The following is a 46228-nucleotide window of genomic DNA, read 5'->3' as shown; positions in this document are numbered from 1 at the left end:
CCACCGTGCTGACGGGGGCGGGGCTGGCCGTCCGCCGGCGTGGCGCCCGGCGGTAGCCCCGAGGGTGCGCCCCCCAAGGGCGGCCCGTCCGGTCGACGACCGGACGGGCCGCCCGTCGGCACGTCCGGGTCCGCCGCGGGCGTTCCGTGTGCGTCCCGCCCTTGCCCGTGAACGCCGGGCGGACGTTTCGGAGGCGGAACGTCCGGTTGGCACGAGGTGTTGCCGCAGTGTTGACGCGGAGTTAGCCTCCGGGGGCTCTGAGCATGTCACCGTAGGCGGGGAGGAGTATCTGACGATCGGTCATGCGGTGGGAGGCGAGTCGATGGCGCTGCGGAGCGCACAGTTCTGGGGTGCAGTGGTGGGCGTGTCGGCCGCGTTGGCCGTCATCGTCGGCTACCTGGCCGGCGGGCCGCGGGCCGTCTGGATCGTGGCCGCGGCGGAGACGCTGCTGGTGATGGCCCACGTCGGCCGCAGGTTCCGGGCGAAGGCGCACCCCCGGCCGACCGGCGAGGGGCCCGGCGCGGCGCACTGTGAGCGCTGCCGCCGGGCCCAGGAGCGTCTGGAGCTGCGGGCGCCCTCAGCCGGCCGCGCTGTACGCGACCAGTGAGACGCCGACGTACTGGACGATGAACGCGCCCAGGGTGAACGCGTGGAAGACCTCGTGGAAGCCGAACCAGCGCGGTGACGGGTTCGGCCGCTTCAGGCCGTAGACCACGCCGCCGAGGCTGTAGAGGCCGCCGCCCACGATCATCAGGGTGAGCACCGCGGCGCCGCCGGTGCGCAGGAAGTCCGGCAGGAAGAAGGCCGCGGCCCAGCCGAGTGCCAGGTAGACCGGGGTGTAGAGCCAGCGCGGCGCGCCCACCCAGAACACCCGGAACGCGATGCCGAGCAGTGCTCCGCCCCACACCGCCCACAGCAGCATCTGCTGGCGGGCGCCGTCCAGCAGCAGGATGGTGAACGGGGTGTAGGTGCCCGCGATGATCAGGAAGATGTTGGCGTGGTCGAGCCGGCGCAGGATCGCCTCGCCGCGCGGGCCCCAGGTGAAGCGGTGGTAGACCGCGCTCACCCCGAACAGCAGCCAGGCGGTCACCGAGTAGATCGTGCACGCCGCCGTGGCGGCCGTCGAGTCGGCCAGACAGATCAGGACGATCCCGGCCGCCAGCGAGGCGGGGAACATGCCGGCGTGCAGCCAGCCGCGCCACTTGGGCTTCAGGGATTCGCCGGCGGCGGCGAGGTCCGCAGTGAGGTCCGCAGCAGTCATGCGCAGCATCTTACGGAACCGTAGGTTACTGCCAAGTAGTCAGTGGCGATCATCACTTTTGGACATTCTGGAGTGTTACCCACGTCTCAGTGCCGGTCCCGGTGCGGCCGAAATCGCTCGCTCGCGGCCAATGTCTTGGACATTACGGCGTAAGAATGTCGGACCGTACTACGAACTGCACCAAAGGGGGGTGGTGTACGGGGCTACCGTGTAACCACCCTCAAACCCCCGCGATGCCGTCTCCTGGCCGAGATGGTGTGAAACGGAGCGAACGTGTCGCCTCTGAAGTCTGCGCTCGCCGAGTCCGCGCCCACCCGCCACCAGCAGCTGCTGGACTGGGTCGCCGAGATCGCCGAGCTGACCCAGCCCGACCGCGTCGAGTGGTGCGACGGCTCGGAGGAGGAGTACCACCGCCTCGCCGAGCTGCTGGTCGCCCAGGGCACCTTCAAGAAGCTCAACGACGAGAAGCGCCCGAACTCGTTCTACGCCGCGTCCGACCCGACCGACGTCGCCCGGGTCGAGGACCGCACCTACATCTGCTCCGAGAAGGAGGAGGACGCGGGCCCGACCAACAACTGGAAGGCCCCCGCCGAGATGCGGGAGGTCTTCGCGGGCGAGAACGGCCTCTTCCGCGGCTCGATGAAGGGCCGCACGATGTACGTCGTGCCCTTCTCCATGGGCCCGGTCGGCTCCCCGCTGGCCGCGTACGGCGTCGAGATCACCGACTCCGCCTACGTCGCCGTCTCCATGCGCGTGATGACCCGCATGGGCCGGGCCGTGATCGACCAGCTCGGCGAGGACGGCGAGTTCGTCAAGGCCGTGCACACCGTCGGCGCCCCGCTGGCCGAGGGCGAGGCCGACGTGCCGTGGCCCTGCAACTCCACCAAGTACATCTCGCACTTCCCGGAGACCCGCGAGATCTGGTCCTTCGGCTCCGGCTACGGCGGCAACGCCCTGCTCGGCAAGAAGTGCTACGCGCTGCGCATCGCCTCCACCATGGCCCGCGACGAGGGCTGGCTGGCCGAGCACATGCTCGTCCTGAAGCTCACCCCGCCGAGTGGCGAGGCCAAGTACATCGCGGCGGCCTTCCCGTCGGCCTGCGGCAAGACCAACCTCGCCATGCTCCAGCCCACCATCCCGGGCTGGAAGGTCGAGACGATCGGCGACGACATCGCCTGGATGCGCTTCGGCGCCGACGGCCGCCTCTACGCCATCAACCCCGAGGCGGGCTTCTTCGGCGTCGCCCCCGGCACCGGCGTCGACACCAACGCCAACGCCATCGACACCCTCTGGGGCAACACCGTCTTCACCAACGTCGCCCTCACCGACGACGGCGACGTGTGGTGGGAGGGCCTCACCGAGCAGCCCCCGGCGCACCTGATCGACTGGCGCGGCAACGACTGGACCCCGGAGTCCGGCACCCCCGCCGCCCACCCGAACGCCCGGTTCGCCGTCCCGGCCGCGCAGTGCCCGACGATCGCCCCCGAGTGGGAGGACCAGGCCGGCGTCCCGATCTCGGCCATCCTCTTCGGCGGCCGCCGCGCCACCGCCGTCCCGCTGGTCACCGAGTCCTTCGACTGGCAGCACGGCGTCTTCCTCGGCGCCAACATCGCCTCCGAGAAGACCGCCGCCCAGGAGGGCACCGTCGGCGAGCTGCGCCGCGACCCGTTCGCGATGCTGCCGTTCTGCGGCTACAACATGGGCGACTACTTCGCCCACTGGCTGAAGATCGGCGCCGAGGCCGACGCCTCGAAGCTCCCGAAGATCTACTACGTCAACTGGTTCCGCAAGAACAGCGACGGCAAGTTCATCTGGCCGGGCTTCGGCGAGAACAGCCGGGTGCTCAAGTGGGTCGTCGAGCGCCTGGAGGGCACCGGCAAGGGCGTCGAGACGCCGATCGGCGTGCTGCCCGAGGTCGACGGCTTCGACCTCACCGGCCTCGACATCCCGCAGGCCGACCTCGACCTGCTGTTCTCCGTGGACGCCGACATCTGGCGCCAGGAGGCCGCGCTGGTCCCGTCCCACCTGGAGATGTTCGGCGAGCACACGCCGACCGAGCTCTGGGACGAGTACCGCGCGCTGGTGAAGCGCCTGGGCTGAGGCCCGGGTTTGAGGGAGCGCCGCCCCTCCTCCTCACCGAGGGGCGGCGCTGCTCGAACGCTTCGCTCTGAAAGGCAAGGCACAAGGGGCGCGTGGGAACTGCGCAATGAGGGGTTGGACCACCTTGAGGTACGGGCCAAGCACAAGTGCCCGCACCCGGGAGGTGAACCGATCCCGGATTGCGCAGATCCCCGCGCCCCTCTTGGCTGGCCCTGAGCGTCCGTTCGCCGGCTACGGCTGGGCGTAGCCGCTCAGGAACTCGCCGATGCGGGTCACGGCGTCGGCGATGTCCTCGGGGCGGGGCAGGGTGACCAGCCGGAAGTGGTCCGGGTCGGGCCAGTTGAAGCCGGTGCCCTGGACGACCAGGATGCGCTGGGACCGCAGCAGGTCCAGCACCATCTGCGCATCGTCCTTGATCTTGTACACCTGCGGGTCCAGCCGCGGGAACGCGTACAGCGCGCCCTTCGGCTTCACGCAGCTGATGCCGGGGATCTCGTTCAGCAGCCGGTAGGCGGTGTCCCGGGACTCCATCAGCCGTCCGCCCGGCAGCACCAGGTCCTTGATCGACTGCCGGCCGCCCAGCGCCGCGGCCACCGCGTGCTGCGCCGGCATGTTGGCGCACAGCCGCATCGAGGCGAGCACGGTGAGCCCCTCGATGTAGCTGGCCGCACGGTGCCGGTCGCCGGAGAGCACCATCCAGCCGGAGCGGAAGCCCGCGACCCGGTAGGACTTGGACATGCCGTTGAAGGTGACGCAGAAGAGGTCCGGCGCGAGCGTGGCCAGTGGCACGTGCTCGGCGTCGTCGTAGAGGATCTTGTCGTAGATCTCGTCCGCGTAGACCACCAGCCGGTTCCGGCGGGCGATCTCGACGATCCCCTCCAGCACCTCGCGCGGGTAGACCGCACCGGTGGGGTTGTTCGGGTTGATCACCACGATGGCCCGCGTCCGGTCGGTGACCTTGGCCTCGATGTCGGCGAGGTCCGGGTACCACTCGGACTGCTCGTCACAGCGGTAGTGCACGGCGGTGCCGCCGGCCAGCGAGACGGAGGCCGTCCACAGCGGGTAGTCCGGGGCGGGGACGAGCACCTCGTCGCCGTCGTCGAGCAGGGCGGTCATCGCCAGCTGGATGAGCTCGGAGACGCCGTTGCCGAGGAAGACGTCCTCGACCGTCAGGCCGTGCAGGCCGCGCTCCTCGTAGTGCATCACCACGGCCCGGCGGGCGGACAGCAGGCCCTTGGAGTCGCCGTAGCCGTGCGCGGAGGAGAGGTTCTTCAGGATGTCCTGGAGGATCTCCGGCGGAGCCTCGAAGCCGAAGGCGGCCGGGTTGCCGGTGTTCAGCTTGAGGATGCGGTGGCCCTGGTCCTCCAGCCGCATCGCCTCGTCGAGCACCGGGCCACGGATGTCGTAGCAGACATTGGCGAGCTTGCTGGACTGGATGACCTGCATGCCTGCCTACTTTACGGCGCCGTTACGGGGATCATCACGTGTTCCACGCCACAGGCCGCGTCGGCTGCGCGAGGATCGCGCCAGGATCGGGAGGACCGAGGAGGGGGGACGGGATGATCGGGCCATGGGCCGGCGCGCTGCTCGGGCTGGCCGCCGCACCGCTGCTGCGGGCCGCCGCGGTGCGCCATGCCGTGCCGTACGGGGAGCCGCTGCGGCAGTGCTGTCCGGCGGGCAGGTGGGGGAGGTGGCCGACCGGCCGCTGCGCGGGCTGCGGCCGGGCGGAGACCGGGCCGCGTCCGGGCGCGGTGGAGGCGGTGGCGGCCGCCGTCGGCGCCGCGCTGGGCACGGCGGCGGACGCCGGCAGCGCCGCGCTGTTCTGCTGGGTGGGCCTGTTCGGGGTGGTGCTCGGCTTCGTCGACGCGGCCGTGCTGCGGCTGCCGGACGCCCTGACCCTGCCGCTGTTCGCCGGCACCGTTGTGCTGCTGCCGATCGCCGACCACCGGCCGGCGGTGCTGTTGCGCTGTCTGCTGGCCGCGGTGGCGCTCGGCCTGCTGTACGGCGGGCTCGCCCTGCTGCTGCCGATCGGCCTCGGCGACGCCAAGCTGGCGCCGAGCCTCGGTGCGGTGCTCGGCCTGTACGGCTGGGGCGCGGTGGCCGGCGGGGTCTTCGCGGCCTTCCTGCTCGGCGGGGTGTGGGGCGCGGCGCTGTTGCTGACCCGCCGGGCGGGCCGCGGCGACGCCCTGCCGTTCGGGCCGCCGCTGCTCGCCGGCGCCCTGCTCGCGGTGCTGGCCGCGGCCTGACGCGTGGTCGGCGTCCCGTCGGGGGCGCCCCGGACATGGGCGGAGCCCGCCGTACCCCAGCAGTACGGCGGGCTCCTGAGCGACGCGCCGGCCCCCACCCTCAGGAGGCGGCGCGCCCCGTGCGGGTTACGGCATCGCGTGGGCGTGGGCGCCCACGTTGGTGGAGAAGTCGTTGCCGTTCTTGAGGTCCCAGTTGGTGGACCAGGTCATCGCGCCGCGGATGGTCGGCCACTTCGCCGGCGGGACGAAGCTGCCGCAGTGGGTGCCGGTGGCGAGGCAGTCCAGCGCGTTGTTGACCACGGTGGAGTTGACGTAGCCGCCGCCCGCCGCCTGGCTGGACGCCGGGACGCCGATGCCGACCTGGTCCGGCCGCAGGCCGCCCTGGATGTGGGTGCAGACCTGGGCGGTGATGAAGTCCACGGTGCCCTGGGTGTAGACCTTGCCGTCGCAGCCGTTCATGCCGCCCGAGTTGTAGAACTGGGTGTTGACGACCGTCAGGATGTCCTTGGTGTTGAGCGCCAGCTGGAAGTAGGCACCGGAGGTGCTGTACATCCCGATGGTCTCCGGGGCCATGGTCAGGACGAAGTTCGCACCGACCTTGGACTGCAGGGTGTGCAGCGCCTGCGACATGTACGTCGGGTCGACGCCGTTCTCCAGGTCGATGTCGACGCCGTCGAAGCCGTACTGCTGGATCAGCGCGTAGGCGGTGTTGGCGAAGTTGGTCGCGGCGGAGGCGTTGGCGACGCTGATCGCGCCGTTCTGGCCGCCGACCGAGAGGACGACGCGCTTGCCGGCCGCGTGCTTGGCGGCGATGTCCGCCTTGAAGTCGGCGCCGGTGTAGCCGCCGAGCTTAGAGGAGAGCGCCGGGTCCAGGGTGAAGCTGATCGCGCCGGGCGTGCCCGTCGCGTCCGCGAAGGAGACCGCGATGATGTCGTACGCGCTCTGGACGTCGCGCAGCTTCTGCACCGGGGCGCCGTTGTCGAAGTTCTGCCAGTAGCCGGTCAGCACGTGCTTGGGCAGGTTGCCGTTCGGCGGCGTCGGCGAGGAGGTCGGGCTGGAGGTCGGCGAGCTCGTCGGCGAGGAGGTCGGGGACGAGGTCGGCGAGGACGACGGCGAGGCCGAGGTGCTGGGCTTCGGCGAGGTCGGCGAGGAGCTCGGGGAGGCGGTGCCGCCCGGGCCGGTCAGCGTGATGTCGTCCGCGTTGTAGGCGCCCTGGCCGTACCAGCCGTGCACGTACAGCGTGATGCTGTTGGTGCTCGCGCCGGTGGTGAAGGTGGTGGACAGCTGGTTCCAGCTGCTGAGGCTGGACCAGGTCGACGGGTCGGTCGAACCGGTGCCGCGGGCGCCGAGGTAGACGTACGGGCCCTGCACGAAGCCGGCCAGGGTGTAGCTGGTGTTCGGCAGCACGCTGACGGTCTGGGTGCACTCGGCGGTGTCGGAGCTGCTCGGTGCGGCGCTCAGCGCGTACGAGCCGGCGTGCACCGGGGAAGAGGCGGCACTCGCGGTGCCGGTGCAGGTCCAGCCGGACAGGTTGCCGGCCTCGAAACCGCCGTTGGTGACCAGGTTGCCGACGGCGGCGCCGGCCCCGCCGGCGGTCAGCGCCAGGCCGGCGCCGGCCAGGGCGAGGGCCGTGGTGCCGGCGGCGACTGCGGCCGGGAGCTTGGAGCGGCGCCGCCGGTGGGACGGCTGCGCGAGGTGACGGGCCATGGGCGGGCTCCTGGAAGGAAGGAGGAGGGGGAGCCGCCGCGGTGGGGGGCGCGGCGGCTCCGCGTGGGGGAGGGACGGCTGGGGCCGCGGAGGTACGGGGAAGGCTCCGGTGTGCCCTCGCTCACAAGCTGGACTAGACCAATGCCGGGCGTCAAGAAGCGGGCGGCGGCTTTACGCCGCCTTACGGCTGGCTTAAGGAAGCGGAGACCGGATCGTGTCCGAGCGGCCCGCCCGGCCCCGGGACGCTCCCGGGGCGAAGCCGTGACCCCATCGGTACCTGCGGCTTTACCTCCTCGCACACGTCCGGAGTAGGCTGCGCCAGGTATTCCGCAGCAGGTGGGCGAGCGGCGAACGAGCACGGAGGGGCCGAGGAACATGGGTCTGCGCGATGTCGTCGAGCGCACGCCGGGTCTGCGGATCCTGCTGGACAACGCCTACCGGCTGTACGGCCGCCGGGTCGAGGTCCACCTCGACAACACCCCGCGCCACATCGGCGTGATCCTCGACGGCAACCGCCGGTGGGCGAAGGCCACCGGCGGCACCACCGCCCAGGGCCACCAGCGCGGCGCCGACAAGATCAGCGAGTTCCTCGGCTGGTGCGACGAGACCCACGTCAAGGTCGTCACGCTGTGGATGCTCTCCACCGACAACCTCTCCCGGCCCGCCGAGGAGCTCGTCCCGCTGCTCGGCATCATCGAGGACGCCGTCCGCGGCCTCGCCGAGGCCCGCCGCTGGCGGATCAACCCGGTCGGCGCGCTCGACCTGCTGCCCCCGCGCACCTCCCAGGTGCTCAAGGAGGCGGCCCACGACACCGCCCACATCGAGGGCGTCACCGTCAACGTCGCCATCGGCTACGGCGGCCGCCGCGAGATCGCCGACGCCGTCCGCTCGCTGCTCCAGGAGCACGCCGACCGCGGCACCTCGATCGAGCAGCTCGCCGAGATCCTCGACGTCGAGCACATCGCCGAGCACCTCTACACCAAGGGCCAGCCCGACCCCGACCTGGTCATCCGCACCTCGGGCGAACAGCGGCTCTCCGGCTTCCTGCTCTGGCAGAGCGCCCACAGCGAGTTCTACTTCTGCGAGGCGTACTGGCCGGCCTTCCGCAAGGTCGACTTCCTGCGGGCACTGCGCGACTTCCAGCTGCGCAACCGACGCATGGGCCTCTGAGTCCTCCGGCCGGACGGCACTGACGCCGGGTCAAACGAAATACCCGCAGGCCAAGACCCCAAAACGTGCTCCTGTTGTGATCCGGGAGTTCACGCCCGGGGGTATGCAGGGGCCGCCACCGGGGCATATACCGGTCAGACCGGTACCCCGGCCACCGGGGTCGCGGGGACCGGTGAGCCGCGGGTGACGCTGGGTCATCCGCTCTGGAGGCCTAGTGGTCAGTTCCAAGAGCCGCCGGACACCAGACCGGCGCACGTACGTTCTCGACACCAGCGTGCTCCTGGCGGACCCGCTCGCCATGACCCGCTTCGAGGAGCACGAGGTCGTCCTGCCGGTGGTCGTGGTCACCGAGCTGGAGGCCAAGCGGCACCACCCGGAGCTGGGCTACTTCGCCCGCCAGGCGCTGCGCCTCCTCGACGACTACCGGATCCGCCACGGCCGGCTCGACGAGCCGATCCCGGTCGGCGAGCTCGGCGGCACGATCCGGGTCGAGCTGAACCACTCCGACCCGTCGATCCTGCCGGCCGGCTACCGCGCGGGCGGCGGCGAGGCGGACACCCGCATCCTGGCGGTCGCCCGCAACCTGCAGGCGGAGGGGTACGACGTCACCGTCGTCTCCAAGGACCTCCCGCTGCGGATCAAGGCCAGCTCGGTCGGTCTGCTCGCCGAGGAGTACCGGGCCGAGCTCGCGATCACCTCCGGGTGGACGGGCATGACGGAGCTGCACGTCCCCGGCGACCAGGTCGACGCGCTGTTCGGTGCGCCGCACGACGCCGCGGTGGACGTCGACGGCGCCGCCGAACTGCCGGTGCACACCGGACTCGTCCTGCAGTCGGAGCGAGGCCGGGCGCTGGGCCGGGTCACCCACGACGGGCGGGTGCGCCTGGTGCGCGGCGACCGCGAGGCGTTCGGCCTGCGCGGCCGCAGCGCCGAGCAGCGGGTCGCCCTCGACCTGCTGCTCGACCCCGAGGTCGGCATCGTCTCGATGGGCGGCCGGGCCGGCACCGGCAAGTCGGCCCTGGCCCTGTGCGCCGGCCTGGAGGCCGTGCTGGAGCGCCAGCAGCACCGCAAGGTGATGGTGTTCCGCCCGCTGTACGCGGTCGGCGGCCAGGAGCTCGGCTACCTGCCCGGCAGCGAGGCCGAGAAGATGGGCCCGTGGGCGCAGGCCGTCTTCGACACCCTCTCCGCGGTCACCACCCCGGACGTGGTCGAGGAGGTCATCTCCCGCGGGATGCTGGAGGTCCTGCCGCTCACCCACATCCGCGGCCGCTCGCTGCACGACGCCTTCGTGATCGTGGACGAGGCGCAGTCGCTGGAGCGGAACGTCCTGCTCACGGTGCTGTCCCGGATCGGCCAGGGCTCGCGGGTGGTCCTCACCCACGACGTCGCCCAGCGGGACAACCTGCGGGTCGGCCGCTACGACGGCGTGGTCGCGGTGGTGGAGAAGCTGAAGGGGCATCCGCTGTTCGCCCACATCACGCTGACCCGCTCGGAGCGCTCGCCGATCGCGGCCCTGGTCACCGAGATGCTGGAGGACATCCAGCCGTAGGTGCCGCAGCGACAAAAGCGGACAAATCAGTATGAATGACCGTCAAGGGGCCTGCCGCATAGCGGCAGGCCCCTCGATCTGTCATCGGATCGGACGGGTCGTCGACGACCTTCCGGACAAAAGCCCAGCTCGCGAAGATTGTGAGATCCGCCACGCAACCGGGAATTGCGTAGACACGTCCCGGTGCGGCATGGTGAGGGTTCTGTCAGGCCCCGCGTACGGCAGAATCACGCCCGGCAACTCCGGTCGGCGGGCGCACAACTGAACACCGATGAGCCGTACGCCGCCCGTTCACCACGCCGTTCCGAGTCCGCTCGGCCCGGCAGTCGGGCCAGTGTCTCCCGTGACCAGCACCGACGGAGGCGAGCGGCAAGGGGCATGTTGCGCCCGTACGGTCACGCGCGGTCGCCGCCGGAAGGAAACCATGTGACTCGGATCTCGGTCCGGGGAGTTGCTGTGGCCTCCGCCACCGCCGTCACCGCTGTCGGTGCGGTCGTGGGCGCGGCCTCGGGCAGCGAGGGCACGACCACGCAGACGGTCGACGTCGCGAGCGCCACGCTGCTCGCCGACGTGCCCTCCGGCGCCCAGGCGCAGACCATCAGCGACAACTTCGCCCGCCAGGCGAGCGCCCAGCAGGTGTCCGCCGACGCGGCCGCCAAGAAGGCGGCCGAGGAGGCAGCGCGCCAGAAGGCCGCCGCCGACGCGCAGGCCAAGGCCGACGCGGAGAAGGCCGCCAAGGCCGCCGAAGAGGCGAAGCGCAAGGCCGACGAAGAGGCCGCCAACCGCGCTGCCGCGCGGACCGCCCTCGCCGCGGTCCCGGCCGGCTCGGTCCAGGCGATGGCCGCCCAGATCATCGGCGACGCCAACCAGTTCTCCTGCTTCAGCGAGATCGTGAAGCGCGAGAGCGGCTGGGACTACACCGCCACCAACGCGTCCTCCGGCGCGTACGGTCTGGTGCAGGCGCTGCCGGGCTCGAAGATGGCCTCGGCCGGCGACGACTGGAAGACCAACCCGGCGACCCAGATCAAGTGGGGTCTCAACTACATGAACAGCCGCTACGGCAGCCCCTGCGGCGCCTGGTCGTTCTGGCAGTCCCACCACTGGTACTGATCCTGCCGCACCCTCGTGCGCCGAAGGCCCCCGACCGTTCAGGTCGGGGGCCTTCCGCGTGCCGCGGACACCGGGCGGGCCGCGCCGCCCGGGCGGCGCTGACCAGGGCGCTCACGGGCGGTGCGGCTCGATGCGGACGCGGGGCGCCGGAGCGGGTCCTGGACCTCCGGCACCGGCCGGTCCGCCGGCAGATGGTCCTTTGTCCGGTGTCCTCCCCGCTCGAAGACGTCCGAAACCATCCGTTTCACGTTGATTCGTCATCTTCTGTGCAGCGGACGGGCGCCGGGGCGGACGGGACCCCGGGCACCCCGGGCGGGTACCGTCTGGCGGACAGGACGAACGGGGAGGGCGCCGACGTGGCAGCGGACAGAGCCGACGGGACACGGGACCGCAGGATGCTCAAGGCGCTCGCCAGAACGGGCGCCGTCGCCGCCGGCGTGTGGGCCGCACTGGAGCGACGCCGCCGGGCCGCCGCCCACGCCGACGCCTTCGCCCCCGCGGACGGCGGGGACGCGACGGCCGACCACGTCCCGGCGCCGCGGCAGGCCGAACCCGAGCGGCTGCCCCCGATCGTCCGCGAGATCCACAACCCCGGCCGCCCGGCCACCCCGGTCGAGGCGGTGCCGTGGGGTCTGCGGGTGGCCGCCGAGTCCACCTGGCGGCTGCTGCTCCTCGGCGTCGCCCTCTACGTGGTCTTCCGCGTCGTCGACATGCTGCGGCTGGTCGCCTTCGCCGTGCTCGCCGCCCTGCTGATCTCCGCCCTGCTGGAGCCGACGGTCTCCTGGCTGAAGCGCCTCGGCGTCCCCCGCTCGCTGGCCGCCGCCGGCACCTTCCTCAGCGGCATCGCCGGCATCGGCCTGGTCGGCTGGTTCGTGGTCTGGCAGGTGACCAGCAACCTGGAGTCCGTCACCGGCAAGGTCCAGGACGGTGTCAACCAGCTCCGCGAGTGGCTGGTGACCGGCCCGCTGCACCTGACGCAGCAGCAGATCAACGACTTCGCCCGGCAGATCTCCACCGCCATCGGCAGCAACTCCGAGCAGATCACCTCGGCCGGCTTCACCGGCGTCACGATCGCCGTCGAGGTGCTCACCGGCGTCGTGCTCGCCGCCTTCACCACGTTCTTCCTGCTGTACGACGGCGCCCGGATCTGGTCCTGGGCGCTGCGCTGCCTGCCCCGGCACTCCCGCTACGCGATGGCCGGCGCCGGCCCCAAGGCCTGGGCCACCCTCACCGCCTACGTGCGCGGGACGGTCTTCGTGGCCTTCATCGACGCGCTCTGCATCGGCATCGGCATCCAGCTGCTCGGCGTGCCGATGGCCATGCCGCTGGCCGTGATCATCTTCCTGGGCGCCTTCGTGCCGCTGGTCGGCGCCCTGGTCACCGGCACCATCGCGGTACTGATCGCGCTGGTGACCGTCGGGCCGTTCACCGCCCTGATGGTGCTGGTGGTGCTGGTCGCCGTCCAGCAGATCGAGGGGCACCTGCTGCAGCCGCTGATCCTCGGCCGCGCGGTGGCCGTCCACCCGCTCGCCGTGGTGCTGGGCGTGGCCGCGGGCTCGATCGTCGGCGGCATCGGCGGCGCCATCGTGGCCGTCCCGCTGATCGCGGTGACCAACACCGTCGTCTCCCACCTCCGCCGCCGCAACGCCGCCGGTCTGGAGGTCTTCGAGGCCTTGGAGAACGCCCGCCAGAAATGACGCCAGGGGCGCCGGGGAACTGCGCCGCGCGCAGTTCCCCGGCGCCCCTGGCGGGTTCGCGGGTGCGTCCTCAGATCGACGCGATCGCGGCCTCGGAGTCGAGGGTGGCGGCGACCGCCTGGATCACCGAGGCGATCCTGATCGAGGCCTGGATGACCTCGCGCTCGACACCGGCCTTCTTGAGGACGGCCTCGTGCGAGTCCAGGCACTGACCGCAGCCGTTGATCGCGGAGACCGCGAAGCACCACAGCTCGAAGTCGGCCTTCTCGACGCCCGGGGTGCCGATGATGTTCATCCGCAGGCCGGCCCGCATGCTGCTGTACTCCTTGTCGGAGAGCAGGTGCAGCGTCCGGTAGTAGACGTTGTTCATCCCCATGACGGCGGCGGCGCCCTTGGCGGCGTCGTACGCCTCCGGCTTGAGGTTCGCCTTCGCCTCCGGCTCCAGCTCGCGCAGCATGGCGGGGGAGCGGGTGGCCATGGCGCAGGCCAGCACCGTGCCCCAGAGCTGCTGCGCAGGGAGGTCGGAGTTACCGATGACCGCGCTCAGGTTGAGCTTGAGGTCCTTGGCGTAGCCGGGGAGCGCGGCCTTGAGGTCGTCGAGGGCCATCGGTCAGCCCGCCAGCAGGGCCTGGGCGTCGAGGGTGTCCTCGCCCTTGGTCCAGTTGCAGGGGCACAGCTCGTCGGTCTGCAGGGCGTCGAGCACCCGCAGGACCTCCTTGGGGTTACGGCCGACGGAGCCGGCGGTCACCATGACGAACTGGATCTCGTTGTTCGGGTCGACGATGAACACCGCGCGCTGGGCGGTGCCGTCGGCGGCCTCGACGCCGCAGGCGCGCATCAGGTCGTGCTTGACGTCGGCCAGCATCGGGAACGGCAGGTCGCGGAGGTCCTTGTGGTCCTTGCGCCAGGCGTGGTGCACGTACTCGGAGTCACCGGAGACGCCCAGGATCTGCGCGTCGCGGTCGGCGAACTCCTCGTTCAGCTTGCCGAACGCGGCGATCTCGGTCGGGCAGACGAAGGTGAAGTCCATCGGCCAGAAGAAGACGATCTTCCACTTGCCCTCGTAGGTCTTGTGGTTGATCTCTGCGAAGGCGTTCGCGGCGTCGAGGTCGACACAGGCGTTGAGTTCGAACTCGGGGAACTTGTCACCGATCGTGAGCACGTTCGCTTCTCCTGGTTTGAGATATGAGGGAAAGTGCCCGAATTGCCTATGGTTCGACGCATTCGGACGCCATCCACCCTCGCACACCATGGACTGATCGGGGAAATAGCTAGACTCGTCGCATCTGATCGGAGAGAGCTATCAGTACTGCCCAGCACCACGGCAAGCCCCGCACCCCCAGCGTCGCCCAGCTGCGCGCCTTCGTCGCCGTCGCCGAGCACCGGCACTTCCGCGAGGCCGCCGCCGCCACCGGAACCAGCCAGCCCGCCCTGTCCGGCGCGGTCGCCGCACTGGAGGACGCACTCGGCGCCCAGCTCGTCGAGCGTACGACGCGCCGCGTCATCATCACCCCGCTGGGCGAGCGCGTCGCCGAGCACGCGCGCCGCGTCCTCGGCTCGCTGCACTCCCTCACCGAGACGGTCGAGGCCGCCCGCCGGCCCTTCACCGGGCCGCTGCACCTCGGCGTGATCCCCACCGTCGCCCCCTACCTGCTGCCCGCCGTGCTGCGGCTGGTCCGCGACAGCTACCCCGACCTGGAACTGCACGTCCACGAGGAGCGCACCCCCTCGCTGCTGGACGGGCTCGCGGCCGGGCGGCTCGACGTCCTGCTGCTCGCCCTGCCCGCCGGCGGCGCCGCACCCACCCGGGACATCCCGCTCTTCGACGAGGACTTCGTCCTGGTCACCCCGCCCGGCCACGAGCTCGCCGGCCGCACCGACGTCCCGCGGGACGTCCTGCTCGACCTCGACGTGCTGCTCCTCGAAGAGGGTCACTGCCTGCGCGACCAGGCCCTCGACATCTGCCGTGAGGTCGGCGCCGACACCGCGGCCGGCACCACCCGGATCGCCGGGCTCTCCACCCTCGTCCAGCTGGTCGCCGGCGGACTCGGCACCACCCTGCTGCCGGCCACCGCGCTCGACGTCGAGGCCGGCCGCTCCGACCGGATCGCCGCCGTCCGCTTCGCCGCCCCCGCCCCCGGCCGCCGGATCGGCCTCGCCGCCCGCCCCGGCTCCGCCCGCAGCGACGAGTACGACCGCTTCGCCGCCACCCTCAAGAAGGCGCTGCGCGACCTGCCCGTCCGCATCGTCGAGTAGCTCCGCCGCTGCCGCACCCCCGTCGGCATCGCGGCACGGCGCGTTGGGCATACCTCCCTCGAAGATCCGAACGAAGGGGGTGGGCACGTGTACGTGTCGCGGATCAGGGTGACCGGCCTCAGGTGCTTCGACGGCCCGCGCGCGGCCGACCTCACCGTCGACCCCGGCCCCGGCTGGACCGTCCTCGCCGGGCCGAACGGCTCCGGCAAGACCACCCTGCTGCAGGCCCTCGCCCGCGCCCTCGGCGCCCCCGGCAGCCCGGAGCCCGCCGACGGCGCCCCCGGCACCGTCGACCTGCCCGGCATCGGCCACTGGACCAGCACCGGTGATTCGGCCCGCCCCGGCCGCACCCGCGCCCACCACCTCGGCGCCGACCGCACCCCGCCCGCCGCCCTCACCGAGGCCGCCGCCGCCCTGCTCGCGGAAGGGCTGCTCCCCGCCGGCTGGCGCATCACCGACCCCGGCCGCGCCCTGGTCGCCCCGCCGGACGGCCCCGCCCGCCCGCTCGCCGCACTCGGCAGCGGCACCGCCGCCCTCGCCGCGATCGTCTGCACCCTCGCCGGGGACGCCGGCACCGAGCCCGCGGACGGCGCGACCACCGTGCCGCGCCCGGGCATCGCCCTGATCGACGACGTCGACCTCCACCTGCACCCCGTCCGGCAGCAGCAGATCGGCGGCTGGCTCACCACCCGCTTCCCCCAGACGCAGTTCCTGGTCGCCACCCACAGCCCGTACGTCTGCCAGGCCGCCGACCCCGGCACCCTCGTCCGCCTCGCCGCACCCGGCACCGCCGAGGCACCCCGCGTCCTCGACGAGGACCTGCACCAACGCGTCCTGTACGGCAGCGGCGACGACACCGCGCTCTCCGAACTCTTCGGCCTGCCCAGCGTCTACTCCGCCGCCGCCGAGGCCGAGCGCCGCCTGCTGATCCGCCTGGAGCGCAAGCTCTACTCCGGCCGCGCCACCAGCGCCGAACTCGACGCCTACCGGCGCCTCGGCGCCAAACTCAACAGCTCCCTCGGCGCCCGCGCGGACGAGCTCGCCGCCCGGCTGCTCGGCGACCAGCCGTGATCCCGCTGCAGCGCCCGCCGCTCGCCCCCGCCCTCGCCGCCGAGCTGGCCCGCCGCACCGCCGCCATCCGCACCGCCGGCCCGACCACCGCGGCCGGCCGCGCCGCCTGGCGCACCGCCCGCCAGCCCAAGGCACAACTCCGCCTGATGCTCCGCCGGATGGCCCCCGGCCTGGAACGCTGCATGTACTGCGGAGACAACCTCGGCACCGACATCGACCACTTCGAGCCGATCGCCCGCGACCCGCTGCGCACCTTCGACTGGCAGAACCACCTGCTCGCCTGCGCCCACTGCAACAGCAACCAGAAGCGCGACCGCTTCCCCTGCGACCCGGTCACCGGCGAGCACCTGCTGGTCGACCCGGCCCGCGAGGACCCGGCCGAACACCTGGTGCTCTACCTGGAGTCCGGCGCCTACGACCCGCTCACCGCCAAGGGCGAGGCCACCATCGACGTCTTCGGCCTCAATGCCCGCCCGGAGCTGGTCCGCGGCCGCCGGATGATGTTCACCGTGGTCAAGTCGCTGCTCGCCGCGTGGCGCACGGCCGGGGAGGCGGGGCGCGCCGCCGAGCAGCGCGAGTACCTGGACTCGCTGCGGCTGCTCCACCACGCCGACGTGCTCCGCACCGTCCTCGCGCTGCGCCGCACCCCGCCCCTCGCCCACGCCGTCCTCGGCCCCGACCTGGCCGCCACCCTCGGCGAACTCGTCCAGACCCACCCGGAGTTCGAGCGGCCCTAGGAGTCGTCGTCGAAGGTTGCCCCATGGTCGACGTCAGGGGCGCGTGGTGCTACGCCGAGTCCCGGGCCTGCGTGGGGACGGCGCGGCAGCGGGTCGGGAGGCGCTGCTCGAACCAGACCACCTTGCCCGCGCCGAGCCGGGTGGCACCCCAGTCGTCGGCGCACCGGGCGACTATCTGCAGACCCCGGCCGTGCTCGTCGTCGGGACCGGCGCGGCGGGCCCGGGGCAGGGCGGGGCTGTCGTCGCCGACCTCGCAGCGCAGCCGCGAGGTCCGTACCAGGCGGAGCGTCACCGGCCGGGTGGCGTGGCGGATCGCGTTGGTGACCAGCTCGCTGACCATCAGCTCGGTGGTCTCCGACAGCTCCTCCAGCCCCCAGCGGCGCAGCGCGTGCGCGGCGAGGCGGCGGGCCCGGCCGGGCGTCTCGTGCCGGGGCTGCAGGTACCAGTAGGAGACGTCCTCGGCCGGGATGCCGTCGAAGGCCGCGGCGAGCAGCGCGATGTCGTCGGCGCGCTCGCCCGGCGGCAGCACCCGCAGCGCCTCCTGGCAGACGTGTTCGGGGGAGTGCCGGTGGGCGGCGGCGAGCCGGGCGCGCAACTGTTCCAGGCCGATCGTCAGGGGGCGGCGCCGGCTCTCCACCAGCCCGTCGGTGAAGAGCAGCAGGGCGGAGCCGGGCGGCGCCGGGAGCTCGGTGGAGGTGAAGTCGACGCCGCCGACGCCGATCGGCGCGCCCGGCGGCAGGTCGAGCAGTTCGGCGGTGCCGTCCGGGCCGATCAGCACCGGCGGCACGTGGCCGGCGTTGGCCACCACCACCCGGTTGGCGATCGGGTCGTAGACCGCGTAGACGCAGGTGGCCAGGTGCTGTTCGGCGCCGAGGTGCTGGGCCTGTTCGTCGAGGTGGTACAGCACTTCGTGCGGCGGCAGGTCGAGGCCGGCCAGGGTCTGCGCGCTGGTGCGCAGTTGGCCCATCACGGCGGCGGAGGTCAGCGAGTGGCCCATGACGTCGCCGACGATCAGTGCCACCCGGTTGCCGGGGAGTTCGACCGAGTCGTACCAGTCGCCGCCGACCTGGGCGCCGCGCTCGCCGGGCAGGTAGCGGTGGGCGAGCCGCACCCCGTGCGGCTGCGGCAGGTGCGCGGGCAGCATCCGGCGCTGCAGTTCGCGGGCGGTCTCGAACTCCCGGGCGTAGCGCAGTGCGGTGTCCACGGCGAGGCCGGCCTGGGTGGCCAGGTGGCGGGCCATCGCGGTGTCGGCGGGTTCGAAGCGGGCCGGGCCCGCCTTGCCCGGGCGGCGGATCAGCAGCAGCAGGCCGAGCACCGCCTTGCGCCCGCGCAGCGGCAGGAGCAGCAGTGCCGTCCCGGCGGCGAGCCGGCCGAGGGTACGGGCGCCGTACAGCTCGGTGAGCAGCGGTCGCAGCCGGTCGGCGGCCGGGGTGCCGAGCACCGCGGGCCCGTACGGCGCCGGGCCCGCGAGCATCCGGGCGAGCGGGCCGCCGGGGACGAGCCGGCACAGCCGGGAGCGCCGGCCGAGCCGGGTGCCGTGGCCGTGGTGGAGGCGCAGCGCGGCGGGCGGCCCCGGGTCGCGTTCCACCGGCGGCAGCGGGTCGCGCAGGTGCACCACGGCGGCGTCCGCCAGCGCCGGCACGATCGAACGGCCCAGGTCGCGCAGCGTGGTGCGGAGGTCCAGCGAGCCGTTGATCCGACGGGTGGCCGCCTCCAGGTACCCGAGCCGCTCGGCGAGTCCGGGCCGGTCGTCCCGCTGCGGCGCGGAGCGCTGGGCGCCGACCAGCGGCACGGCGGTGGTCGGCCGCCCTGCCTTGGGCGAGGAGTGGTCGCGCACGGGCTGCCCGTTCTTGAGATGTCGAGGGTGGTCGGGCCGGCTGGTCTCTCAGGTGGTGCGCCGACAGCGCAGGAAGAGCTGTTCCTCCGGCGGCAGGGCTGTCGACGCGGGGGCGTAGGGGTGACCGGTGCAGGCGTCGACCTCGAACCCGGTCGCGGCCAGCGTCTGGACCAGTTCCTCGCGCAGGTAACCGCTGATCCTCAGCTCGCGGCCGAGGAAGGGCAGCGGCGCGTCGTCGAGGTCCGCCTCGACCGTGCCGAGCGCCAGCAGCCCGCCAGGCCGCAGCAGGGTGCGGATCCGGCGGAGCACCGCGGCGATCTCCGCCCGCGGCAGCAGGACGAGGGAGAAGAACGCGGTGGCCGCGGCGAAGGAACCGGCGCCGTCGGGGCCCAGCTCGGGCACGCCCCAGGCTGTGGCGGCCCGCGGGGTCGCCAGGTCGTACATGTCCATCCGGTGCAGTTCGGCCTCCGGCACCGTCCGGCGGGCGGCCTCCAGCATCCCGTCGGAGAGGTCGATGCCGGTCACCCGCAGCCCGCCGTCGGTGAGTTGGCGGGCGGTCGGTTCGCCGGTGCCGCAGCCGACGTCCAGTACCCGGGCGCCGGGGGCGAGTTCGTTCAGCAGCCAGTCACCGCAGGCGGTCTGGCCGGTGCGGTCCGGGAAGACCTCGTCGTAGCGCGGGCCGATCGCGTCGAAGGCGACGGCCTGCAGGGCCCGTTCGGAGCGGCGCCGGTGACCGGCGTGCGCTGGGTCCGAGATCTGTCCGGTTGTCACGCCCTGGGCACCTCTCCACCTGGCTCCCCGGCGGGCGAGGCCCGCCACAGTGTCCGCCCCCGCGTCGGTTTGTCGATGTGTCTGCTGGCCTTCGAGGATAAGCGTGATCACTGTGCCGTGGGGCCCCTTTCCGGCCAACTCGCCGCAGTCGGCACCAGTTGGCCGCGTTTCGGACGAAACGGGCCGGGGCCGTGGGGGCAGACCGGAGCGGACCAGGGTGGTGCACTTGTCGGCGTGCGCCGGACAACTGCTCTGACCTGCGGAAACGGTGTGCATCCGGACGTCTATCGAACGTCAATCGGCAACTGCCAGAGTGTTCTCAGCGCCGGGGAAGCGTCAAAGCGTTCCCGCAGCCGGGGGGCTGCGGGAACGCCGGCGCCCCAAGGGGGAGAGGCCGCCCGTCGGGGGGACGGACGGCCTACGGCGCGGGGGGAGAGAAGGGCTCGGTGTGCTCCTGCACCGCGATGAGGTCCCGCACGGGCTGGGCCTCGGGCACACCGAGCCGGCTGAAGACCGAGTGCGCCTCCTGGAGGCAGGCCAGCCCGCGAGCGGGCTGCCCCAACTCCAGGAGCGCCTCGCCCAGCGCGGCATTGGCCAGGCCCTGGCAGTAGGCGGCGTCGATCTCCTGCGCGATCGACAGTGACTCCCCGGCCGCGGCGGCCGCCTCCGCGTACCGGCCCTCGTCCACCAGACAGGCCGCCAGCCGGGCCAGCGAGTAGCCCTCCCAGAAGCGGTACTGCTGGGACTGGAAGAGCTCGTGCGCCTCACGGAGGACCGTCGCCGCCTCCGCCGTGGAGCCGGTCGCCCGCAGCACCACGCCGAGCTGGTAGAGGGTGTCGCCCAGGCAGGGCGTGTTGCCGGAGGTCCGGGCGGCCGCGACCGCGGCCCGGGCCGAATCGACGGCCTCCTCGTGCCGGTCGAGACCCACGTACGCCCGAGCCATGTTGGCCAGCAGCCGCGCCTCGCCGATCGCCGCGCCGAGGCTGCGGCTGATCTCGTGCGCCTGCTGGTAGAACGGCAGCGCCTCGGCCGGGCGTCCGGCCAGGATCAGCACCACCGCCAGCTCGTTGGCCGCCGAGATCCGCAGGTGCGTGCAGGCCTCCGGCTCCTGGAGCGCAAGACTCTGCCGCAGCGAGGACTCGGCCTCGGCGAGCTCGCCCGCCATCTGCTGGAGATGGCCCAGCGCGTAGTGGATCCGCGCCAGGGCATCGGTGTCCTCGTACTGCTGCGCATTGGCCGCGGCCGTCCGCAGCGCCTCGCCGATCCGCCGCCCGAGCGTCGGGTCCTCGACCAGGGCGCGCAGGACGAGCACCAGGTCGACCCCGGGTCGGAGCAGCTCCACCGGCTCCCGAACGGCCCGCTCCACGGCACTGAGTACCAGGGAGAGTTCGGTCCGCAGCCATTCCCGGGCCGAGGCGCTGTCGTCCATCAGCAGGCCCGCAGTGGCCGGGGTGTGCAGCAGCTCCGTCAGCTCGTCGTCCGGCTCGATGACCCGGGCGGCGTTCTGCAGGCTGGCGAGCAGGAGGTCCAACAGCCGGGACAGGGCGCCCTGCTGGGTGCCGGTGTCACCGAGCTTCTCGTTCTGCCGCTGTGCGAACAGCCGGAGCAGGTCGTGGTAGCGGTACCGGCCCGGTGTGAAGCACTCCAGCATGTTGGCCTCGACCAGGGCCTCGGCGAGGTCCTCCGCGGTCTGCTCGTCGGTTCCGAGCAGTGCGGCGACGGCCGGCAGCGGCAGGTCCGGTGAGTCCACCACGGACAGCAGCCTGAAGGCCCGGGCCTCGTCCGGCTGCAGCTGGGCGTAGCCGAGGCCGATGGTGGTCTCCACCGCGAGGTTGCCGAGCTGGAGCTCCTGGAGGCGGTTGCGCTGGTCGGCTAACCGACGGGCCAGGTCGGAGACGCTCCAACGGGGGCGGCTCGCCAACCGGGCCGCGGCGATGCGGACCGCGAGCGGCAGGAAGCCGCAGGCGGTCACCACGGCCAGCGCGGCCGCCGGCTCGGCCGCCACCCGGTCGTGACCGACGATCGCGGAGAACAGCGCCAGCGCCTCGTCCGGGCTGAGCTCCTCGATGTCCACCAGGTGGGCGCCGGGGATCTCCGCCAGCCGCGAACGGCTGGTCACCATGACGGCGTTGCCGGAGACGCCGGGGATCAGCGGCGTCAACTGCCGTGCGTCCCTGGCGTTGTCGAGCAGGATCAGCATCCGCTTGTCGGCCAGCAGCGAGCGGTAGAGGGCCGAACGCTGGTCGAGCGAGTCGGGCGCGTCGGGGGCACCCAGCGCGTGCAGGAAGTCGCCGAGCACCACGGCCGGGTCGGCGGGCGAGGCACCGGCGCCGCGCAGGTCCACGTACAGCTGGCCGTCCGGGAAGTCCGGGCGCAGGCCGTGCGCGACGTGCACCGCGAGGGTGGTCTTGCCGACGCCGCCGATGCCGGCCAGCGAGGTGACCACCACGGCCTGGCCGGAGCCGCCCCGCAGCACGTCCCGCAGCTCGCTCACGATCTTGCTGCGGCCGCTGAAGTCGGAGACGTCGGCGGGCAGTTGGGCGGGCGGGACGAAGGCCGACGGCTCCTCGTCGGCGAGCGGAGCGGCCACCGCCGCGGCGGGCATCAGCGCGGGGTCGCCGGCCAGGATCCGCGCGTGCATGGCGGCGAGCCCGCTGCCGGGCTCCACACCGAGCTCGTCGATCAGCAGCTTGCGGGTGTCCGCGTAGACGCCGAGCGACTCCGCCTGCCGGCCGCACCGGTACAGGGCGAGCATCAGCAGCTCGCGCAGCCGCTCGCGCAGCGGGTGTGCCGCGGCGAGTGCGCTGAGTTCCGACACCACCTCCGCGTGCAGACCGACCTCGAGCGCGGTCGCGCAGCGCTCCTCCGCAACGGTGAGCTGCCGCTCGGACAGCCGGGTGCGCTGGGTCTCCGCATAGGGGCCGGGGATGCCCGGCAGCGGTCTGCCGCGCCACAGGGCGAGCGCCGCCAGCAGCGATTCGTGGGAGGTGCGGAAGTCGCCGTCGGCCCGGGCGTCGGCGGCCTGCGCGACCCGGCTCTCGAAGGCCGCGAGGTCGAGCGAGCCGTCCGGGATGCGCAGCGCGTAGCCGTCACTGACCGAGACCAGAATCTCGGCCGGTTTGCGTACGGCCCGGTTGGGCTCGATGACCGACCGCAGGCGTGAAATGTACGTGCGGAGCGCGGCCACGGCCTGCGGCGGGGTACGGTCGCCCCAGATGCCGTCCACCAGGTCGTCGGTGGTCACCGGCCGGCCCCGGTTGAGCAGCAGGGCCGCCAGTACCGCCTGTTGCTGCGGCGAACCCAGCGCGAGCTGCTCGTCCCCGCGCCAGGCCTGGACGGGGCCGAGCACCTGGAAGCGCAGCGCATCGGCCGGCGCCGTCCCCTGAAGCTCCATGTCCTCCCCCGAAGGCGTATGTCGGTGGTTCCCTGTCGCGTCTCCCGGCCGAATGGCGGGGCGTCAGCTTATGAGGAAGCGCGCAAACATCCGCGAACCGTGCGCAGGACGGGACGTTTATAAGACATTTAACGACCCCTACGATACTGGGCTGGCGCCCGGGACGATCCAGAGCGCCGAGATCTGATGACCTGAAAGGCGGCGCACCATGGCCGACGAGACCACCACCCCGACCGAGCCCGTCGCCGCCGAGCACACCGCTGCTCCGGTCGACCCGAACGCGATCGAGCAGGCGCTTTCGGTCCTCGCCGAGCAGCCGGAGGAGCCGGCCGGCGAGCAGCCGGTCAAGGCGGACCCGAAGACCGACGAGACCTTCGAGCCGCTCGGCAACGTGACCAGCTGCCCCTGACCTGAAGCACGCACAGCGCGCGCCCCGGTCCTCGCGGACCGGGGCGCGCGCCGTTGTGCGCCTACTCCGCGGAGCGGACCCGCAGGCTGGTGATCAGCGGGCCGTCCGTGACCTCGGCGAAGAAGTCGTTGCCCTTGTCGTCGACGACGATGAACGCCGGGAAGTCCTCGACCTCGATGCGCCAGACGGCCTCCATGCCGAGCTCGGGGTACTCCAGCACCTCGACCTTCTTGATGCAGTCCTGGGCGAGGCGGGCGGCCGGGCCGCCGATCGAGCCGAGGTAGAAGCCGCCGTGCTCGTTGCAGGCCTTGGTGACCTGCTTGGAGCGGTTGCCCTTGGCGAGCATGACCATGGAGCCGCCGGCCGCCTGGAACTGGTCGACGTAGGAGTCCATCCGGCCGGCCGTGGTCGGGCCGAACGAGCCGGAGGCGTAGCCCTCGGGGGTCTTCGCCGGGCCGGCGTAGTAGACCGGGTGGTCCTTCATGTACTGGGGCATGCCCTCGCCGGCGTCGAGGCGCTCCTTGATCTTGGCGTGGGCGATGTCGCGGGCGACCACCAGGGTGCCGCTGAGCGAGAGGCGGGTCTTCACCGGGAACTTGGAGAGCTGCGCCCGGATGTCGGCCATCGGCTGGTTGAGGTCGACCTTGACGACCTCGTCGTCCAGGTGGGCGTCGGTGGTGTCCGGCAGGTACTTCGCCGGGTCCGTCTCCAGCTGCTCCAGGAAGACGCCCTCGGCGGTGATCTTGCCCAGCGCCTGGCGGTCGGCGGAGCAGGAGACGGCCATCGCGACCGGCAGCGAGGCGCCGTGCCGCGGCAGGCGGATCACGCGGACGTCGTGGCAGAAGTACTTGCCGCCGAACTGCGCGCCGATGCCGATCTTCTGGGTGAGCTCGAAGACCTTCTGCTCCAGCTCCAGGTCGCGGAAGCCGTGACCGGTCCTCGCGTCGCCGGAGGTCGGCAGGTTGTCGAGGTAGTGCGCGGAGGCGTACTTGGCGGTCTTGAGCGCGAACTCGGCGCTGGTGCCGCCGACCACGATCGCCAGGTGGTACGGCGGGCAGGCCGCGGTGCCCAGCGAGCGGATCTTCTGCTCCAGGAAGGAGAGCATCGACGACTCGTTGAGGATCGCCTTGGTCTCCTGGTACAGGTACGACTTGTTGGCGGAGCCGCCGCCCTTGGCCATGAAGAGGAACTTGTAGGCGTCGCCGTCGGTGGCGTACAGCTCGATCTGGGCCGGCAGGTTGTTGCCGGTGTTCTTCTCGTCCCACATGGTGACCGGCGCCATCTGCGAGTAGCGCAGGTTCAGCTTGGTGTAGGCGTCGTACACGCCGCGGGCGATCGCGGCCTCGTCCTGGCCGGCGGTCAGCACGTTCTGGCCGCGCTTGCCCATGACGATGGCGGTGCCGGTGTCCTGGCACATCGGGAGGATGCCGCCGGCCGAGATGTTGACGTTCTTCAGCAGGTCGAGCGCGACGAAGCGGTCGTTGGGGCTGGCCTCCGGGTCGTCCAGGATGCGGCGCAGCTGGGCGAGGTGGGCCGGGCGCAGGTAGTGCGAGATGTCGTGCATCGCCTCGGCGGTGAGCAGCCGCAGCGCCTCCGGCTCGACCTTGAGGAAGGTACGGCCGTCCGCCTCGAAGGTGGAGACGCCCTCGGAGGTGAGCTTCCGGTACGGCGTGGGGTCGGTACCGATCGGGAGGAGGTCGCGGTACTCGAATTCCGGGGTGGCCATGGGGAGAGATCCTTAAGCGGGTCGGCTGCGTCTGCGAAGCACCCTCCAATGTAGGTGCAGGCGGCGCGGCGGCGGAGCGCAGGTGAGCCTGCGTGACGGGGCTCACGCCATTCTTCGCCGAACTCTCGTTCGGAGTGATCCCGGTGGCTAGGCTTTGGGCGTGGACACTTCGCCGTCGCCCGACGACCAGGGGCAGCAGCCCGTACCCATGACCACGCAGGAGCCGGCCGCCGTCCCGCAGGCGCAGCCCGCGGTCGCCGCGCCGGTCGCCGAGGCCGAGCTGCGGTGCTCGGACGCGGACCGAGAGCGGGTCGCCGACCTGTTGCGCGACGCGTACGCGGAGGGCCGGCTGACGGTGGAGGAGCACTCGGAGCGGATCGAGGCCGCGTACGCCGCGAAGACCTTCGGCGACCTCGTCCCGCTCACCCGGGACCTGCCGGCCACCGCCGGCGCGCCGCTGTCGATGGAGAAGCCGCCGCTGCAGCAGCAGCGCGCGCCGCTGCCGCCGGCCCGGCAGGAGGCGCCGACCATGGTGGCGGTCTTCGGCGGGGCGGAGCGCAAGGGCCGCTGGCGGGTCGGCCCGCACCTGAAGGCCGTGGCGGTCTTCGGCGGGGTGGAGATCGACCTCACCGACGCGGTCTTCGAGTCGCCGGAGGTGGTCATCGAGGTGACCGCGATCTTCGGTGGGGTGGACATCAAGGTGCCGGAGAACGTCAGCCTTCACGGCGGCGGGGTGGGCATCTTCGGCGGCTTCTCGGTGCGCGAGCAGACCGCGGCCGACCCGTACGCGCCGGTGGTGCGGGTGAAGGGCGCGGCGATCTTCGGCGGCTGCGAGGCCAAGCCGCGCCGCGGCAAGAAGCTCCGGGAGTGGGCGCGCAAGCAGCTCGACCGCTGACGGTGCCGGGTGCGGGCCGGGCGCGGAGCCTGCCGCCCGGCCAACTGCGCTGCGGGCACTCGCCGTTGTGTCGAGTGCAGGGAGTAGCCGGTTGCGTGCGGTGTGCATGAATCGGAGGGCGAGGGGGTAGTTCCCCACGCACATCGGTTCCTGTTACGGCTGTGATCCCGTACGGCGGCGGCGCCGCGGCGGGTGGGCACGGGGCAGTCGGGCAGGGACGAGCTTCCCCGAGTCCCGTACCGCGTCAGGAGTAGCCGTGCTGCATCCCATCGAGTCCAGCGCCACCGGCTCCGCCGCCGTCCGCCGCAGTCCGGTGGCGGTGGCGGCCCCTGCGGACCCGCTGGAGGACAGCCCGTGGCACACCGGGGCGGCCTGCCGCCGCGACGAGGCCGGGCTGTTCTTCGCGCCGTCCAAGGAGCCGACGGCGGCCAGGCTCTCGCGCGAGGAGCAGGCCAAGCAGGTCTGCGCCCGGTGCCCCGTGCTGCTGGAGTGCCGCGAGCACGCGCTGGCGATGCCGGAGCCGTACGGGGTGTGGGGCGGGCTGACCGCGGCCGAGCGGCGGGTGGTGCTGGCCCGGCGGCGGCGCCGGGAGGCGGAGCTGCGCGAGGCACGGCGGGTGTCGACGGGCCGGATAGCCGGCTGACGTGCGGCGGCCCCGGGCACGAGGTGCCCGGGGCCGCCGTTCCCGACGGACCGCGTCAGTTGGCGCGGTCGAAGTCGATGGCGCTGTAAGCCCGCAGCTTGGACAGCCGGTGGGTGGAGTCGATGCGCCGGATCGTGCCGCTCTTGGAACGCATCACCAGCGAGCTGGTGGTGGCGGTCTCCTGGCGGTAGTGGACGCCGCGCAGCAGCTCGCCGTCGGTGATGCCGGTGGCGACGAAGAAGACGTTCTCGCCGGAGACCAGGTCGTCGGTGCTGAGCACGCGGTCGAGGTCGTGGCCGGCGTCCAGCGCCTTCTGCCGCTCCGCCTCGTCCTTCGGCCACAGCCGGCCCTGGATGACGCCGCCCATGCACTTCATCGCGCAGGCCGCGATGATGCCCTCGGGGGTGCCGCCGACGCCCATCAGCAGGTCGACGCCGGTGCCCTCGCGGGCCGCCATGATCGCGCCGGCCACGTCGCCGTCGGAGATGAACTTGATCCGGGCGCCGGCCTCGCGGATCTCCTTGACCAGGCCCTCGTGGCGGGGGCGGTCCAGCACCACGACGGTGACGTCCTCGACGGCGATGCCCTTGGCCTTGGCGACCCGGCGGATGTTGACGGCCGGCGGGGCGGTGATGTCGACGAAGTCGGCGGCCTCCGGGCCGCAGACCAGCTTGTCCATGTAGAAGACGGCGCTGGGGTCGAACATGGTGCCGCGGTCGGCGACCGCGAGGACGGCCACCGCGTTGTGCATGCCCTTGGCGGTCAGCGTGGTGCCGTCGACCGGGTCCACGGCGACGTCGCACTCGGCGCCGGTGCCGTCGCCGACCCGCTCGCCGTTGTACAGCATCGGGGCCTCGTCCTTCTCGCCCTCGCCGATGACGACGACGCCGTTCATCGAGACGGTGGAGACGAGGGTGCGCATGGCCTTCACGGCGGCGCCGTCGGCGCCGTTCTTGTCGCCGCGGCCGACCCAACGGCCCGCCGCCAGCGCGGCGGCCTCGGTGACGCGTACGAGTTCCAGTGCGAGGTTGCGGTCCGGGGCCTCCGGAGCGACCTCCAACGAGCTGGGGAGGTGGTGCGGGTACTGCGTGGTCATCGTCGTTACCTCTCTGTACGCGACGGCCAGTGAGCGCCCGACTACTGCCAGGTCGGAACGCCGTGGTGAGGGTTGCTGCGATCGTATCCGCCGCCCGGACGGGTGTCTGTGGCGCACCCGGCGCGACCAGCCGGTATGCGGCGGTTCGTCCCGCTTCACCCCGTCGGGGGGTACCCGGTGGTCGGGGCCGCAAGGGGCATGGTCCACCATGGACGGGTGGCAGGCAGCAGCAGCAAGAGAGGCCGGCAGACGGTACGGGACATGATCCTGTCGATGCTGGCGGTCGGTGTCGTGGGTTTCTTCGGATACCTCTTCATCCCGCACGAGGGCGGCGACGGCGTGCACGTCGTCGACTACCGGTCGGCGCTGGCCTCGGCGAAGCGCGCCGCGCCCTACCCGGTGCTCGGCCCGCAGGGGCTCTCCGACCGGTGGCGGGCGACCTCGGTCGAGTACCGCAAGGACGGCAGGGGCAACGCCGTGTGGCACCTGGGCTTCGTGACCCCGTCCGGCCAGTACGCCGCGGTGGAGCAGTCCAACGGCACCCGCGACGACGTGATCGGCACCGTCGTGCCGGGCGGCAAGCCGGACGGCAGCGCGCCGGTCGCAGGCCAGGACTGGCAGCGCTTCCAGGGCACCAAGTACCGCGGTCTCGCCACCCCGGTCGGCACCGCCACCACGGTCGTCACCGGCTCCGCCTCCTACGACGAGCTGGCCCAGCTGGCCGCTGCGCTGAAGTAGGCGCACGGTCCCGGCGCGCGCCCCGCGCCGCCTGAACGGACGCACGGCGAAGGCCCCCGCGGTGAACCGCGGGGGCCTTCGCCGTGCCCGGGCGTGAACGGCCCGGAGCGGGATCAGACGGTGGTGACGACCTCGTCGTACTCCAGGCGCGGGGAGCGCGGGAACCAGGCGTCCTCGCCGGGCTTGCCGATGTTGACCACGGCCAGCACGGAGTGCTCGCCGTCGGCGAAGAACTCCTTGTTCAGGCCTGCGGCGTCGTAGCCGGTCATCGGGCCGGCGGCCAGGCCGGCGGCGCGCACGCCGATGATGAAGTAGGCGGCCTGCAGGGCGCCGTTCAGCGTGGCGGAGGCCTCGCGGACGGGGCGCTCGGAGAAGAACATGTCCTTCGCCTGCGGGAAGTGCGGCAGCTGGGTCGGCAGCTCCTCGTGGAACTCGTTGTCCTGCGCGAGGATGGCGACCAGCGGCGCGGTGGCGGTCTTGGCGCGGTTGCCCTCGGCCATGTGCTGCAGCAGGCGCTCGCGGCCCTCGTCGGTGCGGACGAGCACGATGCGCAGCGGCTGCTGGTTGAAGGCGGTGGGGCCGAACTTGACCAGGTCGTAGATGGCCCGGACCTGCTCGTCGCTGACCGGCTCGTCGGTGAAGGTGTTGGCGGTACGGGCCTCGCGGAAGAGCAGGTCCTGGGCGGCGGCGTCGAGTGCCAGAGTCATTGCGGAATCCACCTCAAACGGAAGACGGGAAAGCGGTCGAGTACGGCCGGGAGGACCGTTCACCGGGCTCCAACGTTAGGTGAAACTTAAACTATTCCGCAAGCAGACGTGACCCCGGTCACAGTCCCGCGGTGCGGTCGCGGTCACGTGCCGGCCCGGCAGCCGCCCGGTCACTCGCCGGCGGACTCCTCGGCGGCCAGCGCCGCGTCCAGTCGCGCCCGGGCGCCGTCCAGCCAGCGCTGGCAGACCTTGGCCAACTGCTCGCCGCGCTCCCACAGCGCCAGCGACTCCTCCAGCGAGGTGCCGCCGGTCTCCAGCTGCCGCACGACCTCCAGCAGCGCGTCCCTGGCCTGCTCGTACCCGAGCGCCTCGTCGCCGCCGGCCCCGCCCCGGACCGCCTGACCCGCGCCCGCCGTCTCCGGGCCGCCCTGCTGCTGATCTGCCATGCCGCCAGCGTAGGGGCTGCGGACGACAAACCCGGTGCGCCCGGGGCCGGCCCCGGCTAGCCTCCCCGGCCATGACGACGAACCAGCGGTGTGCGGTGCGCCCGGCCGGCGCGGCGGACGCCCCCGAACTCGTCCGGCTGCGGGCGCTGATGTTCGCGGCGATGGCCGCCGCACCCGGCGACGGGCCGGAGGAACCCGGCGGCGAGGGGCCCGACGGGCCGTGGCGCGCGACCGCCGAGCGGATGCTGCGCGAGCGCCTCGCCGTGCCCGGGGAGCTGCGCACCCTGCAGGCCTACGTGGTGGACGACCCGGACCGCCCCGGCCGGCTCGCGGCCTGTGCGATCGGCACCCTGGAGGAGCGGCTGCCCGCCCCCGGCCACCCGGACGGACGGTTCGGCTTCGTCTTCACCGTCAGCACCGACCCCGGCCGGCGCCGCCGCGGCCATGCCCGGGCCTGCATCGAGGCGCTGATCGGCTGGTTCGACGGGCGCCGGGTGACCCGGATCGACCTGCACGCCACCGCCGACGGCGAGGACCTCTACCGTGGCCTCGGCTTCGGCGAGCACGCCCGGCCGCTCTCCCGGCAGCGGCTCATCGCGGACTGACCGGCCGCCGGACGGAGGGGCTGCGGCGCTCGGCCCCGGTGCAGCGCTCGACGGGGGTGCAGCGTTCGACGGGGGTGCAGCGTTCGGCGGAGGCCGGCGCGAGGGTGCGGCGCAGGGTGCTGCGGGCCCGCCAGGTGAGGGTCTTCACCGCGCCCACCCGGATGCCGATCGCGTCCGCCACCTCCCGCGAACTGAGGTCGTCCCAGTATCGCAGCGTGAGTGCCGTCCGCTGGTGCTCGGTCAATGTCGCGAGCGCGGCGAAAACGCGCTCGGCCTCGACGAGCGAGACCACCAGGTCCTCGACGCAGATTCCCGCATCGGAATCCGCGACCGCCGCCACCGTCGACTCGCTGCGGGTGGCCCGCCGTTTGTCGTGGTCGAACATGATGTTCCGGGCGATGGTGAAAATCCACGCCCCCATGTCCTTGCCCGTCCAGTGGAACCCGTCAATGCAGGCCATTGCGCGGACGAACGTGTCCTGGGTCAGGTCCTCGGCGAGTGCGCGATTCCCGGTGCGGCGCGTGAGGAAGGCCAGGACGGGCCCCCGATAGCGGCGGTACAACTCCGCCCAGGCGTCCCGGTCGCCGGCCTTGGCGGCCTCGATCAGGTGCGGTGTTCCACGCGGCGTTCCACGCAGCGTCCCATCCATACCGGACCTCCCGGAGAGCAGGTGCCGCAACGATACGAGCGGGCATGCATGCGTGCAAGCGATTCCGAAATTCCGTCAGTTCGCCTCACTGCTACCCGGATTTGGCGGGACCTGACTGGCCGTCATTGGCTTGCACACATGCAAGTCGATGCATCTGGGACATGACACGCGCTAGCCTTGCCCGCCATGCAGCCGACTGAGGACACCGCCTCGGAGACCACCCCCGCCCAACGTTTCGGCGCCGTCGTGCACGAGGCCGCCCGGCGTGCGGGCTACGACCTCACCCCCGGCGCCGGCGGACGGCTCGCCCTCGCCCGGGACACCGGCATGAGCGCCTCCGCGGTCGGGCGCATGCTGCGCGGAGAGACCCTTCCCCGCCCCTCCCAATTCCAGAGAATCGCGCAGGTCGTCCACCTCGACCTGCACGAGTTGCTCGTCCGCGGCGGAGTGATTTCCCGGGAATCCGCAAACGATCTTCCCCGGGGAGTACGCTCACCCATCACCCCTGAGGAAGCGCTGGATGCCTGGGGTGTCACCCACCCCATGATCCGGAAATTCCTTCTCGCCTCCATCGACCAGGCGATCGGCCTGCAGCAGGAAAGCGAGCGCGGTTCTTTTCCGCCGGACGAGAACCGCGGGGGAGGGGCAGTGCACATGCAGAGGTGAGGCCAGGAATGCCGAGATTCTCTCCGGTGGCGGCCGACGCACTCAGAGCAGTGGGTGCGGTCGGCGGAACAGCACTGATCGTCGCCGGCACCTACGACACCCGTTGGATTCCGTTCCTCGGCTGCCTGGCCGTGGCGGCGCTGTCCACCACCGAGTACGCCCTCGCCAGGACGAGGCGCTGGATGCGCGAGACCGAGGCCAGGACGGCCCGCCAGGCCGAACTCGTCGCCGCCCGGGCGGCCGCCCTGCCGCCCGCCGCGCCGCCCGAGATACCGCCGCCCCCGCCCCCGGCGCCGCCGCTCGCCGACGGCCGACAGCTCGGCGCCGACGCCCTGCTGCGCCTGCTGGAGGCCGTGCACCGCGAACTGCGGCACGCCCACGAGGCCGCCGACCGGGCCCAGGCCGAGCTCGCCGACCTCAGCCGCGAGTGGAACACCCTCGTGCAGGAGAGCATGGGCCGCCCCCCGCACGCCCGCACACCGGTCGAATGAACCCGGGCCGATGAGCCCGATCGGGTGGGCCCGGTCGAACGCGGCGGCCCGCGCTCACTCCGGCGCGACCGTCACCCCGAAGCCGCCCTCCGCCACCCGCGCGTGCAACTCCTCGCCGGCGGCCACCTGCGCCGGGTCCGTCACCACCGCCCCGTCCGCCCGCTGCAGCACCGCGTACCCGCGCTGCAGGGTAGCCAGCGGCGACAGCGCCACCACCCGGGCCAGTGCGTGCCCGAGATCCGTCTGCGCGTGGTCCAGCCGATGCCCCAGCACCCGCCGGGACCGGTCCACCAGCGCCGTCACCTCCGCCGACCGGTCCTCCACCAGCCGGTGCGGCGCGGCCAGCACCGGACGGCTGCGCACCCCCTCCAGCCCGTGCAGCTCCCGCTCGACCCGGCCCACGACGCACCGCCGGGCGCGGTCCCGCAGCTGGCGCACCCGGGCGAGCTCCTCGCCCACCTCCGGCACCACCCGCTTCGCCGCGTCGGTCGGCGTCGACGCCCGGAAGTCGGCCACGTAGTCCAGCAGCGGCTGGTCCGGCTCGTGGCCGATCGCACTGACCACCGGCGTGCGGGCCGCCGCCACGGTGCGCACCAGGTCCTCCGAGGAGAACGGCAGCAGGTCCTCCACGCTGCCGCCGCCGCGGGCCACCACGATGACGTCCACCTCCGGGTGCTCGTCCAGCTCCCGTACCGCCGCCGCCACCTGCGCCGCCGCGCTGGGGCCCTGCACCAGCACGTTGCGCACCTCGAACCGGACGGCCGGCCAGCGCCGCCGGGCGTTCTCCAGCACGTCCCGCTCCGCCGCCGAGCCGCGGCCGGTCACCAGCCCGACGCAGTGCGGCAGGAACGGCAGCGGCCGCTTGCGCTCCGCGTCGAACAGCCCCTCCGCGCCCAGCTTGCGCTTCAGCTGCTCCAGCCGCGCCAGCAGCTCGCCCAGGCCCACCAGCCGGATCTCCGAGGCCCGCAGCGAGAGCGTCCCGCGGGCGGTGTACCACTCCGGCTTGGCGTGGACGATGATCCGCGACCCCTCCTGGACGGCCTCCGCCACCTGTTCGAAGACCGAACGGAAGCAGGTCACGGTGAGCGACACGTCCCGCTCGGGGTCGCGCAGCGTCAGGAACACCATCCCGGCGCCCGGGCGCCGGTTCAGCTGCGCGATCTGCCCCTCCACCCAGACCTCGCCCAGCCGGTCGATCCAACCGCCGATCATCGCCGACACCCTGCCGACCGGGACGGGCGCCTCGGGGGAGCTGCTGTTCGCCATGCCCACGAGGCTAGCGCCGCCCGCCGACGGTGCGGCCGCCCCGCCGGGGCCCCGGCCCGTCGGGCGGCGCGGCGGGTCGCCCGTACGATGGAGCCATGTCCACCACTGCACAGCGCCGCGTCCTGCTCGCCGCCCCCCGGGGCTACTGCGCGGGTGTCGACCGCGCCGTCATCGCCGTGGAGAAGGCCCTGGAGCAGTACGGGGCGCCGATCTACGTCCGCAAGCAGATCGTCCACAACAAGTACGTCGTGCAGACCCTCGAGAAGAAGGGCGCGATCTTCGTCGACGAGACGGAGGAGGTGCCCGAGGGCTCGATCGTGGTCTTCTCCGCGCACGGCGTCGCCCCGTCCGTGCACGACGAGGCGAAGGCCGGCAAGCTCGCCACCATCGACGCCACCTGCCCGCTGGTCACCAAGGTGCACAAGGAGGCCGTGCGCTTCGCCGAGGAGGACTACGACATCCTGCTCGTCGGCCACGAGGGCCACGAGGAGGTCATCGGCACCATGGGCGAGGCCCCGGACCGCATCCACCTGGTGGACGGTGCCGAGGACGTCGCAGGCGTGCAGGTCCGCGACGAGTCCAAGGTGGTCTGGCTCTCCCAGACCACCCTCTCGGTGGACGAGACCATGGCCACCGTCGGCGAGCTGCAGAAGCGCTTCCCGCTGCTGGTCAGCCCGCCCAGCGACGACATCTGCTACGCGACGCAGAACCGCCAGGTCGCGGTGAAGAAGCTCGCGCCCGAGACCGACCTGCTGATCGTGGTCGGCTCCAAGAACTCCTCCAACTCCGTCCGCCTGGTCGAGGTCGGCCTGGAGTACGGCGCCAAGGCCGCCCACCTGGTCGACTTCGCCGACGAGATCGACGAGGCCTGGCTGGAGGGCGTCACCACCGTCGGCCTCACCAGCGGCGCCTCCGTGCCCGAGATCCTCGTCGACGGCGTCCTGGAGTTCCTCGCCGAGCGCGGCTACGCCGACGTCGAGACCGTGAAGACCGCCGAGGAGCACCTGCAGTTCTCGCTGCCCAAGGAGCTCCGCCGCGACCTGCGCGCCGAGGCCGCCGGCAAGCTCTGAGCCGCCCGCCGGGGCCGCCCGCCGGCCCCGACCCGCCGCACCGGGCCCGGGCCCCGCACACCGCGGGCGCCCGGGCTTCGTGCTGCCCGCCACCGGGTACCAGAGCGGACGGCACGGCGGGCGGGGGCGGCCCCGCACCCGTAGGTTGGTGCGCAGCCCGTGGTCTGTGCACAGGCTGTGGACAACGCTTCGAGGGAGGAACGGCGGCATGGCGACGGTATTCGGCGTGGACATCGGCGGCTCGGGGATCAAGGGCGCTCCGGTCGACCTGGCGGACGGCCGCCTCGCCGAGGAGCGCTTCAAGGTGCTCACCCCGCAGCCGTCCTCGCCGAACGCCGTGGTCGAAGCGGTCGTCGAGGTCGTCCGGCACTTCGGCCACCAGGGGCCGGTCGGCCTCACCTTCCCCGGGGTGGTGGTCCGCGGCCGCACCCGCACCGCCGCCAACGTCGACAAGGACTGGATCGGCATGGACGCCGAGGGGCTCTTCCGCGAGGCCCTCGACCTGCCCGCCACCGTGATCAACGACGCGGACGCGGCCGGCATCGCCGAGGTCACGCACGGCGCCGGGCACGGCCGCGGCGGCACCGTCCTGATGCTCACCTTCGGCACCGGCATCGGCAGCGCGCTCTTCGTCGACGGGGCCCTGGTGCCCAACACCGAGCTCGGCCACCTGGAGCTGCGCGGCAAGGACGCCGAGCGGCGCGCCTCCTCGGCCACCAGGGAGCGCCACGGGCTGTCCTGGGCCGAGTGGGCGGTGCGCGTCGACGAGTACCTCGACCTGGTCGAGATGCTCTTCTCGCCGCAACTGGTGATCGTCGGCGGCGGGGTCAGCCGCAAGCACGAGAAGTTCCTGCCGCTGCTGCGCAAACGCGAGGCCGAGGTGCTCCCGGCCGAGCTGCGCAACAACGCCGGCATCGTCGGCGCCGCCATGGCCGCGGCCGCCCACGCGGGCTAGGAACAGGCGGCTGCCCCTGGTGGTGCACCCGTGCGGTGCCTACCTGGCGCGGCGGATCCGGCGCTTGGCCACGAACCGGGCCGCCACGATCACGGCCGCCAGGCCCGTCCCGGCGAACAGCCAGGCCGCCCGGACCGCGAGCCCGCTCGCCAGCGCGACCACCCGGCCGGTCACCCCGGAGGTGCCGACCGGCTGCAGCAGGGCCAGCGCCAGCGCGAACGCGATCGGCCCGGCGATCGGCGCCGCCGGCAGGTCCGGGTACCGCACCCGTACGGCCAGCTGGAAGCAGACCACCACGTAGCCCAGGCCGAACAGCACGCCGAGGCCGCCGAACAGCATCCGGTCCACCCCGGCGACCAGCAGTGTCCCGGCGACCGCGGCCACGCCGGCGCCGACCGCCGTCAGCCGGGCCGGACGCCCCGTCCGCTCCCGGTCGCGGCCCGCCCACGGCAGGCGCGCACGGCGGACCGGCATGCCGCCGGAGGCCGAGCGCAACCGGGAGTCGACGGGCGCGGCGGGGCTCGGAACGGCGGCCCGGTCGGCGCCGGACGGCGGCCGCCGCCGGGGCCCGGGGGGCTGGGTACGGATGCTCTGCTGCTCCACCCACCCAACGTACGGTCCGATCATCGCCACAGTGTGTAATGCCGGAATTCCCGACCGGGCGTGTCCGGGGGAGGGGTGGCGTCGTCCACGACCGAAGCGGTCCGCCGTCCGGCCCGGCAAGGGTCGGACGGAGACGAACCGGAGCAGGTGTGACCGGGCGCGATCACCGGTGGAGGGGTGCGACGACGGGCTTCGCCTTCGGGCGGGTGCACCACGTGCAGCTCGACATCCCGGCCGGCGCGGAGCCGGCCTGCCGGGCGTTCTGGGCGGGGGTGCTCGGGATGACCGAACTGGCCAAGCCGCCGGTGCCGGCCGCGCGCGGCGGCTGCTGGTTCCGCGGCGGGGGAGTGGAGGTGCACCTCGGCGTCCTCCCCGATTTCGCGCCCTCCCCCAAGGCCCACCCCGGCATCCTGGTGCACAACCTGGACGCGCTGGCCGCCCGGCTCGAGGAGCACGGCCACCCCGTCCGGTGGGACGGCTCCGGCCCTCGGCGCCGCCGCTTCCACAGCGCCGATGCGCTCGGCAACCGGCTGGAGTTCCCGGAGCCCGACCGGACGGGCTGAGCGGGCCCCGTAGACTGGGGGATCGGCCGCCTCCGGCCGCTCCACGCCCTCCAAGCCCACGGGACATCGCTTCATGTCGCTCACGATCGGAATCGTCGGCCTGCCGAACGTCGGCAAGTCGACCCTGTTCAACGCCCTGACCAAGAACGACGTGCTGGCGGCCAACTACCCGTTCGCCACCATCGAGCCCAACGTGGGCGTCGTCGGCGTCCCGGACACGCGGCTGGCGAAGCTCGCCGAGATCTTCGGCTCGCAGCGCATCCTCCCCGCCACCGTCGACTTCGTCGACATCGCCGGCATCGTCCGCGGCGCCAGCGAGGGCGAGGGCCTGGGCAACAAGTTCCTCGCCAACATCCGCGAGTCGGACGCGATCTGCCAGGTCGTCCGCGCCTTCACCGACCCCGACGTGGTGCACGTCGACGGCAAGGTCTCGCCCAAGGACGACATCGAGACCATCCACACCGAGCTGATCCTCGCGGACCTGCAGACCGTCGAGAAGGCCCTGCCGCGCCTGCAGAAGGAGGCGCGCCTCAAGAAGGACACCGCGTCGGTGCTGGCCGCCGCCGAGGCCGCCAAGGCGATCCTGGAGACCGGCAAGACCCTCTTCGAGGCGGGCTTCGACACCCACCCGATCCGCGAGCTGCACCTGCTCACCGCCAAGCCGTTCCTCTACGTCTTCAACGTGGACGAGGACGAGCTCGCCGACGAGGACTTCAAGGACGCCCAGCGCGCGCTGGTCGCCCCCGCCGAGGCGATCTTCCTCAACGCCAAGATCGAGTCCGAGCTGATCGAGCTCGACGACGAGGAGGCGCTGGAGCTGCTCCAGTCCATGGGCCAGGACGAGCCCGGCCTCGCCACCCTCGCCCGGGTCGGCTTCGAGACCCTCGGCCTGCAGACCTACCTGACCGCCGGCCCCAAGGAGACCCGGGCCTGGACGATCAAGAAGGGCGCCACCGCCCCCGAGGCCGCCGGTGTCATCCACACCGACTTCCAGAAGGGCTTCATCAAGGCGGAGGTCATCTCCTTCGGCGACCTGGTCGAGACCGGCTCCATCGCCGAGGCCCGCAGCAAGGGCAAGGCCCGCATCGAGGGCAAGGAGTACGTCATGCAGGACGGCGACGTGGTGGAGTTCCGCTTCAACGTCTGACGCGCCGCGGGCGCTGCGCAGCACGAGGGCCGGGTTCGGTGGACCCGGCCCTTCGCCGTCTCGGCGGCCGGCTCAGCGGGAGTGGCCCGGCACGAGGCCGGCCAGGTCGAGGCCGATCCCGAACGGCGGGGAGAGCCGGAGTGCATGACGGAAGATGCCGGCCGGCGCGTACGACCTTGTCGGGGTGTCGAGCTCCTAGACGTGGACCGCCGGGACGCCGTTCTCCTCCTCGACGCACCAGTAGTGCCGGATGCCGGCCTCGGCGTACTTCCGGAGCTTGACCGTTCGGTCGCGATGGGCGGACTCCGGCGAGACGACCTCGACGACGAGAAGCACATCCTCCGGGGAGTACCAGGTGCGGTCCGGGTCGTACGGGGCCGAGGTCACCAGCAGGTCGGGCTCCGGACGGTTGCGGGCGTCCAGGCGGATGGTCATCTCCCGTTCCACCTCGACGCCGTCCGGGGCCTGGGCCATGAGCGCCAGTGTGAGGCCGGTGACGATGCGGCCGCGCCATGATCGCTGCGGGGAGATCATGAAGACGAGCGCTCCGTCGATCAGCTCGGTGTGCGGGGCGCCTCGGGGAGGCGGTCCAGGTCCTCCGCGAACCAGCCTTCCGCGCGTGGCGGGCGCATCCAGTCGGGCAGTGCGGTCATGGTTTCGCGGTAGCGGGCCGCGGCCCGCGCCGACGTGCGGATCTCCCGGGAGCCGGAGCCCGGTCGGCCCTGAGGCGGAGGCGGCCGGGCTCGGGGTTGTCCCCGGTGCGGGATCGGGGGCGGGTGGGGGTTCGTCCCCGATGGATCGGCGGCCCGGGTTCGCCAGACTCCTGTGCGGGGCCGGGCGGACCGGCCCGTGATGACGAAACATCAGGAGATGTCGCCGTGGCTGCTGTTGCCCGCCGTACCCGTTGGACCGCCGTTGCCGCTGCCGGAGCGGTCCTCGCCGCGCTGGCGGTGGGCACGGCGGCCGGGCCAGCCTCGGCCGCGCCGGGGCCCGCCGCCTTGGTGCGGGTGCAGGACACCGCCCCGGTACCGCCGCTGGACCGGGCGGCCGTCCGCCGGGTGCTCGCCGGGCTGCCGACGGCCGACGTGTCCGGGGCGCTGGTGCACGTCTCCGGCCGGGCCGGCCGGCTGGACGCGGTGGGCGGCGTCGGCGACCCGGCCACCGGCCGGGCCCCGGACGCCGACGGGCGGTTCCGGATCGGCTCGATCTCCAAGGTGTTCACCGCGACCGTGGTGCTCCAACTCGCCGCCGAGCACCGCCTCGACCTCGACACCCCCGTCCAGCACTACCTGCCCGACCTGCTGCCGGCCTCCTTCCCGCCGATCGCGGTCGGCCGGCTGCTGAACCACACCAGCGGACTCCCGAACGGCGGTGACGGCCCGTGGGGAGACGGCACGGCGGCGTGGTTCGTCGACCACCGCTTCGAGTCCTGGTCGCCGGAGCGCATCGTGGCCACGATGGACGGCCAGGAGATGGCGTTCCCGCCCGGTACCGCGCAGCAGTACAACGGCATGAACACCTTCGTGGCCGGGCTGCTGGTCGAGAAGGTCACCGGGCACGGCTACGCCCACGAGGTGCAGCAGCGGATCATCCGCCCGCTCGGGCTGCACGACACCTCGGTGCCGGCCGCGGACGACCCGGCGCTCCGCCACCCGGCCGCCCGCCCCCGGCTGACGGTGCCCGGCCCGGACGGCACCCCGCGGCAGGTGGACGTGACCGAGCAGAGCCCCTGGCCGTGGGCGGAGGGCGGGTTGATCTCCAGCGCCGGCGACCTGGACCGCTTCATCACCGCACTGTTCCGGGGCCGCCTCCTGCCGCCCGCCCAGCAGGAGGCCCTGTTCACCGTCCCCGACCTGCCGACCCACCACAGCAGCCACTGCGAGACCGGGCCGGACGCCGGGCGGGCCTGCATGAGCATGGGCCTGGAGCGGGCGAAGGTCGGCGGCGTGGAGATCTGGGGCAAGACCGGTTCCCGGCCGGGCTGGACGAACGGCGTCTTCGCCACCCGGGACCTCTCCCGGACGGTGGTCTACTCGCTCAACCCGACCGGCCTGGACGGCGCCGAGACCCCGGTCGTCATGCAGCTGGCCGGCGCCGTCTTCGGCTGACGTCCGCGGCCGTCACCGCCGCTACGGCTTGATGTTGTGGTTGACCCGGAACAGGTTGCCCGGGTCGTAGGCCCGCTTGACCTCGACCAGCCGGGCGTAGCTGGCGCCGTAGTTGTCGGCGGCCCGGTGCTGGTCGTCGTCGGCCATGAAGTTGACGTAGCCGCCGGCCTCGGAGTGCGGGGCGACGGCCGCGTAGTAGTCGCGCACCCAGGCGGTGTTGGCCTCGTTGTCGGCGGGGTCGGGCCACATGCCCGCGATCACGGTGGCGAAGGTGGCCTCGCGGTGGGCGAAGGCGGTGGCCTCCGGCGGCATCCGGTGACAGGCCCCGTTGATCGAGTAGATGTGCATGGTGGAGCTCATGCTCGGCACCTTGGGCCCGTGCTCCAGGTGGGCGGCGATCGCGTCGTCGGTGAGCTCGGTCGAGAAGACGCCCTTCCAGTAGTGCTGCAGGCCCGGCGGCACCAGTGCGTCGAAGGCGCTGTTGAGAGCCGGGTACGGCATCGGGCCGACCATCTCCGCGACTCGCGGGGCGACCTCGCGCAGCGGCCGGATCGCGGCCTCGGCCTCCTCCGCCGGGCCCGCCCAGCAGGCCACCACGATGGCGAAGGTGTCGCCGTGTCGGTCCTCCGGGATGAACGGGAGTGGCGGGGCGATCTGGAACCCGGGGAAGGCGCCGAGCTCCTCCGGGGCCTCCTCGATGTACTCGCGGTACCGCTTCAGGATGGCCTCGGTGTGTTCCAGTTCGAAGAGCATCGGACCGCCGAACACGTCCTTGACCGGGCTGAGCGCGAACTCGAAGGAGGTGACGACGCCGAAGTTGCCGCTGCCGCCGCGCAGCGCCCAGAAGAGGTCCGGCTCCTCCTTCTCGTTGACGACCCGCAGCCGGCCGTCGGCGGTGACCACGTCCGCGGACAGCAGGTTGTCGCACGTCAGCCCCAATTTGCGGGCGAGGTAGCCGAATCCGCCGCCGAGGGTGAGTCCGCCGACGCCGGTGGTGGAGACGATCCCGCCGGTGACGGCGAGCCCGAAGGGGTAGGTGGCGGCGTTGAGGTCGCCGAGCGTGGCGCCGCCGTCCACCCGGGCGGTGCGGCGGACGGGGTCGACCCTGACGCCGCGCATGCCGGTGAGGTCGGCGACCACGCCGCCGTCGCAGGTGCCGTACCCGGGGACGCTGTGCGAGCCGCCGCGCGTGGCCAGCGCCATCCCGTTGCTCCTGGCGAAGTCGACCGTCGCCATCACGTCGCCGGCGTTGGCACAGCGCACCACGGCCGACGGCCTTCGGTCGATCATCGCGTTGTAGACCCTGCGGGCCTCGTCGTAGTCCTCGTCGCCGGGCCTGACCACGCTCCCGTGGACTGCGCCCGCCAGTTCCTCGATCGTCTTGGTGCCCATGACAGAAGCTCCTGACCGTGCCGACTCCCTGGGCCGGCCCGGGCGCGGAGCGCGGGGCCGACGATCCCCGGTCGGCCTCCCTCCACCGTACGACTCGCGGGCGCACCCCACCCGGCGGGCGTCCGGGCGCGACCCGGCCCGGAGCAGGGGGCGGTCGACGGCCGCCGACCGTCAGGAGGTGTTGCCGTGCCGCCGGTCGCCGGGCCGGGCGCAACCGTGCCGGACCCCGCCGGCCCCGGGGAACTGGCCGCCGTCCGCGGCGTGGTGACGGGCCGGGAGGTGACGTAGCGGGACGCCGGGGCCGACCGGGGCGGCCGCGCCCGCCGAGGGCTCACCCCGGACGGCCGGGCCCGCTCACCGGGCCTCAGCCGACGGTGATCAGCAGCGAGCCGTCCGGCTGCGGCGCGACCGCGACCTGCTCCAGGTCCTCCGCGTGCACGGTGGCGGGGTGCGGCAGCGCCCGCCGGCCGATGCCGACCACCGGCATGCCCGCGGCGAGGGCGGCGGAGATGCCGGCCTCGGAGTCCTCGAAGGCGAGGCAGTCGGCGGGGGCGAAACCGAGGGCGGCGGCGCCCTTGAGGAAGCCCTCCGGGTCGGGCTTGCTGGCGCCGACCGAGCCGGCGGTGATCAGGGTCTCCGGCAGCGGGAGCCCGGCGGCGCCCATCCGGGCGCGGGCGAGCGGCTCGTCGGCGGAGGTGACGAGGGCGTGCGGCTGTCCGCTCAGGGCGGCCAGGAAGGCCTCGGCGCCGGGGACGGGGACGACGCCGTAGGTGTCGGCGGTCTCCTCGGCCAGCAGCTGCCGGTTCTCGGCAAGGTTGATCTCCACCGGGCGCTCGGGCAGCAGCAGGGCCATGGTCAGGTGGCCCTGGCGGCCGTGCACGACCTGCATGACGGCGTCACCGTCGAGGCCGTGCCGGGCCGCCCAGCGGCGCCAGCAGCGTTCGACCACCGCGTCCGAGTTGACCAGGGTGCCGTCCATGTCGAGCAGCAGGGCGCGGGTGGTGAGCGTCGTGGCAGGCATGCGGGGCGGCTCCTCGGGAACGGCGTGTTTGTCTCTCCAGGATACAAAAGCGCCGCCGAAGCGGGCCGGGCCCGACGCGCCGGGCCGGATCAGCCGCCCAGCAGGTGCGCGTTGACCTCGCGGGCCGGCCCGGCCAGTTCCGGCAGTTCCACGACCTCCACGCCGGCCGCCTCCAGCAGCGCGGTGCCCTGACAGGCCTGCACGAACAGGTCCGGCTCGCGCCAGGCGACCACCACCCGCGGCACCCCGGCCGCGATGATCAGCTGGGCGCAGGTGCGCGGCCGCGAGGCGCGCTGGCCGCACGGCTCCAGCGAGCTGTACACGGTGGCGGTGCGCAGCCGCGGGTCGCCGGCCGGCAGCTTGGCCAGCGCGGCCTCCTCGGCGTGGTTCTTGTCGTCGGCCTCGCGGCTGTAGCCCTCGGCGAGCACCTCGCCGTCGGCGCCGACGATCACCGCGCCGACCGAGAAGGCCGTCTCGGAGGGCGGGCAGCGGCGCGAGAGCTCCACGGCGCGCGCGAGCCAGTACAGGTCGGTGCCGGGGGCGGCGTCGCTGGTCACGGGGTGGACTCCTTCGGGGCGTAGCGGAGCAGGACGACGTCGCCCACCGTACGTGCCTCCAGCAGCCGCATCCGACGGGCGGGTCCGCCCGGGTAGTCGGCCGGGCCGAGGAAGCGGGGCGCGCCGGGCTGGCCGACCAGCAGCGGGGCGACGGCGAGCTGGAGTTCGTCGGCGAGGCCCTGGGCGAGGAACTGGGTGTGGATGCTGCCGCCGCCCTCCACCATCAGCCGCCGCACGCCGCGTCCGCCCAGGTCGTCGAGGAGGGCGCCGAGCCCGACCTCGTCGCCGAGCGCGACGACCTCGGCGAGCCCGTCCAGCGCGCTGCGCAGTGCGGGGGCGGCGGCGTCGGTCGTGTAGACGGCCTTGGCGCCGCCGGTGTGCCAGAAGTTGAGCGCGGGGGAGAGGCCGCCGCTCGCGGTGAGGGTGACCTTGAGCGGGTACTCCGGGCGGCCGGCGGCGACCCGGGCGGCCCGCCTCTCGGGCGAGTTGACGAGCAGCCGCGGGTTGTCGCGGCGCAGCGTGGTGCCTCCGACGAGCAGCGCGTCGCAGCCGGCCCGGACCTCGTCCACCCGGTCGAAGTCCGCCGGGCTGGAGAGCAGCAGCCGCTCCGGTGACGCGTCGTCGAGGTGGCCGTCGAGCGAGACGGCGGCGCTCAGCAGGACGTACGGGCGGCGGGACACGGGGTCTCCGATCTGTCGGCTACCGCTCCACCGTACGGTCACCGTCCGCACGGCCGGGTGACCGGCCACGTCACGGCATCCTGCGCACGGTTCGTCGAGCGGTGCCGGTCGCCGTCCGCCCGCTGCGCCGCGGGCCTCAGCCGGTCCGCGGCGGCAGCGGCAGCGGTAGTGCGGGCAGGCCGTCGATGCTGGTGCCGACGTACTCCTTGCCCTCGCAGTAGGTGGCGAACTCCTCGTCCGTCTTCCGGTCGAAGTACTGGGCGTGCAGCTCCCGGTCGCCCCGGTAGTCCATGAACGGCACGGCGAACCCGCAGGAGTCACTGACCCGTTCGGCGTGCACGAGCACCACGGCGCGCAGCGCGGAGCCGTCCGCCGCCGGGTCGAAGTGCCCGATCAGCTCGGCGAAGCGCGGGTCGTCGCGGAAGACCGCCTCGCCCCGGCCGTGCACCCGCACCACGGTCGGCGGCCCGTCGAAGGCGCACCACATCAGCGTGATCCGGCCGTTCTCCCGCACGTGGGCCAGGGTCTCCGCCGTGCTGCCGCCGAAGTCCAGGTAGGCCAGGGTGAGTTCGTCGAGGACGGCGAGCGTGCCGGCCCGCCCCTTGGGGGACAGGTTGACGTGCCCGTCGCCGGCCAGCGGCGCCGTGGCGGTGAAGAAGACCGGCTGGCTCTCGATGAAGGCGCGCAGTCGGCCGTCGATGCGTTCGTACGTCTTTCCCATGCTCCGATTGTCGCCGTGCGGCCCGTGTGGTGACCATGTCGACGCTCCATCATCTTGAATGATGGGACGATATTTCTCGTCAAGCGAGACGGGTCTACGCTCGGCAGCATCGTGAGGAGCCGAGAGGAGCCGAACATGACGGACCGTCGGGCCGCCTACACCCACGGCCACCAGGAGTCGGTGCTGCGCTCGCACCGCAGCCGCACCGCCGCGGACTCCGCCGCCTACCTGCTGCCGGAACTCCGCCCCGGGCAGCGGCTGCTGGACGTCGGCTGCGGACCGGGCACGATCACCGCCGACCTCGCCGAACGGCTCGGCCCCGACGGCCGGACGGTCGCCGTCGACACCTCCGCCGAGGTGCTCGCCCAGGCCGCCGCGCACGCCGCGGAACGCGGGCTGGCCACGGTGGCGTTCGAGGTCGCCGACGTGCACCGGCTGCCGTACGCCGACGGCGCGTTCGACGTGGTGCACGCCCACCAGGTGCTCCAGCACGTCGCCGACCCGGTGGCCGCGCTGCGCGAGATGCGGCGGGTCACCGCGCCGGGCGGCCTGGTCGCCGTCCGCGACGCCGACTACGCCGCGATGGCCTGGTACCCGGAGCTGCCGGAGCTGGCCGAGTGGTCCGCGCTCTACCGCCGGATCGCCCGGGCCAACGGCGGCGAGCCCGACGCCGGCCGCCGGCTGGCCGCCTGGGCCCGCGCCGCCGGCTTCACCGACCTCACCGCGACCTCCAGCAGCTGGACCTTCGCCGACCCCGAGCGGCGGCGGTGGTGGGGCGAGACCTGGGCCGAGCGCACCGAGAGGTCCGCCAGCGCCGCCACCGCCCTCGCCGAGGGTCTGGCCGACACCGGCGACCTGGCCCGGATCGCGGCCGGCTGGCGCCGCTGGGCCGCCGACCCCGACGGCTGGTTCGCCGTCCTGCACGGCGAACTGCTCGCCCGCCGCTGAGCGGCACCGCGCGCACCGACACGCGCTCCCGCACCCGCCTGCGTCCGTACCGTCGGTACCCGCACCGCCTTACCGGGAGTTAACCCCGACCGTACCGGCCGGTAGCAATCGCGGCCTACGGTCGGCGCACGGGTCCGGCCTGTCCCCCACCGGGCCGGGCCCGTTACGGTGACGCCATGGACGATCACCGGGTGATGCGCCAGGACGACAACGGCAACCGCTACCTCGTCGCCACCGGGCTCGGCCGGGCCGAGGCCGAGGCGCTCGCCGCCGAGTTCGAGGCCCGCGGCCACAAGCAGCTCTACTGGGTCGAGGCGGTCGAGCCCCGCACCCCGTCGCAGGAGCGCACCCCGCAGTCGAGCCCCCCGCGGCCACCCGCCCCGCAGCAGGAGCGGCCGGGGGTCCGGTACGTGGTCGGCGGTGCCCTGGTGCACCGCGGCCGGGTGCTCGCCGCCCGCCGCAACTCGCCCCCCGAGACCGCCGGCTACTGGGAGTTCCCCGGCGGCAAGGCCGAACCCGGCGAGACCCAGGAGCAGGCCCTGGAGCGCGAACTCGCCGAGGAGCTCGGCGTCCGCGCCCGCGCCCTGCGCCCGCTGCCCGGCAGCTGGCCCGTCCGGGCCGGCCTGGAGCTGCGGATCTGGGTCGCCGAACTGCTCTCCGGCGAGCCCCGCCCGCTCGCCGACCACTCCGAGCTGCGCTGGCTCGGCCCCGCCGAACTCGACGACGTCGAGTGGCTCGCCCACGACCGCGAGGTCCTCCCGCACGTCGCCGAACTGCTCGCCGCGGACTGAGCCGCCGTCGGCCGGACCCGCCGTCGGCCGGACCCGCCGTCGGCCGGACCCGCCGGGGGCCGCTCCGTCGAAGGCCGGCCGATCCGCGGCTGAGCCGCCCCCTGGCCGGGTACGGACCCTGCGGGGCCGTCCCGCCGTCCATTGCTCCACGCAGCCGAACCGCTGCCGCCGGATCGCGGCCGAATCGGAAAAGTCGACCCGCTTGCCGGGATATCGACCCTTTGCATGGGGTATGTCACAGTTCGGCAGAATTCATCGGGACCGGCGGGGCGCGGCGGCGCCCCGCCGACCCCTCCCGCACCCGGCCCCGGCCGCGGTGCCCAGCCCACGAGCCGGAGGCGCCGTCGGTGTCGACCACGGGAAACGGCGGGGGAGAGCGGCGGGCCCGTCGCCTCCCCCGGCGCGGATCGCAGCGCACGGCCTCCCCCG

42 protein-coding genes and 2 pseudogenes are annotated in these 46228 nt (G+C 73.1%); 24 read left to right on the top strand and 20 right to left on the bottom strand.

The window, feature by feature from the left end; translation table 11 throughout:
* Positions 1 to 322 precede the first annotated feature (322 nt).
* Entirely contained in the window at positions 323 to 607 is a 285-nt protein-coding gene (locus KSNIM_RS15865; RefSeq protein ID WP_263103857.1) for a hypothetical protein, read from the top strand.
* On the opposite strand, the gene trhA is transcribed toward KSNIM_RS15865, so the two are convergent.
* Positions 578 to 1261 carry a PAQR family membrane homeostasis protein TrhA gene (trhA, locus tag KSNIM_RS15860; RefSeq protein WP_263103856.1) on the bottom strand — a complete coding sequence of 228 codons (684 nt, stop codon included), beginning with the start codon at positions 1259 to 1261 and terminating at the stop codon, positions 578 to 580. The genes KSNIM_RS15865 and trhA overlap by 30 nt on opposite strands.
* 273 nt (positions 1262 to 1534) lie before the next feature.
* Here trhA and KSNIM_RS15855 point away from each other — a divergent pair, with 273 nt between their 5' ends.
* The gene (locus tag KSNIM_RS15855; protein WP_263103855.1) at positions 1535 to 3361 is read left to right on the top strand and encodes a phosphoenolpyruvate carboxykinase (GTP); all 1827 of its coding nucleotides are present in this window, start codon (positions 1535 to 1537) and stop codon (positions 3359 to 3361) included.
* A gap of 231 nt (positions 3362 to 3592) precedes the next feature.
* Here the strand turns inward: KSNIM_RS15855 and KSNIM_RS15850 are convergent, their stop codons facing one another.
* Positions 3593 to 4807 carry a pyridoxal phosphate-dependent aminotransferase gene (locus KSNIM_RS15850; RefSeq protein WP_263103854.1) on the bottom strand — a complete coding sequence of 405 codons (1215 nt, stop codon included), beginning with the start codon at positions 4805 to 4807 and terminating at the stop codon, positions 3593 to 3595.
* Positions 4808 to 4920: 113 nt separating this feature from the next.
* Here KSNIM_RS15850 and KSNIM_RS15845 point away from each other — a divergent pair, with 113 nt between their 5' ends.
* On the top strand, positions 4921 to 5607 hold the full coding sequence (locus KSNIM_RS15845) for a prepilin peptidase (RefSeq protein ID WP_263103853.1): 687 nt from the start codon (positions 4921 to 4923) through the stop codon (positions 5605 to 5607).
* Between the two features lie 126 nt (positions 5608 to 5733).
* Here KSNIM_RS15845 and KSNIM_RS15840 read toward each other — a convergent pair whose 3' ends face one another.
* A complete protein-coding gene (locus KSNIM_RS15840; RefSeq protein ID WP_263103852.1) occupies positions 5734 to 7314 on the bottom strand; it encodes a chitinase in 1581 nt (526 codons plus the stop codon).
* A gap of 375 nt (positions 7315 to 7689) precedes the next feature.
* Here KSNIM_RS15840 and KSNIM_RS15835 point away from each other — a divergent pair, with 375 nt between their 5' ends.
* The 4 genes from KSNIM_RS15835 (at position 7690) to KSNIM_RS15820 (ending at position 12840) form a co-directional block, all read left to right on the top strand.
* The gene (locus tag KSNIM_RS15835; protein WP_263103851.1) at positions 7690 to 8484 is read left to right on the top strand and encodes an isoprenyl transferase; all 795 of its coding nucleotides are present in this window, start codon (positions 7690 to 7692) and stop codon (positions 8482 to 8484) included.
* Between the two features lie 214 nt (positions 8485 to 8698).
* Complete coding sequence (locus tag KSNIM_RS15830) at positions 8699 to 10033, top strand: PhoH family protein (RefSeq protein ID WP_263103850.1); 1335 nt, start codon at positions 8699 to 8701, stop codon at positions 10031 to 10033.
* 426 nt (positions 10034 to 10459) lie between these two features.
* On the top strand, positions 10460 to 11143 hold the full coding sequence (locus KSNIM_RS15825) for a lytic transglycosylase domain-containing protein (RefSeq protein ID WP_263103849.1): 684 nt from the start codon (positions 10460 to 10462) through the stop codon (positions 11141 to 11143).
* A gap of 356 nt (positions 11144 to 11499) precedes the next feature.
* Entirely contained in the window at positions 11500 to 12840 is a 1341-nt protein-coding gene (locus KSNIM_RS15820; protein ID WP_411543723.1) for an AI-2E family transporter, read from the top strand.
* A gap of 70 nt (positions 12841 to 12910) precedes the next feature.
* Here KSNIM_RS15820 and KSNIM_RS15815 read toward each other — a convergent pair whose 3' ends face one another.
* The gene (locus KSNIM_RS15815) at positions 12911 to 13447 is read right to left on the bottom strand and encodes an alkyl hydroperoxide reductase (RefSeq protein ID WP_263103848.1); all 537 of its coding nucleotides are present in this window, start codon (positions 13445 to 13447) and stop codon (positions 12911 to 12913) included.
* A gap of 3 nt (positions 13448 to 13450) precedes the next feature.
* Entirely contained in the window at positions 13451 to 14002 is a 552-nt protein-coding gene (locus tag KSNIM_RS15810) for a peroxiredoxin (protein ID WP_263103847.1), read from the bottom strand.
* A gap of 140 nt (positions 14003 to 14142) precedes the next feature.
* Between KSNIM_RS15810 and KSNIM_RS15805 the strand changes: the two genes are divergently transcribed.
* From KSNIM_RS15805 to KSNIM_RS15795, 3 genes are all read left to right on the top strand, one after another.
* Positions 14143 to 15096, top strand: coding sequence for a LysR substrate-binding domain-containing protein (locus tag KSNIM_RS15805; RefSeq protein ID WP_263107983.1), 954 nt, complete (start codon positions 14143 to 14145; stop codon positions 15094 to 15096).
* A gap of 108 nt (positions 15097 to 15204) precedes the next feature.
* The gene (locus tag KSNIM_RS15800) at positions 15205 to 16167 is read left to right on the top strand and encodes an AAA family ATPase (protein WP_263103846.1); all 963 of its coding nucleotides are present in this window, start codon (positions 15205 to 15207) and stop codon (positions 16165 to 16167) included.
* Positions 16164 to 16904 (top strand): HNH endonuclease, encoded by a 741-nt coding sequence (locus tag KSNIM_RS15795; protein ID WP_263103845.1) that lies wholly within the window; start codon positions 16164 to 16166, stop codon positions 16902 to 16904. The genes KSNIM_RS15800 and KSNIM_RS15795 overlap by 4 nt, the downstream gene beginning before the upstream one ends.
* Before the next feature lie 49 nt (positions 16905 to 16953).
* Here KSNIM_RS15795 and KSNIM_RS15790 read toward each other — a convergent pair whose 3' ends face one another.
* The 3 genes from KSNIM_RS15790 to KSNIM_RS15780 form a co-directional block, all read right to left on the bottom strand.
* On the bottom strand, positions 16954 to 18741 hold the full coding sequence (locus KSNIM_RS15790) for an ATP-binding SpoIIE family protein phosphatase (protein WP_263103844.1): 1788 nt from the start codon (positions 18739 to 18741) through the stop codon (positions 16954 to 16956).
* Positions 18742 to 18789: 48 nt separating this feature from the next.
* Positions 18790 to 19512 carry a class I SAM-dependent DNA methyltransferase gene (locus KSNIM_RS15785; RefSeq protein WP_263103843.1) on the bottom strand — a complete coding sequence of 241 codons (723 nt, stop codon included), beginning with the start codon at positions 19510 to 19512 and terminating at the stop codon, positions 18790 to 18792.
* Between the two features lie 418 nt (positions 19513 to 19930).
* Entirely contained in the window at positions 19931 to 22906 is a 2976-nt protein-coding gene (locus KSNIM_RS15780; protein WP_263103842.1) for an AfsR/SARP family transcriptional regulator, read from the bottom strand.
* 208 nt (positions 22907 to 23114) lie between these two features.
* Between KSNIM_RS15780 and KSNIM_RS15775 the strand changes: the two genes are divergently transcribed.
* Entirely contained in the window at positions 23115 to 23315 is a 201-nt protein-coding gene (locus tag KSNIM_RS15775; RefSeq protein ID WP_263103841.1) for a hypothetical protein, read from the top strand.
* Positions 23316 to 23376: 61 nt separating this feature from the next.
* Here the strand turns inward: KSNIM_RS15775 and KSNIM_RS15770 are convergent, their stop codons facing one another.
* The gene (locus KSNIM_RS15770; protein WP_263103840.1) at positions 23377 to 25041 is read right to left on the bottom strand and encodes a fumarate hydratase; all 1665 of its coding nucleotides are present in this window, start codon (positions 25039 to 25041) and stop codon (positions 23377 to 23379) included.
* Positions 25042 to 25249: 208 nt separating this feature from the next.
* Between KSNIM_RS15770 and KSNIM_RS15765 the strand changes: the two genes are divergently transcribed.
* Together KSNIM_RS15765 and KSNIM_RS15760 are read left to right on the top strand one after the other, a co-directional pair.
* Positions 25250 to 25936, top strand: a complete 687-nt coding sequence (locus KSNIM_RS15765; protein ID WP_263107982.1) for a DUF1707 domain-containing protein — start codon at positions 25250 to 25252, stop codon at positions 25934 to 25936.
* Between the two features lie 256 nt (positions 25937 to 26192).
* On the top strand, positions 26193 to 26579 hold the full coding sequence (locus KSNIM_RS15760; protein WP_411543722.1) for a WhiB family transcriptional regulator: 387 nt from the start codon (positions 26193 to 26195) through the stop codon (positions 26577 to 26579).
* Between the two features lie 55 nt (positions 26580 to 26634).
* On the opposite strand, the gene glpX is transcribed toward KSNIM_RS15760, so the two are convergent.
* Positions 26635 to 27675, bottom strand: a complete 1041-nt coding sequence (gene glpX / locus KSNIM_RS15755) for a class II fructose-bisphosphatase (RefSeq protein WP_263103839.1) — start codon at positions 27673 to 27675, stop codon at positions 26635 to 26637.
* A 216-nt stretch (positions 27676 to 27891) separates the two neighbouring features.
* Between glpX and KSNIM_RS15750 the strand changes: the two genes are divergently transcribed.
* Positions 27892 to 28413, top strand: a complete 522-nt coding sequence (locus tag KSNIM_RS15750) for a DUF4245 domain-containing protein (protein ID WP_263103838.1) — start codon at positions 27892 to 27894, stop codon at positions 28411 to 28413.
* 113 nt (positions 28414 to 28526) lie between these two features.
* Here KSNIM_RS15750 and KSNIM_RS15745 read toward each other — a convergent pair whose 3' ends face one another.
* Positions 28527 to 29120 carry a malonic semialdehyde reductase gene (locus KSNIM_RS15745; protein WP_263103837.1) on the bottom strand — a complete coding sequence of 198 codons (594 nt, stop codon included), beginning with the start codon at positions 29118 to 29120 and terminating at the stop codon, positions 28527 to 28529.
* A gap of 170 nt (positions 29121 to 29290) precedes the next feature.
* Positions 29291 to 29566 (bottom strand): exodeoxyribonuclease VII small subunit, encoded by a 276-nt coding sequence (locus KSNIM_RS15740; RefSeq protein ID WP_263103836.1) that lies wholly within the window; start codon positions 29564 to 29566, stop codon positions 29291 to 29293.
* Between the two features lie 71 nt (positions 29567 to 29637).
* Between KSNIM_RS15740 and KSNIM_RS15735 the strand changes: the two genes are divergently transcribed.
* Positions 29638 to 30171 carry a GNAT family N-acetyltransferase gene (locus tag KSNIM_RS15735; RefSeq protein ID WP_263103835.1) on the top strand — a complete coding sequence of 178 codons (534 nt, stop codon included), beginning with the start codon at positions 29638 to 29640 and terminating at the stop codon, positions 30169 to 30171.
* Here KSNIM_RS15735 and KSNIM_RS15730 read toward each other — a convergent pair.
* A complete protein-coding gene (locus tag KSNIM_RS15730; RefSeq protein WP_263103834.1) occupies positions 30158 to 30820 on the bottom strand; it encodes an RNA polymerase sigma factor in 663 nt (220 codons plus the stop codon). The two genes, KSNIM_RS15735 and KSNIM_RS15730, sit on opposite strands and share 14 nt — an antisense overlap.
* A gap of 186 nt (positions 30821 to 31006) precedes the next feature.
* Between KSNIM_RS15730 and KSNIM_RS15725 the strand changes: the two genes are divergently transcribed.
* Both KSNIM_RS15725 and KSNIM_RS15720 read left to right on the top strand, forming a co-directional pair.
* Positions 31007 to 31486 (top strand): helix-turn-helix domain-containing protein, encoded by a 480-nt coding sequence (locus KSNIM_RS15725; RefSeq protein ID WP_263103833.1) that lies wholly within the window; start codon positions 31007 to 31009, stop codon positions 31484 to 31486.
* A gap of 8 nt (positions 31487 to 31494) precedes the next feature.
* Complete coding sequence (locus KSNIM_RS15720) at positions 31495 to 31977, top strand: hypothetical protein (protein WP_263103832.1); 483 nt, start codon at positions 31495 to 31497, stop codon at positions 31975 to 31977.
* 54 nt (positions 31978 to 32031) lie between these two features.
* Here KSNIM_RS15720 and xseA read toward each other — a convergent pair whose 3' ends face one another.
* Positions 32032 to 33243 (bottom strand): exodeoxyribonuclease VII large subunit, encoded by a 1212-nt coding sequence (gene xseA / locus KSNIM_RS15715; RefSeq protein ID WP_263103831.1) that lies wholly within the window; start codon positions 33241 to 33243, stop codon positions 32032 to 32034.
* 95 nt (positions 33244 to 33338) lie between these two features.
* On the opposite strand from xseA, the gene KSNIM_RS15710 reads away from it, so the two are divergent.
* Positions 33339 to 34313 carry a 4-hydroxy-3-methylbut-2-enyl diphosphate reductase gene (locus tag KSNIM_RS15710; protein WP_263103830.1) on the top strand — a complete coding sequence of 325 codons (975 nt, stop codon included), beginning with the start codon at positions 33339 to 33341 and terminating at the stop codon, positions 34311 to 34313.
* A 208-nt stretch (positions 34314 to 34521) separates the two neighbouring features.
* Positions 34522 to 35268, top strand: a complete 747-nt coding sequence (gene ppgK / locus KSNIM_RS15705) for a polyphosphate--glucose phosphotransferase (RefSeq protein WP_263103829.1) — start codon at positions 34522 to 34524, stop codon at positions 35266 to 35268.
* Positions 35269 to 35307: 39 nt separating this feature from the next.
* Here ppgK and KSNIM_RS15700 read toward each other — a convergent pair whose 3' ends face one another.
* A complete protein-coding gene (locus KSNIM_RS15700) occupies positions 35308 to 35871 on the bottom strand; it encodes a DUF6542 domain-containing protein (protein ID WP_263103828.1) in 564 nt (187 codons plus the stop codon).
* A 149-nt stretch (positions 35872 to 36020) separates the two neighbouring features.
* Here KSNIM_RS15700 and KSNIM_RS15695 point away from each other — a divergent pair, with 149 nt between their 5' ends.
* Positions 36021 to 36434 (top strand): glyoxalase, encoded by a 414-nt coding sequence (locus KSNIM_RS15695; protein ID WP_263103827.1) that lies wholly within the window; start codon positions 36021 to 36023, stop codon positions 36432 to 36434.
* Between the two features lie 73 nt (positions 36435 to 36507).
* Positions 36508 to 37581, top strand: a complete 1074-nt coding sequence (gene ychF, locus KSNIM_RS15690) for a redox-regulated ATPase YchF (RefSeq protein ID WP_263103826.1) — start codon at positions 36508 to 36510, stop codon at positions 37579 to 37581.
* Between the two features lie 72 nt (positions 37582 to 37653).
* Here the strand turns inward: ychF and KSNIM_RS15685 are convergent.
* Positions 37654 to 38234, bottom strand: a pseudogene (locus tag KSNIM_RS15685) (Uma2 family endonuclease).
* A 225-nt stretch (positions 38235 to 38459) separates the two neighbouring features.
* Between KSNIM_RS15685 and KSNIM_RS15680 the strand changes: the two are divergent.
* Positions 38460 to 39689 (top strand): serine hydrolase domain-containing protein, encoded by a 1230-nt coding sequence (locus KSNIM_RS15680; protein WP_263103825.1) that lies wholly within the window; start codon positions 38460 to 38462, stop codon positions 39687 to 39689.
* A 21-nt stretch (positions 39690 to 39710) separates the two neighbouring features.
* On the opposite strand, the gene KSNIM_RS15675 is transcribed toward KSNIM_RS15680, so the two are convergent.
* The 4 genes and pseudogenes from KSNIM_RS15675 to KSNIM_RS15660 all read right to left on the bottom strand — a co-directional run bounded on the left by KSNIM_RS15675 (position 39711) and on the right by KSNIM_RS15660 (position 44060).
* Positions 39711 to 41081 carry an FAD-binding oxidoreductase gene (locus KSNIM_RS15675; RefSeq protein WP_263103824.1) on the bottom strand — a complete coding sequence of 457 codons (1371 nt, stop codon included), beginning with the start codon at positions 41079 to 41081 and terminating at the stop codon, positions 39711 to 39713.
* Between the two features lie 364 nt (positions 41082 to 41445).
* On the bottom strand, positions 41446 to 42102 hold the full coding sequence (locus tag KSNIM_RS15670; RefSeq protein WP_263103823.1) for an HAD-IA family hydrolase: 657 nt from the start codon (positions 42100 to 42102) through the stop codon (positions 41446 to 41448).
* An 89-nt stretch (positions 42103 to 42191) separates the two neighbouring features.
* Positions 42192 to 43339 (bottom strand): annotated as a pseudogene (locus KSNIM_RS15665) (dihydrofolate reductase family protein).
* A gap of 136 nt (positions 43340 to 43475) precedes the next feature.
* Positions 43476 to 44060 carry a pyridoxamine 5'-phosphate oxidase family protein gene (locus KSNIM_RS15660; protein ID WP_263103822.1) on the bottom strand — a complete coding sequence of 195 codons (585 nt, stop codon included), beginning with the start codon at positions 44058 to 44060 and terminating at the stop codon, positions 43476 to 43478.
* A 135-nt stretch (positions 44061 to 44195) separates the two neighbouring features.
* Between KSNIM_RS15660 and KSNIM_RS15655 the strand changes: the two genes are divergently transcribed.
* Complete coding sequence (locus KSNIM_RS15655; protein ID WP_263103821.1) at positions 44196 to 45008, top strand: class I SAM-dependent methyltransferase; 813 nt, start codon at positions 44196 to 44198, stop codon at positions 45006 to 45008.
* A 176-nt stretch (positions 45009 to 45184) separates the two neighbouring features.
* A complete protein-coding gene (locus KSNIM_RS39105) occupies positions 45185 to 45799 on the top strand; it encodes a (deoxy)nucleoside triphosphate pyrophosphohydrolase (RefSeq protein ID WP_317634026.1) in 615 nt (204 codons plus the stop codon).
* The last annotated feature ends 429 nt before the right edge of the window (positions 45800 to 46228 follow it).

It is taken from the genome of Kitasatospora sp. DSM 101779, from assembly GCF_025655475.1.
Classification (GTDB): domain Bacteria; phylum Actinomycetota; class Actinomycetes; order Streptomycetales; family Streptomycetaceae; genus Kitasatospora.
The sequence above is the reverse complement of the archived record's forward strand: the minus strand, read 5'-3'. Positions and strand labels throughout refer to the sequence as shown.

What these genes read in the sequence shown, in the direction of transcription:
- KSNIM_RS15865 (WP_263103857.1), top strand. Translation starts at nt 323, where the DNA reads ATGGCGCTGCGGAGCGCACAGTTCTGGGGTGCAGTGGTGGGCGTGTCG.
- trhA (WP_263103856.1), bottom strand. Translation starts at nt 1,261, where the DNA reads ATGACTGCTGCGGACCTCACTGCGGACCTCGCCGCCGCCGGCGAATCC.
- KSNIM_RS15850 (WP_263103854.1), bottom strand. Translation starts at nt 4,807, where the DNA reads ATGCAGGTCATCCAGTCCAGCAAGCTCGCCAATGTCTGCTACGACATC.
- KSNIM_RS15845 (WP_263103853.1), top strand. Translation starts at nt 4,921, where the DNA reads ATGATCGGGCCATGGGCCGGCGCGCTGCTCGGGCTGGCCGCCGCACCG.
- KSNIM_RS15840 (WP_263103852.1), bottom strand. Translation starts at nt 7,314, where the DNA reads ATGGCCCGTCACCTCGCGCAGCCGTCCCACCGGCGGCGCCGCTCCAAG.
- KSNIM_RS15835 (WP_263103851.1), top strand. Translation starts at nt 7,690, where the DNA reads ATGGGTCTGCGCGATGTCGTCGAGCGCACGCCGGGTCTGCGGATCCTG.
- KSNIM_RS15815 (WP_263103848.1), bottom strand. Translation starts at nt 13,447, where the DNA reads ATGGCCCTCGACGACCTCAAGGCCGCGCTCCCCGGCTACGCCAAGGAC.
- KSNIM_RS15780 (WP_263103842.1), bottom strand. Translation starts at nt 22,906, where the DNA reads ATGGAGCTTCAGGGGACGGCGCCGGCCGATGCGCTGCGCTTCCAGGTG.
- KSNIM_RS15775 (WP_263103841.1), top strand. Translation starts at nt 23,115, where the DNA reads ATGGCCGACGAGACCACCACCCCGACCGAGCCCGTCGCCGCCGAGCAC.
- KSNIM_RS15770 (WP_263103840.1), bottom strand. Translation starts at nt 25,041, where the DNA reads ATGGCCACCCCGGAATTCGAGTACCGCGACCTCCTCCCGATCGGTACC.
- KSNIM_RS15765 (WP_263107982.1), top strand. Translation starts at nt 25,250, where the DNA reads ATGACCACGCAGGAGCCGGCCGCCGTCCCGCAGGCGCAGCCCGCGGTC.
- glpX (WP_263103839.1), bottom strand. Translation starts at nt 27,675, where the DNA reads ATGACCACGCAGTACCCGCACCACCTCCCCAGCTCGTTGGAGGTCGCT.
- KSNIM_RS15745 (WP_263103837.1), bottom strand. Translation starts at nt 29,120, where the DNA reads ATGACTCTGGCACTCGACGCCGCCGCCCAGGACCTGCTCTTCCGCGAG.
- KSNIM_RS15740 (WP_263103836.1), bottom strand. Translation starts at nt 29,566, where the DNA reads ATGGCAGATCAGCAGCAGGGCGGCCCGGAGACGGCGGGCGCGGGTCAG.
- KSNIM_RS15735 (WP_263103835.1), top strand. Translation starts at nt 29,638, where the DNA reads ATGACGACGAACCAGCGGTGTGCGGTGCGCCCGGCCGGCGCGGCGGAC.
- KSNIM_RS15730 (WP_263103834.1), bottom strand. Translation starts at nt 30,820, where the DNA reads ATGGATGGGACGCTGCGTGGAACGCCGCGTGGAACACCGCACCTGATC.
- KSNIM_RS15725 (WP_263103833.1), top strand. Translation starts at nt 31,007, where the DNA reads ATGCAGCCGACTGAGGACACCGCCTCGGAGACCACCCCCGCCCAACGT.
- KSNIM_RS15720 (WP_263103832.1), top strand. Translation starts at nt 31,495, where the DNA reads ATGCCGAGATTCTCTCCGGTGGCGGCCGACGCACTCAGAGCAGTGGGT.
- xseA (WP_263103831.1), bottom strand. Translation starts at nt 33,243, where the DNA reads ATGGCGAACAGCAGCTCCCCCGAGGCGCCCGTCCCGGTCGGCAGGGTG.
- KSNIM_RS15710 (WP_263103830.1), top strand. Translation starts at nt 33,339, where the DNA reads ATGTCCACCACTGCACAGCGCCGCGTCCTGCTCGCCGCCCCCCGGGGC.
- ppgK (WP_263103829.1), top strand. Translation starts at nt 34,522, where the DNA reads ATGGCGACGGTATTCGGCGTGGACATCGGCGGCTCGGGGATCAAGGGC.
- ychF (WP_263103826.1), top strand. Translation starts at nt 36,508, where the DNA reads ATGTCGCTCACGATCGGAATCGTCGGCCTGCCGAACGTCGGCAAGTCG.
- KSNIM_RS15675 (WP_263103824.1), bottom strand. Translation starts at nt 41,081, where the DNA reads ATGGGCACCAAGACGATCGAGGAACTGGCGGGCGCAGTCCACGGGAGC.
- KSNIM_RS15670 (WP_263103823.1), bottom strand. Translation starts at nt 42,102, where the DNA reads ATGCCTGCCACGACGCTCACCACCCGCGCCCTGCTGCTCGACATGGAC.
- KSNIM_RS15660 (WP_263103822.1), bottom strand. Translation starts at nt 44,060, where the DNA reads ATGGGAAAGACGTACGAACGCATCGACGGCCGACTGCGCGCCTTCATC.
- KSNIM_RS15655 (WP_263103821.1), top strand. Translation starts at nt 44,196, where the DNA reads ATGACGGACCGTCGGGCCGCCTACACCCACGGCCACCAGGAGTCGGTG.
- KSNIM_RS39105 (WP_317634026.1), top strand. Translation starts at nt 45,185, where the DNA reads ATGGACGATCACCGGGTGATGCGCCAGGACGACAACGGCAACCGCTAC.